This is a genomic window from Nonomuraea sp. ZG12 (genome assembly GCF_052068115.1).
GTDB lineage: Bacteria > Actinomycetota > Actinomycetes > Streptosporangiales > Streptosporangiaceae > Nonomuraea.
Genome location: NZ_JBQHCW010000038.1, coordinates 1 through 54,109 on the forward strand (window position 1 = coordinate 1; position 54,109 = coordinate 54,109).

The window sequence follows — 54,109 nt, forward strand, 5'->3', positions numbered from 1 at the left end:
GGGAGGGTAGGGGGACGGACGTGCCATGACTCGATCCTCTCAAGGAATCAAGTCTCCATCAGACCCGGCGCGGTTCAGACTCCAGAGTCGTCCAGGATCGTTCAAGGGTGTTGTTAGCGTCTGCGTTAGCAAGATCGTGACAGTCCAGAGTGGTTGTCGGACCCGGCGGCTACTCTCCAGCGCATGGCAGCGGCTATTCAGCGAGCACAGCGTGCGGGGAGGCCCCGACAATCTTGCGCGGCCGAGGGATCCACCGGAGATGGGCGCGGCAGGTACGTCTTACGGATCCGAGGTAGCACCTCGGTTCTGCCGCATAATCTCGTCCTCCAGCGCCTCGATGGACTCGATCAAAAGTGCATGTATCCTCCGCTGAATCACGGCCTCGTCGAGAGACGCAAAGGAGGTGAAGGGCAGGAGTCTCCGCAGCCGTTTGGTCACGTCTCGCACCACAGCACGCCGTGGCACCGATGTCTGCTCGATGCTTGGTCCGGAAAGTTCGCGTGCTAAGGCTTGGGCCAAGGGCGGTGTCCCGCCGATGGACCGTCGTTCGAAGATCTGGTTGAGATCAGATTCAGAGAGGCGATCGAGCAGGGAGTAGTCGGTACTACTCCCATCCGCAACCTGGAGAACGTGCGCCTGCCACCACAAGCGGGCGAAGGCATGGCGTACTAGGCCCGTGCCGATCCAGCGTTCGAGGGTACGAGTGCCACCAAATCGCCAGGTCACGATATCGGGCAGGAGGCAGGCGGCAAGATGGGTCCACACATCCGGTTGGCCCGCCTCGGCTGGCACGATGTCCATCGTCGTGTGCAAGACCTTGGCAGACTCGCGGTCAAACGCGATCTTGTTGTGGTGGGTGGGCGGCCGGGGGTGACCCGCGCGGTGCGCGCAATCGCGTAGGGCCTCAGTGAGACGCTGGAGGCGGGCGGGGCTCACCGGGGCGCCGCCGGTTGTTCCATAAAAGGCCACTGCGGACGGGCCCGCCTGACGCTTGATGTCCTCCAATGGCAGGTTCTCGTATCGAGCCAGGAGCCTCTTCGCCTCGGCGGTGGTAATCCGCGGATACAGGAGTGTCACATGCTTCCCTGACGAGCGCGGCGCAGGGCCCCCTGCAAGGCCGCTGCGAACACGGATGGTTCGGCATCGCGGCGGGTCGCAACGGCTGTCAAGGACTCTCCTCGGAACAGATTCGACACCAAGACCACCAGGCTCTCGGCAAGGCTTCCGGGCTCGCCAGCGGCTTCTATTACTCCGTCGCGCCAGCTTGGGCGCAGAGCTGCCTCTACTAGTTGACGGGCGATGTCGTCGTACATCGCCTCAAGCAGCAGACCCTGTGCGAGGGTTGGCGTCGACGCCCTGGTGGCCGCAGTGACGAGTTCGGTGTCTGCCTTGTTCAGATAGAGCCGGACGCCGCCAGCGGCGGGAACAGCCGGGTCTTCGGGCATATCGACGGCCCATCGGGCATCGGCGTCGAAGCCGTACAACGAGAAGTCGATCACTGAGACGGGGAACCTAGACGCATTGCCTTCCAAACGGACTTCAAATATGTCCTCGCATAGGATTTCCCCGGCGTGACAGGGGGTGAAGCACTTTCGCTCGTTCGTGTAGGGCACATCGTCAGTGAGCATGAGACGAGTCTTGAGCACGAGCGTGCCCCCAAGGTCCGTGCCCGACAGCTGAATTTCCACGATCAGTTCGGTGTCCTCAACCACCGGGCATCGAAACGCCGAACCGGCGTACTGCGCAGCGGAGGAGTACCAATCGACGACCAAGGCGAGCGGGATATCAGGGGGTAGTCGACAGTCGGTCAGGGCCTGGCGATAGTCTACGGTCACCTGGCGGTGGAGGGCGAGGTCGGCTTGCGAGTCCCAGTCCGGCAGAAGTAAGGGCAGCGGTCGTGTTCCCTCATCATTGCTTAGCTCCCAGGGGCTCGTCTTGAGAACGTGTGCCGCGGGACGGATGAAAGGCATGACATCACGAGCCATCATTCACCTCGCCCTGTGCATACTCTCCACTGATCCGTATACGAGTGGCGGTGCCAACGACGGGACGGACCACCACTCTCCAGCCGCGACGATCATTGGCTTTTAGGGTGAGCACAGCGCCGCCGTGTGTCTCACTACCGTCCCCAGCCAGGTAGTACAGGACCTCCGGGATACTCGAGCCTGCTGGTGGCTCGGTCTCGCTGCCAGTGTCGAGCGCCACAAAGGCTGTCGCGGTAACCCGAATGGTGGAGGTCGTGGCAGCCACTGCAATGTCTGTGACGACGTAGAAATCGCCATCCATTTCGACAAGTTGGGAGGTGTGTGTACGCACCAGGGCATCTCCGTTCCCGCCACCTCCACCGTTCGACCCACTGGAGGAGGGGTCCGCGCCTTGACCGGAGCCGGTGGGCAGCAGTGAGGAAAAGCGGTTGGACAAGGCACCCAGTGGCGGCTGCCGATCGGCGTCCACGGATCTCTGAGAATCGGCATGGACGTAGTCGCGCATGCGGTTGTCGACCGTGCGCAGAGCCGACTGCACGAGCTTCCTCCCGGCCGGATCCTCCATGTTCTTATGCACCCAGGCATCGTGGGTGGGGGGCTCCGCGGAGGCGAAGACATCGTCGACGCCGACATCGGTCTGGAAGATCGCTCCGTACGATATGTCGTTGTCTAGGATCCGAGGTCCAGGGCGATACTGCACAACTAGGCCGGCCTGCCGCATTAGGGCGCAGTGGTGCATGGACCCGTCGGCGGGTGCAGCGATGTCCGTCCAGTGCGTACGTACCGGGGTCATGAAAGCCTCAAGAGCGAAGCGACCCAACGTGACCGTGGGGTTTCTGCTGCGAAGACTTTCGCCGTCTGTGCGCGCGGTGCGGTAGGCCCGGACGAATGGTTGCAACCGGGGGACGCTCTCAGCACGCGGCAGGTCCAGCTCGTGGCCGTCGACGGCGACTCGGCAGCGCATCCGGCCACCGCTCTCCGAGACGTCGATCATGACGGGCCATAGCTCCCAAAGCATGGCAGAGCCGATGAAGTTTGCGGCGTCCGCCAGCGTGCGGGGGCGCTCGGGCTCTTCGGGTTCCATCGGAGGGTTCGACCCGAGCGTGGCGCCTAGGATCACAATGTCCGTTCCAAGCTCGTTGGGGCCGCGCGTAGGCAAGCCCAAGGTCTCGGCGACTGCGTCTGCCTCATCGTCAATCAACGGGTCCGGGATACCGTCGATCGCGGTCCGCCCCCACCAGTGCCGACCGGTATACAGCCTGCCATCATGGTCAAAACTAGCGCCCAGCGCCGGAACGATCAGCCGCGTTTGCACCCGTCCCTGCCACAGGCATCGGGTGCGTACCAAAATTGTGCCAGCCGCACTGGTCGTGAACAGCACGCCCTTGCCGAAGCCGTACGTCCCTCCGCTGTGCGCCCGGCGGCTGGGCCGGCCGATGTCGCGGACCAAGCCCACAAAGTCCGCGCTGCCCTCATGCACGTAGTCGCCGCGGAGAGGGCCCCCTAACCCGCCTGTACCACGGTCACTGATGGTGAGCACAACGGCGTCCGGATCGTGCAGCACCGCACTGAGTCCTAGTGACTTGTCGTCGCAGAACGCTGGCAGGAGCGCATCTCTCCAGGGCGCCATGCCGGAGATGCCAGGTCGTGTGAGCCCGATATCGAAGCCGACCTCGGCAACCGAGTCGAGGCGGGCATCCCACGTGTTCTGGGCTGCTTCTCGCACCAGAACACGCAGGGGGTCCATGTCGGGGCGACCGAGCTGCTTGCGGATCCCCTCTGCTGCGGATGCGCCTTCCGGTGCAGAGGGCTGGGGCCACCATGCCGGGCCGCTCATTGTGCCGGCCATCCCTTGAGCCGAGTCACGAGCAGAGAGTGAGCGAGGGCGTCGGGCAACTGACCGGACACATCCAGGGTGTAGTTCACCCGCTCGACGCCAGCGGGCAAGCCGCAAGCAAGAGACGCGTGGGTCAGGGCGGGGAAGTCGGCATCGACGGCGAGGCCAAGTAGCTGGGGAGTCGCGTAGCGCGGAGTTGCGTACATCTCCGCGTCCACCGCACTGTATCCGGCCTTGGCCAGTTGCTCGATAACCCCTCGAGCGTCGCTGGCGGCTGCCACTACGCGCTCTGCGAGCTCGGGCAGAGATGTGCCCAAAGCCTCCTCGGCCAGGCGCACCAGAATCAGTGTCAGATGGCCGTCCGACGGCGGCGCCAACTGCTCAAGTCCGTGGATCTCCACTTGGGATCCGCTACGGCCCACCGTCTTGACCTCCAGGTTCCACCCCGGCAGACGAAAATCGTGCGGTTCCCTGTCAGGGCCGGTCCACACCCGAGCGGGACGCAGGAACTCGTCTCCGTTGAGTAAGTACTGCAAAATGGTCAATTCACCAAAAAGGCCGCGTTGTTCGGACGTGCTAAGACGACCGCCCCGGCTCCGGAACATCTCACGCCAGGCCTCAAGAACATGCTGGCATGTCCGTGATGGATGGTTCCCGTCCTCAGCAAGGCGCTCCAAGATCTCGCTCACCACATCGTCAAAGAGATCCCCGAGGTCTTGCCGATGACAGACGAGGTCCGCATATTGGCGCAGACGACCTTCGACCACAAGGCTGTCCCGCTTCAAGCGCACATGGGCCGAGCGCAGATCCTCCTGGATCTCCTCGCCCCTGGCGGCTGGAAGTAAAAGATGTCGATCCCCGCGTGCGTCGAGTCCTATCTGGACCTCGCCCGAGGGCAGCGCAAGGCCAATGGGCGCCATCGTCGTATGCTCGCTGGCTGGCCGTCGCGCAGCCAAAACCGGCCACGTTCGACGCAGTTCGCGCCGCCAATTCCTGTCAGGCGTGCTCATGCGTCCGCCTCGTCGTCGTCCAAGGCGCTCGCAACGTCGGCGTATTCCGCTGGGTCGATCGCTTCGTTGCTAATGTCCACCTGCACGTACTTGTTGATGACCTTGTCCTTCGAATTGCCGGGGAAGACGAACGCAGCGGCGATGACGTGCTCGGCTGCGTCTAGGGGCCGACGCGTGTCCTCGTTGGCCGGGTCCGGCGGGGAGTCCTTGGCGATCGGGTAGACCAACAGTAGACCTCGGTCCTGGAAGTCCGGGTGGTCGTTGCGCAACGCGACCAGGCCCTCTTCGGTCTTGCGTCGTGCCTCAGCCGAAGGGAGGTTCATATCGATAACACGGTGTTCCTTAGACATCAGACTTTTGATGTCAGCCTTGTCGCCGCCACTATCCTTCAGCTTGGAGCGAGAGATCGTGCCGACCACCACTCGCTCGTCGAACTCCACGATTTGCCTCGCCCCTGACGTTTGGCCGCCCATGACGGCGACGGTCCACTCGAGCAGGCTTTGCGGCGATCGACGGTTCTCCTTCTCGATGTAGGCAGAGATCAGGCGCGGATCAAGATCCGGGGATTCCTTGTGCACCTGGTAATTTTGAAGGAACCGCAGGACGTGGCGTACGTCGACGTCACGGAGCAGCACCTCGCCGTTGCCGTGATCATCCAAGGCTGCGCCGTCTCTAAGCGCCTCGCTGATCAGATCTTGAGCTGCTTGCAGATTCTGCCCTAGCCAATCCGGGTCAGTCTCCCGGAAGTAGCGGGTCTGCACACGGCGGCCGCCGTACGAGGCGTAGGCCGTTTTGGCACGGCCCATCTTCGCCGTCACGTTCAGAACGGGGTGCGTACGGATGCGCACGCCTACCTCGCTTGGCGGAATGTCCTGCTCCTCGTAACGCCTGATGTCGAGACGAATCTCGTGCTCGACTGTCGCCAAGTGCCGGAAGTGCTCCTCAAGTTGCTTCGTCATCCAGATGCGCGGCAGGTCTTCGTATCCCTGGCGGAACCCAAACCAGCGGCCCATTTGTAGGAGCGTGTCGTAGGTCCGCGCTGAGCGGACGAAGAAGCTCACCACTAGGCCCTCTAGAGTCAACCCCCGCGACAGAGTGTTACCTCCGACGGCAATGGCGACTACCGGCTCGTCCCTGGAGTATTTCAACCGGTCGCGGCTGCGGTGGTTGTCGAGGACTATCCGGGTCTCCGCCACGACGTTCGGCAGGTGCTTGAGCAGGTCGTCGAAAGGGACGAAGCGGTTGCCGAACTGGGCGGCCGGCACCTTGCGGGTCTCTTTCTCCCACTGCTTGCGCAGCTGGGCGTACACCTCATCTTCCGATGAGTTCAGGGCGGCAACCATGGCGGTGCGCATCCGCTCCAATGGGTCGCGGTATGCCTCGTGCACTGCCGTCTGCATGCTCGGATGGATGAGCATTGTCGAATGGTCGTGGTCGCCGCGGCAGCGTCGGGCCGCTGTAGCGAGCCAGAAGTACCTCACCGCTTCGACCAGTTCGACTGTCATGAATGGGGCAAAGCCGTGGCTAGCGGCACGACCGCTTGGCCGAAGGCGGTTCACCGTGTTGTCGGGGACGCGACGAACCATGTCGTGGCCATCGAGATCGCTGCCTGAAGCCTCGCCCTCCACCGCCTCTCGCCCGAAAATCTTTTCGGCACCGAAGTACCCATCGGGCTGCGGCAGACTCAAGATGAACGTCTCTGGATACAGATCGCCAGCTCTCGGGTCGATGAGTACGTTGGCAAACGGGGTGGCGGTGTACCCGAGGTATGTTCGCTTCTCGAAGAGGTCGATCAGTTGTCGGATTTGTGGGTTGATAGTCGCCGTATCGACGCTAGCCTGGTCAGCCTCATCGTCGATGATCAGTACTGGCAGATCCGCGAAGCTGCCAGCTTGGACCGCTGGTCGCAACCATTCGATGAGCTTGTGGAGCCGCTTGTGGTTCTTCTTCACCACACACAGGGTCACGCCGGTGCCGCTCTGATGAAGATATGCGGCGGCCTTGGAATTTTGGTCCTCAAAGTCCGAGTCTGCGGACGTCAGCGGGAACCACCCATCGTCCTTGCGGGCCAACAACTGCTCGTCTAGACGTTCTTGCGTCTGCCGGCGCAGACCGTTGTGGATGCCGGAAAGTACAATGATCAGCCGGTACCCGACGTCGGCGGCCTTGGCGATCACCGCCGTGTAGTTCGTCGTCTTGCCGGACTGCACATGGCCGACGACCAGGCCCTTCGTCAAAAACGTCGCGTGGGAAGGGTCGTTGGTATACGCAATGATCTTCGACGAGGCCCCGTCCAGTATCTCTAGGCGGTCGGAAGGCCAGCGGTCCTGAAGCAGGAACTCTGCGTACGGTACCCAATACGGATCGTCCGACAGTGGCCCGGGGTACCAGGGCTTCATCCCCGGGGCGGCAAGGATTTTCGGTGGATAGCCTACTTTTACGCTCTCCGCGCGCCGCTGGAACTCGCGGACGTAGCCGTCGATCTCTTCCGCGCCGAACCGCTGCTGGAATTTGAGGACCGCTTGCTCTAGACCATTGCGTTGCGCTTGAGCTGCAAACACCTCGAAGAAGTCATCCACGCTTACGACTGTAGAACAGCCCGCTGAGATGCGGGGCTAATCGGCGCCTCTCCCACTTCGCGGAGCTGTCGCGGTTCGGTAGACGTGTTTGGGCATGCGGCAACGCACCGGCATAGCCCTTATCCGTCGTGCTCTTGAGTGAGGTGCTCTGAAGATTCCGGACAGTCGGCTACATAAGATGACAAAAGTCTGGAAGAGATAGGGACGGGACGAGGCGTCGCAGGCAGTTCTCACCCGAGTTCAATGAAGAGGCCGTCCGCCTGGTGCTAGAGGGCGAGCAGACGGTCGCGTCTATGGCCCGGAAGTTCGGGATCGATGCCAGCACCTTGGGCAGTTTGGGTGAACCGGCATCGGTTCGTGCACGGTCCAGGCGAGCAGCCCGTCTCCGGGCTCGACCGGACGCGGATCCGAGAGCTGGAGCGGGAGCGGGAGAACGCGGAACTGCGCGAGACCTACGGCTACCGGCGGGTGCAAGTGGCGCGGCGAGTATTGCTCGGCTGTACTGGTCCGTGCGCTGATGCACGAGCTGGGTCTGGTCCCGGCGCAGGCCCGCGCTCCACAGCGAAAGTCAAATACGGCGGCTTAATGAGTAGTGACTTGTTAGAGATTAGCGGCATAAAATAATAAAATAGGAAGTGGGTGTAAATTACTCATCCCAGAATAGTATAGCCGCCCTCTAGGGCTTAAAGTTCCCTGCGCAGTACCAGTCGTTGTCTGCTAGAGCTTGATACATTGCGCCCTTCCAACTGTTTAAATTACTTGCTTGAGCGCTCTTGGCGACCTCGACGAGATGTGCGCGAAAACCAACTTTCCCAACGGCGTCCAGCATGTCCATGTGAAGTTTACTAATACTAGATAGTTCCCTAGCCGCATGGAATGAGTATATCTCGCCTAGTCGGAAAGTATCGAAATGATAATGAACTCGTGCTTTGAATGGCTCCGACCAGCTGGCTGGCGTGGTGACTAGAAAGTCTGCGATAGCAGGGACAACCTCGATTATTCGACAATGGAGCCAGCGGGCGTCAGCTGCGTTCTCAAAATAAGGGTTAAGCGTCTGCTCTATTTCGCTTTTGGGACCCTTGTCATGTTTGACACGATTGCATTCGAAGCATGCTGGAATAAGATTTAGAGGGGCCACCGAGAGGGCGGCGAAGCTACTGCGGGGCAGGTGATGATCTAAAGTATTGACGGGGCGAACTCCACAGAGTGGACACGTACCATTAGGTGCAGCGATTTGTAGTTCGTCATATATCTTGCGACCCGGAGATCCAGCCTGTGCCATCCGTTGTTCATACAGGCCTTTAGCTAGATCTCTCGAAGTAACTGCCAAAGAAACCCCTAGTCCTCCTCGCTCCGGCTGAAAGTCGTGAGGATCTAGAAGGTGAAGAACGCCTTGGTGGGCTGACAACTCGAATCTCTGGACCGCATTCTCGACTGGTCCGGCAGCCTGCAAGAGATTCTCTTTCAGGGTGAAATCTTTGATCCTTTCCAGGCAGGCTAAATACGCGGTTCTTGAGAGAATCGCCGGGTGAGGAAGTGGCCACATCAGCGCGTACCTGCCTGCGGCTTTACGGCTAGCAAGATGCGAAGAATGCCCTGGGCTTCGGCGCCTAGCCTGCCGCCGAATTGCGCCATAGCGTCCTCGAAGGCATCAGCCTCCTGTGCGACTCGACGAAGCTCGGCATGATATCCAGACTGTGTCACTTCTAGGCCGAATACTTCATGGGTCAAGACACCTACATTCTCTCCAAAAGTCTCGATCTGAGGGCGATCGGCCGTAGATAGCTGGCCGCTTCTCCGTAGCTTCCAAACGCACTCGCGCGGAACCTCTTGGAGAACCACAGGTGAGTGTGTCGCAATGATCGCCACTCCGTTTCGATCTGTAAGCAGTTCAGAAAGGGCACGCATGAAGGCGGCGAGTAGCGGCGGATGCAGATGAGACTCTGGCTCATCGAATAGTACGAGAGAACGTTCTCGTATCTCCTCGACCAGTCGAGTCATAGTAAGTAGGACGATCTTGTGCCCAGAACTTGCTTGCAGAAAGAGACTAGTGAGCTCAGTGTCGACTGGTACGTCCGGGACCCGTTCGGTCGGCTCGTCTTCGTCGTGGTCTACGAGTGGCAGTATTCCGAGGCCGCGGAAGATCGGATCAGTTTCAAGCGCTTGGATCGCCCTTTTCCACCTTGCTCGTAGCGCAGTACTGCTCATGCAGTTATCTACACTTTCAATAAAGTCGTTGGCGAGTTCTGCTATGCCCTTGGGCCCGCTATTGGCTGGCGTGATTGATCCTAGACCAATGTATGAAGCTGGAACTTTTGCTCTATCGAAAGAGAAGAGCGTTTCCGCGACCTCGTCATCTCTGATAGCCGCTATTGAGAGAAATGGATCGAATGCACTGAAGCTCACGAATACTACATTTGCGAATTGTGAATTCGCATCTTGCCGCCTGGAGTCTAGGTCCATAAAGGCGCCTATACTGTTTTCTGCGCGGTCTTCAATGGTTGTTAGCGTAGTCGCCATGTCCTTGAGAAGCGTTGTCTTCCCAACGCCATTGCTTCCGATTAGAACATGCATGTTGGTCGAAGGTTGACTCTGTGCACGAACTTCGAAAGGCAATTGTAGAGCGCTGCCTGATTCTGCTGTGCGGACTGGGCTGATATATTTAAATCGATAATTGGTTAGCCTTGCTCCGCCGCGTGCAATGCGACGGAATTGAACTTCTGCCGTCGACCGGGGGACCTTACGGAAGAGTGATTTCGTTGTCACTTCATGACTGATTGAAATCGCAAATACCTGATCATCAAGTGCGATATCGCGCAATGATGTGAGCACGTGCTCTCGAATGCCGTAACCTGCCAATTTCTCATAATAGCTGTCATCTTGACCCAATGAGAAATATTCTTCTCGCAATTGACCAAAATTAGTAGGAACCGGCGGTCGTCCACGCGTCAGGCCAGCGTGGCCGATCTTGACCAGTCCTATCTCATGCAGGGTTTGGGATGAGTCGCGGTAGTAGAGCTCGAAGGTCGTCCTGAACCCGTGATCTTCCTGAGGCGTTGGCGCGAGCAAAAGCTGTGGAATGCCGTGAGGAGATAGTTGTTCTCCGTCGGCCAGGACGGTGAAGGGTACTGGATCCGAACCTTGGTCCCTGGCCCACGAAAGAGGGGACTGCGTTCCTGTCGGAGAAAGGGTGTCGACCTCGAAAGGGCCGATCTGCTCGCCTAGGCGGTATGCCAATATCCGTGCGCTGCGATTGCGGGCGGGGATCACGCCATAAGTGGGAATCCACGAGGCACTGTGAGCCGCCCGCTGCAAAAGGATTGTCGGCTTTTGTCGCTGCCCAGTGACTTTGTTCTGTGCCCTGCGTATGGCGTCATCCTGGTCGGTGCGCTCGACAAGGAGAACTATGAGGTCCGCGTTGGTTGCACGCCTGGACTGCTCCGTTCGAACGCTTATATTGGCGGCTTTGCTGATGTAAGTGACGTAAACCTGCTCAGGGCCTAGGCCTGCGAGTTCTGCGAGAAGCCGCTCCGCTTCTTGGTACTTCGTATTGCTGGGAGAAGAATGGTCCACTGACTCAAGGATGTTGCTGAGACGCTGCAAGTGTTCCTCGGCTCCCATAGTTGCCAGCGTAGCGGTATTGATCGGCTCATGGCAGCTCTCATGAGAGGGAGGTGAAGGTTATGGTCGTTGGGCTCTTGAGGGCTCTGCACGTGCCATCTGTTCGATGTGTGCTTTGAGCGCCAGGGCGAAGGACTCCGGATAGCGAAGCCGACTCTTCATGAGACGACTATGGAAGCCCATCGTGGCTTTGAGGCTCAGTGGCGCGGCTGTGTCGGCGTCTACTACATCCAATAGGTGCTGGTAGGCATGACGCTCAGGCCAGAGGCTAATGTTGACTGCCCAACGCTCTCCGCTGTTCCCCCATGCTGCAGTCGGCCAGCGTGCACCCTTGGGCAGCGGGGAGGGGGCTTCAGTCATTGCAGTACCGGGTTGCGACAAGCGCCGTCCTACCCACTCCGAGACCCCGACGGTCACGGCGTTGCCGACAAGCTTCCAGCGGAAGCCTGCCCGCCCTCGTAGCCCCGCTGCTTCGGTCCACCCGCGAGGGAAGCCCTGCAGCGCTTCTGCGTCCTCAATCGTTGGAGTGACGATGGCCCGACCGGGAGGAGCGTCATGGATCCAGATGGCCGGCGACGACTGAATACCCAGGCCGGAGCCTCCCTTCAGCGTTGGGATGGCGTCGTGAGCCCAGCCCAGTCCCGTGTTGCCCTCCGTCCAATAGAAGCCGTTCGCGCCTTCCCTGTAGTGATCCTCAGGCAACTCCCCAGCGTCGTCTGCGAATAGAACACCACGGGGATCATCACTTCGAGAAGCCACCAGGATGACTCGTTGGCGCCGTTGCGGTACACCTGTGAACCTTGAGTCAACCAGGCGATAGGCCCAGGTGTACCCCAGGCGCTCGAACTGCGAGACGAGGTACTCCATGGCTGTGCCGCGGTCGAGAGCCAGCATGTTACGAACGTTCTCCACTACAACCCAGCGGGGTGAAGCATCCTCAAGCAGCTCGAAGAGGTGCTTGACCAGGCCAGATGCTGCGCCATGGATGCCCGCTGTGCGGCCAGCTTGAGAAAGATCCGTGCACGGGAAGCCTGCTGTGACGATGTCTGTGATGGGGAGCGCTTTGAGCGTTTGGATGTCATCGTGCAGCTCAACGTCCGGGAAGCGATTCTCTAGGATGGCCTGTGCCGGGTCCCACCACTCACACAGCAGTGTCGTATGCATGCCTGCTGCTTGAAGCCCCAGTTCAAGTCCGCCAATGCCTGCGAACAGGCCAGCAACGGTCAGGGGATTGGTGGAGACGACGTTCCCGAGCATGGCGAGCATCATTGCACGTCGGTCGGACAATAGCCGAAGAGGCCTCTGTTGCGCGTAGGCGGTGCTGGCCGTGACCGGCCGAAGAGCCGCAGCGCGGCCAGCGACCGCCCGACGCGCGGCAGGCCGCCGCAGGTGGGCTGCCCTTGATGACGTGCAGATAAGTTGCTTTCTGATCTTGATGACGTGCAGATAAGTTGCTTTCTGATCTTGGTCTGTGTCCTGGTCTGATCTTCTGATGCGTCGTCGTAGGCTCGCTGCATGGGTGTTGAGATTGAGGTCATCCGGGAGGCGAGTCAGGAACTCGTGGTGGCCTTCGGCCGACTACTGCCACAACTGTCCTCGTCGGCTAAGCCGCTGGACTTTGAAGCGGTCGAACGCATCGTGAGAGGTCATGGCAACACGATCGTGGTCGCTCGTACGGACGATGAGATCGTCGGGACGTTGACCTTGCTGCTGTTCTCCATCCCCTCCGGGATACGTGCCCGGATCGAGGATGTGGTGGTCGACACCGCGGCGCGTGGCCAGGGAGTCGCTGCGAAGCTCACCCGGCACGCTCTACGGCTGGCTCAGGAAGCGGGAGCACGAACCGTCGATCTCACCTCACGCCCGGATCGCGAAGCGGCGAACCGGCTGTACGAACGTCTTGGCTTCCAGGTCAGGGAATCCACGGTCTACCGGTTCGCCGTAGAGGGGCAATAGCACCCGCCCTCTTACCTAGCGGTAGGCCGGTGATGGGACCTATGTCAGTCAAGCCGATCCCTGATGGATGGGCTGAGTGGTGTCCCACACACGCTCGAAGCTGACGATGTAGGCGTCTGCCGGTCCTCGGTCGCCGGTGTGCGATAGGTGCATGACGGGGGCGCTGGCTGCTGATGTGCCGTAGGCGTGGGTGTTGACCAGCAGTTCCCGATCGGCGCGGTAGATGGAGTTGTAGAGCACGGTCCGGTGTAGGCGGATTTCAACGCCTGGGACGTCACGCAGCGACCGGTACAGCGTGAGGGCGTTTCTGGCTCTCGCAGCCATCACCGCAGCCCCGACCCCCTCATCAACGCCACGCGCTGCCACCTGCTCCCCGTCGGGATCACCCAGGAGGATACGCACCGTGACGCTGGCCTTTGCACGGTCGGCCAGGATGTCGAGGATGCCGCGATCCTCGACGAGGAACAACGCGCTGTAGGCCAGGATGCCGATCTCCTGTCGGGCTCCGGCGAACAGGTTGCGCCAGACCGTCTGTGGGATAGCCCAGCGGTGTGGGTAGATCGCTTGCACTCCGTCGGCGAGTGCCTGGTGTCGTGGCGCGAGTTCGGGCCATAGCTCGGCCTCGTCGATGTGAAGCAGGTCGGCTACGGCCCATCGGTGGCGCGGGTAGGGGACGCGTCCTTGGAGCCATCGGCTGACGGTTTTGGGGTCGACGGCCAGGGCGGCGGCGACATCGGTGGTGTTGAGGCGGGCGGCGGCCAGTGCGTAGCGGAGGTTGTCGTTCATGGGGCGGCCTGTTCCTCTCGCGAGTTGACCCTTGTGCTGCGACGTTAACATCAGACGTCCCTAGACGTCCCCAAGTTGTGGTGTTCCCGCCCCCGGCCGTGGGGCGACGCTCGACGCACACAACGACCGGGCACGAATGTCAGGGAGGAACCAGGATGCAGGCGAGCCAGACCGTCAAGGAGCAGCAACGGGCCTACACCGAGCGGCTGCTGACCGCGCTGGGTGACGAGCTGAACGCGCGCGATGTCTCGGCGGTGCTGGTCGGCACCCCGGACGGCCGTCCGGCGCTGGATGTGATCGACAGCCGGTGTCGGATGCGGCGGGTGTTCGTGCACCTGTCGTTCTGCTGGTTCTACTGGGGCGACCAGGACGACGAGCGGGTGTCGTTCCTGAAGATGGCCGGCGCGGTGGACCGGATCGAGCAGGCCGCTGAGGACGGCTGGCATGACGGCGCGCAGGGTGATCTCAAGGTCGACCTGGACAAGATCCTCGACGGTTACCGCGGCTGACCCTGTGACCGGCGGCCGGTGGCTGACGGGCGGTCGGGTCTACCCGCAGATCGCCGCCCGTATCCGTGAGCAGATCGTCTCGGGCGAGTTCGCGCCGGGCGTGGTCCTGCCGTCTGAGGCGGAGCTGTGCCGCCGGTTCGGGGTGGCGCGCAACACGGTACGGCGCGGCCTGGCGCTCCTGGAGGACGAAGGTCTCCTGGTCACTGTCCCGTCCAAGGGCCGCGTGGTGGCTATCGGCAGCGGCGCGGCCCCGTACCGCTACCAGCAGATCGCCGTGAGCTTGCGTGAGCAGATCGACGGCGGCGCCCTGGCCCCTGGTGCCGCGCTGCCGAGTGAGGCTGAGCTACGCCGCCGGTTCTCGGCCTCGCGTAACACGGTGCGCCAGGCCCTCGCTGTGCTGGAACGCGACGGGTTGATCGTGGCTGAGCACGGGCGGGGGCGTTTCGTCCGGGGTTGAGACGTCCTGGGACGTCTCGTCTGCCCTCTGGATTCGCCCCTGCCTGTGCTGCCTATCGTGAACCTCGTGGGACAAGTTGAATGGGCCTACGGGCTGGCCAAGGATCTGCTGGAGACGACGCTGCCCCGGCGCTGGGCACACACCCAGGGAGTCGCCGACCAGGCCGAGACCCTGGCCCCGATCCTCGGCACGGACACCGACGCCCTGATCGCCGCGTGCCTGCTGCATGACATCGGCTACGCCCCGGATCTCGTCGACACCGGCATGCACCAGCTCGACGGCGCCCGTTACCTGCGCGACGTCGCCAAGGCAGATGAGCGGCTGTGCCGCCTGGTGGCCTACCACTCGTGCGCGGACAACGAAGCCCGGCAACGGAACCTGTTCGACGTCCTGGCCAAGGAGTTCGACCAGGAACGGCCCGACCTCGCGCGAGCGCTGACGTACTGCGACATGACCACCAGCCCGGACGGCCGGCACCTGGACGTCCGCGACCGGCTGGCCGAGATCCACTCCCGCTACGGCCCCGAGCACCTGGTCAGCCGTTCGATCACCGACGCCACCCCGTGCATCCTGTCGTCGGTGCGCACGGTGGAGGCCGCGCTATCCGATGTACGGCGAACCGACGTCGGCTAGGTAGTGCTCGATCCGCATGCGCATCGATGCGGCCATCGGCAGTGACACGACCTCGCCGCGCGGTACCCACCGCACCTCAAGGGACTCCGCGCTGACGGCCGGAGCACCGGACACACGACGAAAGAGCCCGTCGGCCCTGTACCACCGCTCTTATGCGCACTTGCCGGCCGGCCAAATATCCGGAAGCCCGTATTCCCAATACAGCCTCACCTCTTTGAGCCAACGCCTCTGGTCGTACGCCTCGCTCACCCCCGGCATCCGCGCCAGCCGCCGGCAAGGGGAGCCCCAGTCGGCCTCGGGCCGCATCGACAGCCGGTACGACTCCGGCATATCAGACAATTTGACGGCCTCGACAAACGCTTCGTTGTCCGCGTACTTTTCGACGAAGTTCCGGTACGCCGTCGCCTGATCTTCGTACTCGTACGATACGAGCCCGGGGGTCCGCTTGATCGCGGCGACGATCGCCTTCTTCTCCTTGACCGTGACCGGCAGCTTGTTCGCCTTTCCCCGTCCACGCAGACAGGCAGGCGTGGCTGTGTCCTTCGCGCACAGAAATACAGAAATATCCGGGCTTTGGGATTCCCTCACAAGAGTGGCATGGTGCTCTGCCTGGTCGGTGGCGGTCCCTACTCCGGGCCGCCGGTTCGCCAAGCGCGTCATCCGGGCGCGGTCGGCCACTCCAGACACCCGCACGCGGAAGGACTCCGGCATGTCCTTGGCCCGCACAGCCGCCAGGACCTTCTTCTGGCCGGCGAACTCCTTGCGGAAGCTCGCGTACGACGCGGCCCGGCTCACGAAGCGCACCTCGGTCACCTCAGGCATGGTCTTCAGAAACGTCTCGACATCCCGCCGCTGCTTCGCCGTGGCGTACCGCTTGTGGCACCCGAACTCGGATGGCGTACAGAGGAAGACCGCGATCTCCGAATTGTCAGTAACAATGAGGTCCGGGTCGGCCGGGTTCGCGATAGCTGACCCGGACAGCCCGGTCATTCCTGATAGCGCCACCACGGCCGCGGCCGTCACCCGCCATAACCAGCTCTTCACTGAACTCCTCGCTCAATGATCAGGGACTCGGAAACCTGGTGCCGACATCAACGCCTCAACCGCAACTCGAAGCGGGTAGACGTTCACCGCCAGCTGTTCCGGACAGTGCATGATCGCATCAATCCCCCGTGGTGTGAACGCCACGGGTTTCAGCCGATGTACGGGATGCCGGCACCGGACAGGTAGTGCTCGATCCGCATACGCATCGAGCGGTCCATCTGGAGCCCGGACACTTGATCCCGAGGCACCCAGCGGACTTCGCGGGACTCGTCGCTGGGTGTCGGTTCGCCGCTGACGGGTCGGGCGGTCAGGACGATGGAGAACTCCTGCCGGGCCTCGCCATTCGAGGTGTAGAGGATGACGTGGCGGGGGTCGCTGTAGGTGCCGGTCAGGCCGGTGATCTCGCAGGTGATGCCGGTCTCTTCCAGCGTTTCGCGTACAGCGGCCTGCGAGATGGACTCGCCCAGGTCGATGGCTCCCCCGGGCACGGCCCAGTTGTCGTTGTCGGTGCGGCGGATCATCAGCAGGTCGCCGGCCTCGTTGGTGACGATGACGTTGACCGACGGGATCAGGCTATTGGGCTCGGGGGCGTCGGGGTCGTCGTAGAAGTCGATCCGTCGTGCCATCAGGATTCCACCGGGATCGCCTGAGCCCATACCTTCTCGAAGCTCTCGGCGTACGTGGCGACCATGTCGCCGCCGGCCACTCGCCGCAGGTGCAGGACCGGTGCGTTGCCGGCGCGGGTGCCGTACACGTGCATGTTGATCAGGAACTCGTCATCGGCGCGGTAGATCGAGTTGTACAGCACCGTGCGGTGCAACCGGATCTCGACGTTGTCCAGGCCGGTGATCGGCCGGTAGAAGACCAGAGCGCTGCGGATCTGCGCGGCCATGCTCTCGCCCACGCCCTCATCGGCTCCGCGCTGCGCCACCTCGGCCGAGTCCGGGTCACCGAGAAGGATGCGCACCTTCACCCCGGCTCGGGCCTTGTCGGCGAACAGCCGCACCATGCCCCCGTCGTCGGCGAGAAACAATCCGCTGAAGGCCAGGACGCCGATCTCTTCTGACGCCGCGCCGAACAGTCGTCCCCAGATGTCCCGTGGCACCGCCCACCGGTGCGGGTGAATGGCGATGATCTCGCTCTGCGAGGCGGAGGTCACCTGTTCGGGGCTGAGCGCGTCCGGCCACAGGTACGCCTCGTCCACCCCCAGGTACGAAGCGGTGGCGAGGCGGTGTTTTCGGTACGGCTCGCGGCTCTTGGTGACCCACCGTTCGACGGTCTTGGGGTCGACTTCGATGGCCTCGGCCAGATCGGCGATGGACACGCCTTTCTGCAGCAGGGCCGCGCGTAGTCGTTCGTTCGCCATCTCACCCGCTTCAAGGGGACGTCCGGGGACCTGGCCATCGTAGGCCGGACGTCTTGAACATGTCCCGTCGTGTAGTGATCTCGTCCTGACCCTCCGCAGCATTCTCGGTTCGCAAGCAAGAACAACAACCGAGAGGAGAGGTGATCACATGACCGAGGAGATCTACCCGGAGCCCACCTGCCAGTGCACCGCCCGCCTGGAGCAGGGACAGACGCGGTGCCGTAAGTGCCTGGCCCGTGCGCGCTGGATCAAGAAGCAGGCGGCCAAGCGCACCCGTGGCGGTCGGCGCGATGAGACCCGTCGTCCCCCGCGTGCTCCGCGTGGCCTGGCCGTGGCGGGGGTGATCTGGTCATGACCACGATCCCGCTGATCATCGCCGGAGTGCTCGGCGTCGCGCTCCTGGTCGGGTACGTGACGGTCCTGGTCGGCATCCGCCGTGAGGACAAGGCGCTCAGCCTGCGCCGCAGCCCTGACGGTGCGTCGGCGTCGCTGGCGCGGAAGGTTACCGGCTGCTACGTCCGGGACGGGGTGTCGTGGACGTAGCCAACTGCTCTTCGACCTTCGCCAGGCGTACCGACAGGTCGTGGACGGTGGCGCGCAGGTCGGCCAACTCGTCGCCGGCAGCCTGGGGGTTGTCGGCGGCCTGCGGGTCGTCGGCGTCGCGGACGAACACGCCCTTGCCCTGCTGGCCGATCACCAGGCCCTCGGTGCGCAGGACGCCAACGGCCAGCTTCACCACCGACAGCGAGGCGTCGTATTGCTCGGCGAGTTTGGCCGTGGACGGCAGCGGGGTTCCGGGCGCGAGGGAGCCGCCGCGGATCTGCGCGCGGAGATCGTCGGCGATCTGCAGGTAGCCCGGCCGGCCGGTGTTCTTGACCATCGCTCTCAATCTCATCACGAAAGTTCGACCAAGCCAACCGAGAGAACATTGACAACCAAGCCAACTAGGTTAACTATGTTGGTGACGATGAAAGAGGAGGTCACAACCCATGCGTTCCGTCCCCATCCCCGTGGATGTCAGCAAACTCGCCATCACCTGCGTCAAGGCCCCGCGCCCGCGCGTCCTCAACCGCGACACCGGCGAGATCAAGACCGACAAGAACGGCAACACCGTCTACGAGGTCACCGTCTCAGTAGAAGACGAGTTCGGCCGGATCGAACTCGTCAAGATCGGCACCACCGGAGAGCCGCCCATCACCACCGGCGACCAGGTCACCGCCGTCGGCCTGCTCGGCTACGTCTGGGAGATCGCCGGCCGGTGGGGCATCGCCTACCGCGCCACGGCGCTACTCCCCGCCAGGGAGGCCGCCGATGCGTGACGCGCTCCTGCTGCTCACAGCCCTCGCCGCCATCGCGGCGGGGCTGTGGGCCTGGCGCCGCTACCACTACCCCTCCTTCTGGCTCGCGCTCGGCTTCCCGCTCACCGCTGCCTCGGTCCGGGCGTCCTGGCGGCGGGTCGCCCTCGGCTGCGCCCTGACCAAGAAGCGGCAACGCTGGTGGTTCACCCTCACCCCCGGCGCGGTCGCCTCCACCGGGCTGGTGAAGGTACGCCGCCGCTTCCAGCGGGTGGCCGTCGATACCAAGCCGTTCATGTGGTTGCCCAAGCCGACCCGGCACGGCTGGCGCGTCACCCTGTGGACGCTGGAAGGCCAGACCCCCGGCGACTACGCCGACGCCGCCGAACCCCTGGCCCACTCCTGGGGCGTGCACGCGATCCGCGTCTCCTCACCCCGGCCCGGCCGCGTCATCCTGGCGGCGACCATGCGCGACCCGCTGGTCAAGGTCGACCAGCTCCCGCCCTCACCTGAACTGCTCAAGGTGACGGTCGGGCAGTTGGAGACCGGCAAGCCCTGGGTGATCGACTTTCGTACGGTGCCGCACTGGCTCAACGCCGGAGCCACCCAGTCCGGCAAGTCCAACCTGGCCAACGCGCTCATCGTCGGCCTGGCCCCGCAACCGGTGGCGCTGGTGGGCTTCGACCTCAAGGGCGGCGTGGAGTTCACGCCCTACGCGCCCCGGCTGTCGGCGCTGGCCACCTCGCGCGCCGAGTCCGTCGGCCTGCTGGCCGATCTGGTCGGGCTGATGATCGACCGGATGGGGTTGTGCCGCCAGGCGTCTGCCCGCAACATCTGGCAACTCCCGCCCGCCATCCGGCCCGTGCCGGTCGTGGTCCTGGTCGACGAGCTGGCCGAGCTCTACCTGATGGCCGACAAGAGCGAGAAAGACGAGATCGCCAAAACCTCCACCGCACTGCTGCGGGTGGCCCAGCTCGGGCGGGCGTTCGGCATCTACCTGTTCTGCTGCGGCCAACGGATCGGCTCCGACCTCGGCCCCGGCGTCACCGCCCTACGCGCCCAGTGCTCCGGCCGGATCTGCCACCGGGTCAACGACCCAGAAACCGCCACTATGACCCTCGGCGACCTCGACCCCGCCGCCCTCGTCTCCGCCCGCGCCATCGCCGCCGAAACACCCGGCGTCGCCATCGTCGCCTCACAAGACGGCCAGTGGTACCGCGCCCGCTCCTTCTACGTCACCGAGGCCACCGCCGAACACGCCGCCCGGCGCTCACGCGCACCTCGCCCCGGCCTGGGACGAGATCACCGCCCACCTGACCGAACACGCCAACGCCTGAACCCGAGAGGAGGGCACCGATGCGACGCCTGGCCTGCCGACTGCTCGACACCGGCCCTGTCCTCGTCCTGGCCGTCATCGCGGGCGCCGGATCGTTCACCCACATCCGCGACACCGCCACCGAGCACGGCCAAACCGGCTGGATGTCCTGGGCCGTGGCCGTCTGCATCGACCTGACCTGCGTCATGGCCGCCCGCGAACGCCAACGCGACAAGAAGACCGGCAAAGGCCGGCAAGGCCGCATCACCTGGCCCGTCCTCGTCCTGACCGGCGGCATCATCCTGTCCCTGGCCGCCAACCTCGCCCAAGCCAACCCGACCGTCTGGGGCTGGATCACCGCCGCCACCCCGGCCGCCGCCTTCCTCATCGCCGTCTCGATGCTGGAACGCCGCACCACCCACCCCGAACCGCCTCCAGCACCGGCCGCCTCGCCCACGCCCGCGCCCGTCCTGGCCTCGTCCCCGGTCCCCGAACTCCTCCGCCCGGACAACAACGACGCCCACGATGGCGGCCTGGCCCCGGCGCTCGTCGACTACGCCCGCCGCGTCGCCGACGACCACCACACCAAACACGGCAGACCGATCACCCGCGACGCCCTCCGCACACACCTCGGCGTATCCGACCAACTCGCCGCAGACCTGCTGCGCGCCCTGCCTACCACCTGACCAGAAAGGAGGGCAACGACCATGCGCATCCGCATCGACGGCACCCGCGCCGAAATCGTCGACGCCCTGTTCCGCCTGCGCCTGCACTTCACCGTCTACGCCGTCTCCCGCGCCTACCCCGACCGCGCCCGTCCCCACCGCTGGCGCGTCTACCTCACCACCCGCCCACCCGAAAGGAGGAGGTGACGCATGCCCGATGACCTGCCAGTGATCCGCTACCGCTGCTGCACCTGCAACGGCACCGGCCTCACCACCGACAACGCCCGCTGCCCCGACTGCGACGGCACCGGCATCGACAACTACGGCGCATAACGCGCAGCGCCCCCGGCCTGGCCGCACATCCGCCAAGACACACGCCAGGTCGGGGGCCATCCCTTCACCCGAACGAGCGAAAGGAGGACTCCATCTTGCCCACAACTCCTACCAACGCGCACGCCATCACCGGCATGATCAAGCGTCTCAACCGGGCCGACTACGACCGCTGGGCATCCCAGATCCGCGCAACCGGCGGCTGCCGCCAACCCATCCACCTCCGCGGCAAGGTCGAACACTACGACCAGGCCACCGGCCAACTCCTGCACCGCTACACCACCAAGCACGAGCCCGACGGCGTTCTCCGCGTACCGTGCAAGACCCGCCGCGCCTCCCGCTGCCCCGCCTGCGCCGAGACCTACCGCGCCGACACCTACCACCTCATCCGCGCGGGCCTCATCGGCGGCAAGGGCGTGCCCGACACCGTCACCGGACACCCGACGCTGTTCGTCACCCTGACCGCCCCGTCCTTCGGCACCGTCCACACCCGCCGGGAGCACAACGGCAAAGTCCAGCCCTGCCACGCCCGCCGCAACGCCGCCACCTGCCCGCACGGCCACGTGATGTCCTGCACCGAACGGCACAGCAAGGACGACCCGCGCCTCGGCGAACCACTCTGCCCCGACTGCTACGACTACACCGGCTCCGTCCTGTTCAACGCCCTCGCGCCGCTGCTGTGGAAGCGCTTCGCCGACTCCGTCCGCCGCCACCTCGCCAAGCTCGGCGGCCTGGCCCTCAAGGAGCTGCGCCACCACCTGACGCTCTCCTTCGCCAAGGTCGCCGAATACCAGCGGCGCGGCATCGTCCACTTCCATGCCGTCATCCGCCTCGACGGACCCGACGGACCCACCACCACTCCACCGGCCTGGGCCACCGCCGACGCCCTCACCCAAGCCGTCCAGCACGCCGCCCACGCCGTCACCGCCACCGCACCCGCCCACCAAGACCAGCCAGAGCGCCCCCTGCGCTGGGGCAGCCAGCTCGACATCCGCCCCATCACCCTGAACGGCGACCTCACCGAACAAGCCGTCGCCGGCTACATCGCCAAGTACGCCACAAAAGCCGCCGAATGCGTCGGCACCCTCGACCGCCGCATCAACCCCCTCGACAACCTGGAAGCCTTCAACCTCCGCGACCACGCCCGCCGCCTCATCACCACCTGCATGCACCTCGGCGCCCTGCCAGAACTGGCCGAACTCCGCCTCGCGGACTGGGCCCACATGCTCGGATTCCGCGGCCACTTCTCCACCCGATCCCGCCGCTACTCCACCACCCTCGGCCAACTCCGCGCCGCCCGCGAACACCACGCCCGCGACAACGACATCACCACCGGCCGCCTCCCCCTCTTCACCGAAGACACCGTCCTCGTCATCAGCGAATGGGAGTACGCAGGCAAAGGCCACTCAGCCGGAGACCAACTCCTCGCCGCAACCATCACCGGGACTCGCCTCGAACGGAGTTCTCATGAGTTGTGAGCTTCTGACGGTCCCCGAAGCGATGGCCGTTCTCAAGGTCAGCCGCTGGACCCTCTACAACCTCATCCGCTCCGGGGAGGTCACCTCGATCGTCGTCGGAGAGCGCTGCCGCCGCATCCCTGCCTCAGCCCTCGACACCTACGTGGCCCGGCTCTGTGAGGAGGTGGTCTGATGGGCAAGCGCTCGAACGGTGAAGGTTCGATCTTCCCCTACAAGGACGGCTGGGCAGGCTACGTCTGGGTCACCACGCCCGAGGGCAAGAGGACCCGCAAGTGGGCGTACGGCAAGACCCGCGAGGAGACCCACGAGAAATGGCTCAGCCTCCACGAGCAGTCCCGCAAAGGACCGGTGCCCACCAAGAACCCCACGTTGGCCGCCTTCCTGTCCCGCTGGCTGGAAGAAGTGATCAAGCCCAACCGGGAGCCGACCACCTATGTCGCCTACGAGCCGCTCGTCCGGCTCTACATCGTCCCCGGCCTGGGCAAGAAGCGCTTGGACAAGCTGACCGTCCGCGACGTACAGACCTGGCTGAACACCCTGTCCACCCTCTGCACCTGCTGCGACCAGAAGAAGGACCATCGGCGGCCCGCGCACAAACGGCGGTGCTGCTCACTCGGTAAGTGCTGCAAGGGCTACCCGTCCCGAAGCACCATCGCGGGCATCCGTCGTGTCCTGCGGTCCGCCCTCGGTCACGCCCTGCGGGAAGAGATGATCTCGAAGAACGTCGCATCGCTGACCACGCTGCCAAGCCCAAGCACGACCAAGAAGAAACGCCAGCGCTCGGTGTGGACGGTCGACGAGGCTCGCAAGTTCCTTGAACACCTACGGACGGTCGACGACCCGCTCTATGCGGCCTACGTACTCATCCTCGTCCTGGGCCTGCGCCGTGGGGAAGTCCTCGGCCTGGCCTGGGACTGCGTGGACCTCGGCGGCGAACAGCTCTGGATCTCCCGCCAGCTCACCAGGGTCGGCGGCCGGCTTCTCCACCGCGAGACGACCAAGACGGACGACTCGACGGCCTCTCTACCTCTGTTCGGCCTCTGCGTCTCGGCCCTCCGGCACCGCCGACGCGTCCAGGAGGAGGCGCGCAAAGCAGCCGGAGACCAATGGAAACCCTCAGACCTGACGTTCACCACCCGGACCGGCACACCGATCGAACCGCGCAACTTCAACCGCGCCTTCGAAACCCACTGCCGCAACGCGGGCGTCCCGCGAATCCGCGTCCACGACACCCGGCACACCTGCGCCTCGCTCCTGGCCGCCCTCGACGTACACCCGCGCGTCGCGATGCGCATCCTGCGACACTCGCAGATCTCCATGACCATGGACGTCTATACGCAGATCCCAAGCCCTGAGACCCGCAAGGCCCTCGACCGGCTCAACCAGAGTCTCGACGACTCCGAGAGCTGAGGACGTTGCTGTAAACCGCTGCTGTACGAGATCCAAAAAGGCCCTCCGGGATCATCCCGGAGGGCCTTTGAACTGGAGTGCGGCCGACAGGAGTCGAACCCGTAACCTTCTGATCCGTAGTCAGATGCTCTATCCATTGAGCTACGGCCGCTCGTTTCTGGAACAAGCATAGCGGGTCCTCAGCCGTGCCTCGAACCGGTTTCCGCAATCATGACTCCGCCGGCTCTACCTTCTTGGGCCAGAGGGTGTAGCTGACCGGCCAGAGAAGGGCGATCAGCACGATCTTGCTGAGCCCTCCCACCAGGTCCATCAACGGCTCGGTACGTGCCGGATCCCCCACGAGCCAGACCAGAGCGAACCCGATCATCCAGGCCACTCCATACGCGACCACGATCCACAACCAGAGCACCCACTCGTACCGAGCCCTGGCCATGCCGCCGGCCGGAGGCCGCGGTGGCGGGGGGCCGTCGGCGAAGCGGTGGTGGAACTTGGCGTCGGCCCAACGCAGGGTGCGGTGTCCGAAAACAACCGAATAGGCGAGGTACGCCACGGCGAGGGCGTGTCTGAGGTCAGCCGTGGCGCCGCCGCGCATGTCGATCACCGCAGCCGCGAGGAGGATCACGTCCAGGAGCGGGACGCTGATCAGGAGGACGTTGCTGAGCCGGCGGAGACCCCACAGGTAGCGGCTGGCGAGGCCGAGGGCGAGCAGCACCCAGAAGCCGACTTCACAAGCGATGATGATGGCAACAAGCACGTTATCCATGCTCACGGATGCTTTCCGGGTTTTCATCCCCTGAGAAGACGAGCCTGTGGATACATCGAAGTGTGTATCCACAGGCTGACCGACGAAGGAGGGAAACGGTCGCGTTCGGTGGTGGGATAGGGGGCATGAAACGCGTGGCCCTGTGGGCCGGGCTGGCCTTCCTCATGGGCCTGATCCTCATCGCGGCCGGGGCCTCCCTGCGCCGCGACGCGCCCCTGGGGCCGCAGGTGATTCCGCTGGCGATCGTGTGCGCAGCCGTGCTGCTGCGGACGCGCGCGCCGCTCTGGTCGCTCGGGCTGGGCACAGTGGGGGTCGTGCTCGACGCGTTCGTGGGGCCGTCGCTGGGGACGGTCCTCGTTTACACCGACAATCTCTACTCCGCCGCGCTGTACGGCCCGGCGCGGTTCTCCCGGTGGCTGCTGGGGATCACCACCGTGCTCGCCGTGTCGGCGGGGGCCGCCGGCTGGTTCATCGCCGGGGATTGGCGGCTGCTGGCGTTGGTCGGCTTCCAGCTGGCGCTGGTCCTGGTGACGCCGGTGACCACCGCGATGGTCCTGCGGCAGCATCGTGACCAGGTGATCATCGAGCGCGCCAAGGCCGAGCAGGTCGTACGGCTCGCCGAGCTCGACCGCCAAGCGGCGATCACCGCCGAGCGGACGCGGATGGCCCGCGAGCTCCACGACATGATCGCGAACCATTTCAGCGCCATCGCCATCCAGTCCACCGCCGCGCTCTCCCGCAAGGACCTCGATCCGTCGACCGTGCGCAAGGTCATGGAGTCCGTACGCGAGAACAGCGTGAAGGGGATGGCCGAGATGCGGTCCATGATCGGGCTGCTGCGGCAGGAAGGCGACGAGGGCGAGGCCATGCGACCGCGGCTGCTCGACGTGGAAACGCTGGTCGACAGGTCCCGGCAGTCGGGGATGGCCGTCGATTTCCAGGTCGAGGGCGAGCCGCGCGAGCTGTCTCCCTCGGTCGATCTGGCCGGTTACCGCATCATTCAGGAGGCGCTGACGAATGCCCTCAAACACGGCGAGCAACCGGCCACCGTCAGCATTCGCTACCAGCCTCACCAGGTGTCGCTGATCGTCGACAACCCGGTCAACGGCAGGAAGGCGAGCCTGCCGGGCGCTGGGGTGGGGCTGATCGGCATGCGGGAGCGGACCAAACTGGTGGGCGGCGAGTTCGAGGCCGGCCCACGGGCCGGTGAGTTCGAGGCCGGCCCACGGGACAGCAGCTGGCGTGTCGCCGCGACCCTTCCCACGTCGGACAAGCCCGTGTCGGACAGGGATCCCCCATGATCGTCCGACGCACGGGGCGACGCCTGTGCGGATCCGTATGGCGAGGCGATATGACCCAGCTGGAGGAAAGATGACCATCAGAGTGCTGGTGGCTGACGATCATGCGGCAGTCAGGGCTGGGATCGTGATGATCCTCGATGGGGTGGACGACATCGAGGTGGTGGGCGAGGCGGCCGATGGTGTGGAGGCCGTGGCGCTGGCTGGTGAGACGCGGCCTGACGTGGTGTTGATGGATGTGCGCATGCCCCGGATGGATGGGATCTCCGCCACCAAGGAGTTGGCCGGGGTGACCGATGTGCTGATTCTTACGACGTTCGACATTGACGAGTACGTGTTCGGGGCGTTGCGGGCCGGGGCTGCCGGGTTCCTGCTGAAGAACACTGATGCCGATTCGCTGGTCGATGCGGTGCGGTTGGTGGCCAGGGGGGACGGGTTGATCTCGCCGGGGGTGACACGGCGGCTGATCTCGGCCTTCGCCGAGCAGGCTCCGCGCCGGGAGCAGGGTGACACGGCCACTCTGACGCCGCGCGAGCGGGAGGTGCTGGCCTGCATCGGGCAGGGGATGTCCAACGCGGAGATCGCCAGAGCGCTCGACATGGCGGAGGCCACCACGAAGACCCACGTCAGCCGAGTGCTGAACAAGCTCAACCTGCGGAGCCGAGTCCAAGCCGCCATCTACTACTCAGAGGGGGATATAGGGCCGTAGTCTGAACGCCGTGAGCACGCCACCGCCTCAGCCACCGCAGCAACCTCGTCAGACGGGGCTGATCGTCGGGCTGGCGTTCGTGGGGGTCTTCGGGTACATCGTCGTCAACGTGGTGGTGGGGTTCGCGGCCCTGGCCACGGAGTCCAGCGTGGGCGTCGGCGTCGGGGCGGCGTTCCTGGCCGTCTTCGCCCTCGGGCTTGGGCTGGTGCTGGTGTTCATGCGTAAGCCCTGGTCGCAGGGGTTGGGGATGGGGCTGATGATCGGGTGGGCGCTGGTGTCCATCGCGTCGGCCGGCTTCTGCACGGGGCTCAATCCCGGACTGTACGCCTAGATGGTGGCGTTGATCGGGCGGCGATCGACACCATCTAGCCTGTTCGGGATCGGAGGGGAGATCACGTGAGCACACCGCCACCAGAGGAGCCGGACGACAACGGCCAGAGCTGGACCCCGCCTCACCAGGCACCGCCAGGACCGCCGCCTCCCCAAGGACCGCCCGTACAAGGACCGCCACCGCCGCATGGAGCGAACCCACAGGACCCGCAGGACCCGCAGGGTCAGCAGGGGCCGCAGGGGTGGTCAGGGCAGCAGGGGTGGTCAGGGCAGCAGGGCCCACCGCAAGGACCGTTCGCGCAAGGTCCTGCCTGGCATGGGGCGCCCGGTCAAGGGCCGCCGCCCTACGGGCCTCCCCCGTACGGGCCGGGGCCACAAGGGGGGCCGCAGTGGATGCCGCCACCTCCGCCCCCACCCGCCGACAACTCCATCGGCGTCACCGTCGCGATGGTCTTCGCCGGTGTCGGCGTCTACAGCGCCGTGAACACCGTGCTCGGGTTCTTCATCTTCTTCGCCGCCCTGAGCCAGTCCAACACGAGCGGCACCGGTGGCACCACCGCCTTTCTCGTCGTCGGAGCCGTGGTCCTGGTGCTCGTCGGCCTGGTCGCCGGTGTCGGGCTGCTGTTCGTCCGTAAACCGTGGGCCACCGGAATGGGGCTCGGGCTCATGATCGGCTGGGCGCTGTGGTCGATCACCACGGCCGGCTTCTGTACGGGCATCAATCCGGGCCTGTACGGCTGACCATGCTGCCTCTTCACGAGATCTTCGTCGGCCTGGGAGTGCTGGTGGCCTCCGTGGTCTTCGTCCGCGAGGCCCGCCGCCGGGGTGCGCTGAACGAGCAGTCGCTGGTCGCCGTCACGGGAGCGCTGGTCGGCGGTGCGATCGGCATGCGACTGGCGGGCTGGCTGGAGACGCTGAACCTCGCGGACCTGTGGATGTACGGCTCACGCAGCATCCTCGGCGGCCTGACCGGCGCGTACGTCGGAGTCCTGATCGCCAAGCGGATCATCGGCTACCGGGAGCGCACCGGCGACCTGTTCGCTCCGGCGGTGGCGCTCGGCATGGCGGTGGGCCGGATCGGCTGCCATCTGACCGAAGCGCCTGGACGGCCCACGGACCTGCCATGGGGCGTGCACGCGCCCGCGTCGACGCCGGAGTGTCCCGGCTGTCTGGCCGGGCAGGCGATGCACCCGTCGTTCATCTACGAGATCGTCTTCCATCTCGCGGCGTTCGCCGCCCTGATCTGGGCGCGTAAGCGGCTTACCGAGCCGGGTGAGTTGTTCACGCTCTATCTGGCGGGATATGCCACCTTCCGGTTCCTCGTGGAGTTCACCCGGGCGAACGAGATTCTGTGGCTGGAGCTCACCGGACCGCAGTGCTTCCTCGTTCCGGGCCTGCTGCTGCTCGGGCTGCGGGTGGCGTACGGCTGGCGGCGCGGCCACTACGATCCACTTTTCCGGCGAAAGGTCATGACATGAGCTCAGGGATGGGACTGCGGGGTGACCGCATTCTCAGATACGTCAACGCGTTCTGCCCCCACTGCCATGGCCAGGACCTGGACCAGGTGGAGCGGCTGAGCGGCTATCTGGCGGCCAGGGACGGCAAGGTGTGGCTGGAGCGCGGGTGCAGGAAGCACGGGCTGGTGCGCACGCTCTACGACGAGGATTCGGAGATCCTCGCGTACCTCGAAGAATGGACCGCTCCCACCAAGGAGCACCTGCCGGATATTTCGGGGAATTTCGCGCCGGTTCCGGCCGCCTATCTGGACGGGCTGCCCGAGATGCAGACCCAGCACACCTGCATTCTCCTGGAGGACATCGCCGAGGCGTGCAACCTGCGCTGCCCCACCTGCTTCGCCGGCAGCTCGCCCGACCTGAGCGGAGTCGTCCCGGTCCGCGAGGTGCTCGCCAACATCGACCAGCGGCTCGTCAGGGAGAACGGCCGGCTCGACGTGCTGATGCTGAGCGGCGGCGAGCCGACCCTGCATCCCGAGCTGAAGACGCTCCTCGCCGAGCTGCACGAGCGTCCCGTCACCCGCATCCTGATCAATACCAACGGGGTCCTGATCGCCAGGGACGACTCCCTGCTCGACCTGCTTACCGAGCACCGCGAGCGGGTCGAGGTCTATCTGCAGTACGACGGCTCCTCGGCCGAGTCCTCCCGGCACCACCGGGGCGGTGACCTGCGCAAACTCAAGGCGCAGGCCGTACAACGGCTGTCGGAGCGGGAGATCTTCACCACGCTGGTGATGACCGCCGCGCTGGGTGTGAACGACGACGAGATCGGTGACGTCGTACGGCTCGCGCTCGACACACCGTTCGTCGGCGGGGTGTCGTTGCAGCCGCAGTTCGGCTCGGGCAGGTCCGGCGCGATCGACCCGATGGACCGGCTCACGCACACCGGCGTGCTCAAGCGGCTCGGCCCGCAGACCGGCGGCCTGGTGACCTGGCGCGACCTGACGGCGTTGCCGTGCTCGCACCCCCACTGCTGCTCGGTCGGCTACCTCATCCGCGACGACTCCCGGCAGTGGCGCTCGCTGGTCGCGCTGATCGGCCACGACCGGCTCAAGGAGAACCTGGGCCTGGTCTCCAACCGGATCGCCGACACCGAGATCCCCCGCGAGCTGCGGCTGGCCGTACAGGAGTCGCTGCTCGGACTGCTGTCGGAGCAGTCGTCGCTGTCGCACCCGCAGATGGGCGACCTGTGGCGAAACATCTGCGAGAACTGCGACCTCGGCGTGTCCACGCTGCTCACGCTGGCCTCGTCGGCGCTGCCCGGCAGGCGCAAGAAGTTGCGCAGGATGCTGGGCGAGCGGGTGGTGCGGATCACGGTCAAGCCGTTCATGGACATCTCGACGATGATCGAGGAGCGGCTCACGCAGTGCTGCGTGCACGTCGGCACGCGGGCCGCCCAGGATCAGTGCGCGCCGTTCTGCGCGGTGCAGGCGTGGCCGCAACTGTCGGCCCAGCGGCTGTCCGCGGTGGCGTCCGAGCCGAGGGTACGGCTTCCGCTGGAGGTGATCACGTGACCACCGAGCAGAAGGCGGAGCCGTACGATCCGCTCCGGTTGTGCGTGTACGCGACGATCGCGCTGCTGGCTTGGCTGCTGGGGCCGTGGGCGTTGCTGGGGTTCGCGGGACTGGGGTTCGCCGGTTACTGGAAGGCGCGGCGAGCCGGGTTGACCCGGAGCAAGTGCGTGCTGCGGGACACCCGGCTCGTGCTGGGCTATCTGGGGCTGCTCGCGCTGGTGGCGGCGGCCGCGATCGTCAGCTCCCTGATCTGATGGCCAGCGTGTTCAGCACCGTGAACTCCTTACCGCCACCGCTCTCCTTGGTCTCGCAGGACGTAGCCCCCGAGGGGGAGGTTGTCCGGCATACCCGACGCTGCTTCTTGTCCTCGTCCCAGTACATGATCGTGGTGGGCGAGGAGGAGGTGCCGAAGCCGTAGCTGCCGCCCTCCGGCGAACGCCTGTGGGCACCGCCGAACAGGCCGGTCGTGGGGTCGTACACCGTCTTGACCGGGATGTACTGCTTGGCCGGGTCACCGCCGGGGGGCGAGAGGAGCGGGAACCGACCGCCGAGGACTTCGCGGTAGGGACCAAGGCCGTCGGGGAGCGGTTCGCGGCCGGACCCGTCGATCCGCTGCCTGACGGTGCGGTCGCGTTGCACGCCGAAGCACCATTCGATGGCGCAGGTCAGGTTCGTGGCGCCGGGCGGTGCCTCGATGGCCGTCGACTGGCCGGTCTCCAGGTTGACGACGCGGTTCTGGTTCTTCTTCCCCCGCTCGCCGGGCGCGTAGCCAGCTGCCAGGGGCCAGGAAGTCAGGTGGAGGTCGTCGGCGATCTTCTCGGGAGCGCCGCCGGTCAGCGGGATGCGGTAGACGCCGCCCTGGTGCACGGACCAGACGAGGTGATCGTCGGTGACGCCGATCCGCTCCACTCGGGACAGGTCGCCGGTGACCTCGCCTACCTGCCGTGCCTTACCGCCCTCTCTTGGCATGATCCAGAAATCTGCCCATTTATCACTGTTGTTCGGTGTTTCGCCATACCAGGCGTAGTACTTCTCCCCCACTTCGACAGCCTGGGAGAAGTAGCCCTTCACCCCTTCGGGCGCGGGCATCTCACCCACCACCCGCGCGGTCCCGGCCGAGGTGTCGTACACCTCCAGGCGTCCCGCCTTCTCGAAGGACGACTCGGCGGTCACCAGCACCTCGGTCGGGCTGATGCCGGTCACCGGGCGATATTTCCAACCATCAGCGGCCTTGGCAGGCATCTTGACGACGGCCCCGGGCCACACCTCACCCGCAGGCTTCACCTGCGGAAACACCTTCTTCACCGTTGGCTCGTCCACTGTGACGGCCGGCTGCACCTGCCCGCCCCCGCCGGACAGGACGGTCGCCGTGCCTCCCGCCACGATCACCACCGCGGCGGCGGCCAGCGCCACCTGCGCCCGCTGCCGGAACCGCCGGGCGCGGCGGCGCGCGGCGACCGCGTGCGCCAGCGAGCCGGGCGCCGCCGGCGGCCGCGCCGCCTGGTCGGCGGCGGCGCGCAGGGTCCTGACCAGGTCTTCTTCGCTTCTCATCGCGCCTCCTGCAGCACTCGCTTGATCCGGAGCTTGTCCAGGGCACGGGCCGCCTGACTGCGTACGGTTCCGCGCGAGACGCCGAGAATCCGGGCGATCTCCGCATCGGGAAGGTCCTCGTAGTAGCGCAGCACGAGCACGGCCCGCATCCTGCGCGGCAGTTCCTGGAGCTCGGCCCAGAGGTCGGCGTCGCCGTAGTCGTCGAACCGGCCGCTCTCGGGCACGGCGGCCACCAGGTCCTCCCGGTGCCGCCGTCGCCACGCGTTGATGTGCAGCCTGACCATGATGGTGCGCACGTAGCCCTCGGGGCTGTCCTTCTTGCGTACGCGGGGCCAGGCGTCTCCGAGGCGGGCCAGCGCCTCCTGGACGAGATCGGCCGCATCCTCGGAGTTACCCGCCAGCACGTAGCCGTACCGGAGAAGCGCGTCACCCCGGGTCCGGATGAACTCGTCGAACTCAGTTGGGTCCACGAACCCAGGGACCGTCGAGGACGCGCCTGTGTTGCACGAGAAGCGAAAAAGGAGTTACTGGGCGGGAACGTACAGGCTGAGCGTCTCGGCGACGCAGGCGGGACGCCGCTCGCCCTCGATCTCGATCGTCATCTTCAGGTTGGACAGGTAGCCGGCGGGGGTGCCCTTGACGTCGGACAGCTCCGCGATGGCCCTGACGCGCGCGCCGACCGGCACCGGCCGGGGGAAGCGGACCTTGTTCAGGCCGAAGTTGACGCCCATCGCGATGCCCTCGACCGTGATGAGCTCGAACATGAACGCCGGAAGCAGCGACAGGCTCAGATAACCGTGCGCGATCGTGCCACCGAACGGCCCCTCCTTCGCGCGCTCCACGTCGACGTGGATCCACTGGTGGTCGTCGGTGGCGTCGGCGAAGAGGTTGACCTGCTCCTGGGTGATCGTGCGCCACTCGGTCGGGCCGAACTTCTCGCCGACGCTCGCCTTGAGTTCTTGTACGTTCGCGAAGGTCCGCATGAGGTCGAACGTTATTGCGCGGGCGGCACGGCTGCCAAGTTCAGCACCCGGAATTTGTCCGGCTTGTCCCCCTTGCTGGCCCCCCAGTAGAGGATCGTGCTGGGTTCGGAGGACGTCCCGGCGCCGTACCAGTTGCCGGGGTTGTCGATGGTCGCCAGTCGGCCGGCCTGCATGTCGTACACGCTGCTGCCCATCCACAGGAAGCGGTCGAGGATGGGATACGGCCGCAGGGCTCCTCCATGGGAGATCTTTCGTGATTCCAGGGGGTCCGTCCCGTCGATGCGCTGCACGAACCCGCCGTTCGTGCTGCGGCCGAAACACCAGAACGGAGCGCACCGCAGATCCGTCACCCCTTCCTGGGCGACCACTTCGGAGACGTAGCCGTTCGTCAGGTCCACGACCTTGGTCTGGACGCGTTTCTGGGCACCCGGGCCGGTCCCCGCGTCGCCCGCCCACGGCCATCTGATCAGGTGCAGTCCGTCGCCGCCCGGCAACCGGCTCGGGGTTCCTCCCGCCAGGGGCACCTCCCAGACCCCACCCTGCACCAGTGACCAGACGACCCTGTCGCCGTTGACCGCGATCGCGTCGATGGACGCGTCGGGGCCGGTGCGGGTGGTGACGAGTCTGGCCTGCCCGCCTGCCAGCGGCGCCGTCCAGATGTCGCGCACCGGCGTCCCGTCCGCCTGTCGGCCGAAGGAGAACCAGACCATGTTCCGTCCGTCGACGGTCGCCGTCTGCGTGATGTACCCCCTCAGGTCCGGATTTTTCGGCACTTCCGTTACTACTCTGGCTTTGCCGGAACTACTGTCGTAAATCTCGAATCGCCCTGCTCGTTCGAACGACGACTCCGCGCTGAGCAGCACCTCGGTGGCGCTGAGCGCGGTGATCGGCCGGTAGCGCCAGCCATCGGCGTTCTTCGCCGGCATCGTGAACAGCGCGTCGGGCCAGATGTCGGCGGCGCGGACCGTCGGCACCTCCACCTGTGGCGGGGCCGACGTGGCGGCGGCGGACGGCGACACGACGCTCGCGGACGTGGTCACGGCGGGCTGCACGGGAGCGACCTGTCCACCCCTGAGGGCGACCGCCATGCTCGTGCTCGCCACCGTGATCACCGCCGCCGCGGCGAGAAGTTGGGTACGTCTCCTGCCGCGCCGCCGCTTGAGCCGTTCCACACCCGCGATCAGATCGGGCATCGGCGCATCGTCCGCCCCTTCACGCAGCGCGGCGACCAGGTCGTCCTCGGTCCTCATGCCCGTCCCCTTTCGAGCATCTCAGGCCTGACCCGCAACGTTTGGAGCGCGCGGAAGGCCTGGCTTCGCACTGTTCCGCAAGAGATGCCGAGGATGTCGGCGATCTCCTGGTCCGGCAGGTCTTCGAAGTAGCGCAGCACCAGCACGGTGCGCTGTTTCCTCGGCAGCGTGGCCAGCTCTTTCCAGAGCTCGCCGGTCGCGTGGCGGTCGGTGTAGGAGCCCTCGGGCACGTCGTCCGTGAGGTGCTCCCGGCGCCTCCTGCGCCACCAGCTGATGTGCTGGCGAGCCATGATCGTGCGTACGTACGCCTCGGGATTGTCCTTGTTCCGCACCCGCCTCCAGGTGTCGCTCAGCTTGAGCAACGCCTCCTGCACCAGGTCGGCGGCGTCATCGGGGTTGCCGGAGAGCACGTAGCCGTACCTGAGCAGGGCAGGCCCCCTGGCGCGGACGAAATCCTCGAACTCCACACCACCCAGACGCTTGAACGAGGCTCCGCGTTGCAAACTTCTTTACTCGAAAACATCGCGCAGGTGTTCGAGTGGGCGCTACAGTCTTAGGTACTCGAATCGAACAAGGGTTCGGCCAGGTGAGAGGGGGTGTGTCCGATGACGGTGCTCGCGCTCGCCCCTGCCCGGACACGCCGTAGCACTTTCTTCCCAAATCTAAGACGGCCGCTATATCCGGCAATAGAGTCCGAGAGCGTGGACCCTGTGCGCAACCCCTATGCCCCCGGAGCCGGTCAGCGTCCGCCGGAGCTCGCCGGGCGCGACCGCGAGCTGCAGCAGTTCGAGGTCGTGCTGGAGCGGGTGGCCCGCGGCCGTCCCGAGCGGAGCATGGTCGTCACCGGCCTGCGCGGCGTCGGCAAGACCGTCCTGCTCAACACCTTCAAGTCCATGGCGATCCAGCGGCTGTGGGGCACGGGCAAGATCGAGGCCCGGCCCGACCAGTCGATCCGCCGTCCCGTCGCCGCCGCCCTGCACATGGCGATCCGCGAGCTGGCCCCCCGGCATCGCGCGCCGGAGCGCATCGAGGAGTTCCTCGGCGTGCTCAAGGCGTTCGCCATGCGCGATCCGGCCGCGGCCAAGGGCACCTCACACTGGTCCCCCGGGATCGAGGTGCCCGCCAGCCGGGGCCGGGCCGACTCCGGCGACCTGGAGATCGACCTCACCGAGCTGTTCGTCGACGCCTCGGGCGTGGCGACCGATCTCGGCGTCGGCATCGCCCTGTTCATCGACGAGATGCAGGACGTGCAGGCCGCCGACATCTCCGCGCTCTGCGCCGCCTGCCACGAGCTGTCACAGTCGGGCGGCCCGCTGATCGTGGTCGGGGCCGGGCTGCCGCACCTGCCGAGCGTGCTGTCGGCCAGCAAGAGCTATTCCGAGCGGCTCTTCCGCTACGCGCGCATCGACAAGCTCGACCGCGAGGCGGCCGATCTGGCGCTGATCCTGCCGGCGCGCGAGGAGGAGGTCGAGTTCACCCAGGAGGCGCTCGACGCCCTTTACGACGCCGCCGACGGCTATCCCTACTTCGTCCAGGCCTATGGCAAGGTCGCCTGGGATCTGGCGCCGCGCACCCCGATCACCCTCGACGACGTCAAGGTGTCGGCCCCTGAGGCCGAGGAGGAGCTCGCCGTGGGCTTCTTCGGCAGCCGCTACGAGCGCGCCACCCCCGCCGAGCGCGACTACATGCACGCCATGGCGGAGATCGGCGACGAGCCGGTCCCCACCGCCGAGGTGGCCGAGGCCCTGGGGCGCAAGCCGTCCAGCCTGTCCCCCGCCCGCGACAGCCTCATCAAGAAGGGGCTGATCTACAGTGCCGAGCGCGGCCTGATCGCGTTCACCGTGCCGCACTTCGGGAGGTTCCTGCGTGCCCAGCCCGTCTGAGCGGCACCCCTAGACCTCTATTGGGCTGTCTAGTGGGGAAGCTAGATAGCCCAATAGAGCTATATCGTCATGCCCGTCGAGGGAAATCTAGCCCTGTCTAGCGTCACACCGATACGGGCTTATACACCGGCAGAGGCTTGCTGTCCTCCGAGCCGACCACCGCGACCCGCACCGTCGGCCGACGCCCGGCCAGCGAGACGGCGAAGACCACATCGTGCTCGTCGTGGTTGCGGAAGGCGAAGAAGCGCCAGCACAGCTCGCGCCAGCTGTCGTACGGCTCGGCCGTGGTCAGGTGCGACTCGTGAGCCTGCCAGGCTTCGCTCGACCTGAGCCGCGTCAGCGTGACGTTCTCGGCGGGGCCGCGGCTCCGCTCGCAGGGGGCTCGATAGCGGGCGCGTTCGGCCAGTGTCTCGATCTCCGGCGACAGCAGCGCGAGCACGGCCACCCCGACGAGCACGTACTCCCAGGACGGGTGCGCGAAGGCCAGCCAGCCCGGCCCCTCGGCCCACACCGACATCCCCGCCATACCGGTCAGCGCGACGGTCCGGCCTATCGACCGGCGCCCGACCGGCGCCGAGCTGACCTCGCCGAAGCACCCACAGCCGGCATCGGGCCGCCGCCTGCGCAGTTCGAGGAGTACGTACGTGGACATGGCGAAGAATCCGACCGTGGCCCACCTGAAGATCGGGTAGGCGGTTATCAACAGTCCGGCTGCGAGCACCACCTCGACCACCGCGCAGCACAGCAGTGCCGCCGACCGGAAGCGATCGGGCACCAGGATCGCCGGGCCCAACTGGGCCAGCGCCCCGGCCTCCGCGCCTGACCGTACGACACTGATCTTGGCCACCGTCCCCAGGCACAGCAGGACGATCAGGACCGGCAGTTGCGATGCCAGCATGTGCGTCACCCCCATCCGATCTGCGCGTTGAAACATCCGTCGATCAGCTCGCCGCCCAGCTCCACGAAGGAGGCGGGGGCGAGCTCCGCGATCCGGCCGCGCGGCGAGGTGCCGCACTCCACGCACCGGTCGCAGAAGCGGCCCGCCACACAGCCGCACGCCACGATCGACATGCTCGCCGACCGGCTCGCGCACACATTTCGTACGTGAATCAGCGACCCGATGGCAAGATACGGCAGGCCCGCGCACGACATGCCGGCATCGGGGCAGGCGGCGTCGGAGGGCTCCACCATCGGGTAGGCGGCGCCCCGCTCCTCGGCGTCGAAGATGTCGGACCAGGTGACGGTGCCGGAGATGTGTGATTGTGCCCCGGTGTAGGGGGGCGGGGGCGCGGGATGGGCCGGCTGTGAGGTGGCGGGAAGCAGCGCCAGGGACGCGCCGTCCTTCCGGATGCCGATCGCGTCGAAGAGGTAGCCCGGCTCGAACTGCGGATGGCGCACCCGCAGGCGACCGCTGGCGCGGTAGGGGATGACGGCCGTCCGCCGGCCGCGATGCGGGCCGCAGTCGAGCTGGACCGTGATGTCCTTGCGGCCCTCGATCGACTCGATGGTCCCGGTCAACCGGATGGTGTCGGCCCAGATCCGCTCCACCACCCGGCCGTCGCGCAGGGCGCGCATCGTCACCCGGGCCCCCACGGGGAGGTCGCCCGGCGGGGTGTCGCCGCCGTGCCAGGCGGTCGCCCACGGCGCGATGATCAACCGCTCCTCGCCGCCCTCGGCGGTCTCGACAACGATCAAATGGGGGCTGATGTCACGGATCTCGCCCGTGACCGCGTGCAGCGGCTCGCCGTCCTCGGGCCCCGAATCCGGGGCGCCCGTCTCCCGGCCCAGCACCGCCGCCGCGAGCACCCGGCGGCGCTCAATGCTCGGATGAATCATCGGCCCCTCCCTCGTCCCGGGTACTAGGGTCACACGACTCCGCGAGGGCTCGCGCCGTACGGCGCAGAAGAGAGCAAAATACGCATCCCCAGGGAAGGAGATGACATCCGGCGTCGTACAAACCGCCACCAACCTTGACCTACCTTTATCGTCGGCGGGCCGAATCCTGAATTGCGGTTCAGTCAGAACAGGGCATCAGGCTGCGATTCTGGCCACGATGCAGACCACCGGCTTCGACGAGGAGTTCCGCGCGTACGTCCAGGCGCGCGGGCCCGCACTGCTGCGTGCCGCCCACCAGCTCACCGGCCATCCGCTGGATGCGGAGGATCTGCTGCAGAACGCGCTCACCCGTACATATCTGGCGTGGGACCGCATTCAGGACCGGGGCGCGCTCGACGGCTATGTGCGGCGGGCGATGGTCAACATCAACATCTCCCAGTGGCGCCGGCGCAAGCTGGAGGAGTATCCCTCCGACGAGCTGCCCGAGGTCGTCGGAGTGGTGGAAACCCCCTTCGACACGCGCTGCGACATGCAGGAACGGCTCGAACTGGCGCTGCAGCGGCTGCCCGAGCGGATGCGGGCCGCGATCGTGCTGCGGTACTACGAGGACATGACCGAGCCGGAGATCGCGCACACCCTGGGGATCAGCGTCGGCACGGTGAAGAGCACGGTGTCGCGGGCGATGGCCAAGCTCAGGTCCGAACTGGGGATTCCTCGTCGGCCGCCCCCGCCGTAGCGCAGGGCCGTACGACATCCCTGATCTTGCGCAGGGTGGTGAGGAACGACTCCAGCTCTGCCGAGTCGAGCATCCCGGTCAGAATCTCGTCTATGTCCGCGAGGTGTCGTGGCAGCACCTCCTGGAGCTTGTCACGCCCGGCGTCGGTGAGGGTGGCGTAGGAGGCCCGCCGGTCGGTGGCACAGGCCTGCCTGCGGACCAGACCGTCACGTTCCAAGCGGTCGACGACGCGCGTCACGCCACTGGTGGACAGGCCGGTCTGGGCCGCGAGATCGGTCATCCGGAGCCGCTGCTGTGGCGAGCGCCCGAGCCTGATCAACGTCTCGAAATCGATCTCTGACAGTCCGGCCGCGCCGAAAACGGGCTGCATCCGGGCCGTCATGCCTGCATGCACCTCCGCCAGCAAGCCCATGGCCGTCAGCCGGGGGTCGTCAATTTGCGTCACGTTCATACTGTAGCCGACGTTAGTTGACGCGCGGAATATTCCTCGTGTAGACATTCGTTGTAGCAATCGTCCGCACAGCAAGCTTCATCCTCGGAGGACCCCACTATGAGCACCACCACCTGGAACGGTCTGACCATCCCCGCTGCGGGCACGTACACGATCGACGTCGCCCACACCCGGGTCGGTTTCACGGTCAAGCACATGATGGTCAGCAAGGTGCGCGGCGACTTCACGGACTTCTCCGGCTCCGTCACGGTCGCCGAGAACCCGCTGGAGTCGACGGCCGAGCTCACCATCAAGACTGAGAGCATCAACACGCAGGCCCCCGACCGTGACGGCCACCTGCGCAGCGACGACTTCCTGTCCGCGGAGAAGTTCCCGGAGATCACCTTCAGGAACGGCCGCGTCACCGGCCAGTCGGGCGACGAGTTCACCGTCGTCGGCGACCTGACGATCCGCGAGACCACCAAGGAAGTCGAGCTCAAGGTCGAGCACGGCGGCGTCGGCACCAACCCGTGGGGCGGCGTCGTCTGGGGCTTCTCGATCACCACCGAGATCGACCGCGAGGACTTCGGCCTCACCTGGAACCAGGCCCTGGAGACCGGCGGCGTCCTGGTGGGCAAGAAGATCAAGATTGAGATCGAGGGCGAGGCGAACCCTGCCTAAGGTGGTTATCCACAGGCTCAAGCCCGCTCCCAGCAGGAGCGGGCTTTGTCCACAGCCGGTTATGCACAGGCTGTGGACAGATGTTGGCGCAGACGCGTCGGCGAACCGCTTTGCTGCCTCGCCAGAAGGCCGGTACGCTGTCCTGAGCCGCGTGGCTACCAGGAGGATTCGCCTAGTCAGGTCTATGGCGCCGCACTGCTAATGCGGTTTGGGTTCACGCCCATCCGGGGTTCAAATCCCCGATCCTCCGCAGGTTGAAGGCCCTCGCCCCGGATTCGGGGAGAGGGCCTTTCGATCTTTGAGGCAGTCATAGTTGCAGCGCTAGTTGCAACGGCTCGCGCTCGGAGCTGTCGGTGAACCTGTCCGCCGACGAGTTCATTGCCGCCGCCGCAGCTCATTGGCTCAGTTCGTCCAGCCAGCGTTGCGCGGTGGCGCGTACGTTGGGATCTGAATCGTGGAGCGCCTGGCGGCCTGTCTCGGCGCAGTGCCGGGCATCGTGTTTCCACCACTGCAGGGACAAGATTGCAAGACGGCGAGTAGCAGAGTCGGGATCGTTGACGACGACCGCGGTGAGACAAGGGATGACCTGCCGACCTACAACGGCGCCGAGAGCGCGTTCACCGAGGACACAGACGGAATGGCGACGGACCACAGGGTGTGGCGAGCGCAGAGCGTCGATCGCGGTCCCGACTTCCTCGGCCCGGATCGTGCAATAGCTCGATCCCGGGCTCAGCCGCTCGGAAACGGCTTCACTCAGCTCTGCGTGGTCCGTCAGGAACCTCTCCAGCGGGCTGTAGTCGAGGAGAGGTGGCGATGTCGCATGATCGCGAAATGACGAATACGGCGCTGACACTGCGGTGACCACTACCTCGCTGGGAAGGTCGGGGGCGACCAGTACGATGTCCAGCCGGTCTAGGCACGACAGGGCAGCCGCGACCCAGTTCTGGTCTGCGCCAGTGGTGCGCCTCAGAGCGTGGGTAAGCGCCTCGATCACCTCGTCGGAGGCGTAGCCGATGTCAGCGAGCAGCTTCGCTGCCTTCCACCGGTCCGGGCCTTGGATCAACAGGTCGGTCAGAACCGGGAGCGCGACAGGGCCGAGGTCGCGCAGCCTCCTCTCTGCATTCTCCGGACCAATTAGCCCGCCCCCAACGCTGAGCGCTCGGGCGTAGTGGACGGCACGGTCCGCTGGTTCCTTAGCCTCCAGTTCGGCGGTCACGGCTGCCGCCTGGTCGTAGCCGGGAAATAGACGCTGCAGCTCGCGCTCGCCCAGGATGCGGCGCAGGAGCTGTTCCTCCTCATCGTCGTCGGTCAGTAGCACCACCACGAACTGCCGCTCGGTCGCACCAGCTGCGAGCAACTGTTTGCGGGCGCGTTTGCACACCCGAGTGAGGACCGTCAGGTACCTGGCGAAGGTCCGTTCCCAATGCCGTGTCGAGCTTCGACCGGCCTCGTCGGTCAGCGTCTGCTCCCACTGCCTCCAGCGGCCTTCCGGCAACCATTCAAACCACTGGGTGTCCCAATCAGGCACGCTCCAGAGCAGATCTTCATCCCCGGCCACCTCCTCCTCAGAGACGGCGCCCAGCATCGGCAGCCGGATCACACCATCGGTTTCGGCATAGATCTCGGCCAGCCCAGCCGCATACAGCCGGTCACCCGCAGAGGCGCGCTCAGCCACCTTCACGACGACGCCTGCCACCAGTTCGTCCTCGAACGCCGCCCAATCCAAGCCCGCCACCCTCCTCATGCTCTCGCCGCAGCCTGCAGATCAGGCATCCACAAACCGTAGACTGCTCGGTCGTGGATGCAAGGCCCGCGCGATCACGGCATGCTCATCCTCACTGTCATTCCCGGCGTCCTCGCCCAAGCCGGGCTATCTCGACCCGCAACCGCTCTGCACGTTCCCGCGCGGCGGCCTCGCGGCCCTCCCAGCGACCCAGCAGCGACCCCATCGCGACCTCCTGCCTCGACGGTAGGAACCCCGCACTCCAGTCGCAGGATCAGCGAACTCCCAGGTCAAAGCCAAAGATCGCAGTACCTAGAGCAGAGCCACGCCCTTCGACCATTACGGGCTTGAAGTCTTCCCTGAGCCGCTGACCGCTCGCCTGCGGATGATCGGGGAGCCAGGCGGGTCGGCGGCGGTGGACGTGACCGATCACCCACGCTGGTCGAGCCTGGTCGACAGGAAGCTCACCTACGTCGATATCGTCTGGTCCCAAGCCCCTGAAGGTTGCCTCCGGACGCGATCAGGTTGTGCTCGCGGGAGAAGGCTGTGTGGATAGCCGCTGGGAGCCCGGCGGAATGGCCGCCGACCGAGGTCTACCACCTGGGTACCGACGATGTCATGGTCGTCTTCACCGCCGAGTTCGCGGCCAAGGTAGGCATTCCCTCCGTCGGCTAACCAGCGGGGCTGGCTGATCGCTGGCCCCGGGAACACCATCCCAGGTGATCTTTTCCAGTCACATTACTGGGGATTGCCCCAGAGAGCGGAGGCAAGCCGCTTAAGAGGTCCTAACGCAATGAGCTGAGTCGTCGCCAGCAGATGAGTGCGCAGGCCAGGCTGAGGAAGGCTTGGTGAATGTCGGCGCGGATCTCCCAGCGGATGCGCAGGCGACGGAAGGCGTGCAGCAGGGCGAAGGTCTGCTCGACGACGTAGCGTTGTTTGCCCAGGCCGGAGCCATGTTCGGTGCCGCGGCGGGCGATCAGTGGACGGATCTGCAGCTCACGGACCTGGCGGCGGTACTTGTCGTGGTCGTAGCCTCGATCGGCCAGGACGGCATCGGGACGTTGGCGGGGTCGGCCGCGCTTGCCGCGGATCTTGGGGATGGCGTGCAGCAGCGGCAGGAGCTGGGTGACATCGTTGCGGTTGCCGCCGGTGAGGATCACGGCGAGCGGGATGCCGGTGGCGTCGGTGATCAGGTGGTGCTTGCTGCCGGCCCGTCCTCGATCGACGGGGGACGGCCCGGTCTGTGCCCCCCTTTTAGCGCTCTGATGTGGGAGGAGTCCACCGCGGCGCGGGAGAGGTCGAGGGCGTCCGCAGCGCGTAAGCGGTCCAGCAGCACCTCGTGCAGGCGCTGCCAGACACCGGCCTTGTTCCACTCGGCCAGCCGTCGCCAGCAGGTCATACCCGAGCCGTAGCCCAGCTCCTGCGGGAGGTGCTCCCAGGCGATCCCGGTGTGCAGGACGAACAAGATGCCCTGCAACGCCAGCCGATCGTCGAGTCGTTTGCGTCCCGGATGCCGGAATCGACGCTCATGCTTGGGCACCAATGGCTCGATCACCGCCCAAAGCTCATCACTGACCTCCCACGGCTTCAGCCGCGCCATACCCGCTCCTCTCGCCATCGCTACAGCGAGAGATCAAAGCACAACAGAGATCATTCTGTTAGGGCCTCTAAGCCGGGACCCTCTCTTCGGTGGTGGCTTCGGCTGTTTGGGCCACGCCGACTCCAACGCGGCAGCGACGGTGCGGTACCCGACACCGTGCTTGCGCTGCAGAGCGCGCTTGGACAACCCCGCCTTGGCGTCGCGTCGGATCGCGGCGTACAGGTCGACGCGTGAGGTGGGTGCGCGAGCCATGATGCTCAGACCCAACTCAGTGGCAGATCAGTTCGTCCCTTGGCGGACGTCCGTCCCGTGCTCGGCGAACGCCTTGAAGTCCTCCATGTGCTGCTGCGACTGCTTGCGGAAAGAGCCAGGCATGACAAGCCCCACCAGCCGCACCAGCAATCCGTCGAACCGGAATTCGCTCTCGCTCTCCCACAGCGTGGTGTCCGGACCGGCTGCGATCAGCCGGTCGCGCTGGGCCTGCCACATGCCCTCGCCGGCGATCTCGCGGTCGTAGTGCACGACGACAGAACTGGGGATGGCGTGCAGGTCTTCAGGTTCCAGGCGCGTGATGGTCTCGGTGGCCTCCATCCTCTGCTTCCCCATTTGAAACACGACTCGCGAGGTGGTGCCGAGCCGGCCGTGCGCTCCGTCCACCGGCTCGTGCAGTACCAGGCCCCGCAGCCACTTCGGCATGTGCGCCGGGTCCGCGAGCATCTGGAGCACCTTCTCCCGCGGCAGGGCGATCTCGATCGAGGTGGTGTACTTCATCAAGCGTTCCCTCCGGGGGCGTAGAACGCGGTGGTGGCCTTGACGGCGGCCGCCACGTGATCCGGATCGCCACCGGCGGCCAGGTGAGCTTCGCCCCATGCCGCAGCGCTGCGCCGCACGAACTCGCGCCCCGTGGGCGAGGTCTGGAACTCCTCGTGATCGAGGGTCTCGCCGTCTGCCAGGAACCGGGCCAGGGTGAGGAGATGCAGGTCCCAGCCCACACCGCGGGGCCGTAGGTCGGGGAACATGGGCTCCCCGACGGCCGCTGCATGGACCAGTTCAAGCTCGGTGTCCCCGGCAGGGCCCGGGGACAGGCGCACCTCGACCTCGCTCGTGCCCGGCCACTCGTCGGCGTCCGGCCCGAAGAGCCAGGACACCCGCAGCAGACGCGGCGGCTCGCACCGGAGGATCTCCCCGTGCTCACCGCCGTCCAACTCGAACGACCCGCCGAGCCGCAGGTCTCCGGTGACCGACTTCAGCCAACGGCCCAGCCGCTCAGGGTCGGTGATGGCGTTCCACACGTCGTCAACCGGCGCGTCGTAGCGACGCCGCAACTCCATCGTGTACGCGTCGCCGGCGGGCAGGGTCGCTGTTCCCATCGTCCGGCGCGCAGCGGCCAGTTCGTCCAGCACGTCCTTCATGTCATGTTCCTTTCACTGGCGGATCGGCCTTGCCAACGTCGGTGCCGTGTCGGGCTGCTGGCCAGCCCGGGACCGGGATGCACGCCTGCCTCGGGCCAACTCAGTGCCCAGGGCATCGAGCCGTTGATCCCAGAACCCGCGAAACCGGTCCAACCACACGTCAACCTCGCTTAGCGACGTCGGGTCGACGGCATAGAACCGGCGAGCCCCCTCGGCCCGGACCGACGCGAACCCGTTCTCACGCAGAACGCGAAGATGCTGGGAAACAGCCGGCTGGGACAGTGCGAACTCAGCCCGGATCACGTCCGTGATCGCCCCAGAGGTCTGCTCACCCTCGGCGAGCAGCTCCAGAATGCGCCGGCGCACCGGGTCGCCGAGAATGTCGAACGCGTGCACGAACCAGAAGCATACCAGGTCGGACTTATATAAGCCAGGACTGGTATTTCCGCGTTACCCCCGGTGTCGACGCACATCGACACCCGGCACGCCCCCATCGATGCTGGTGTCGAACGAGACCGACATCCGGTGTCAGGTGAGACCGACGTAGCCAGCCGGGCGAGAAACGGTTTCAGCTCACCGTCTGCACCCCATCGGCCCTCGCCGATCAGCTGCAACAGCATCCCTTTCTCATCGGCCGCCATTGGCTCTTCGTGCCCGAGCTGTATCCCGCCGAGGTGGCCAGGTGGCTGAGCAACCGGATAGCAGTGCTGGAGGCTCCGACATGGGCGAACGTGTTGGTCCAGGTGGAACCGACCGGGACGGTCGAGATCCGAGCTGCTAATGCGGTTTGGTGGCAACACCCTCCGGGGTTCAAATCCCCGATCCTCCGCAGGTGAAAGGCCCTCGCCCGTTCGTCGGGTCGAGGGCCTTTGTCGTTCCTGAGACGTCAGGGTTGCAGTTGCCCCTCAGGCAGAGCCCCACAGGGCCGCGTCCATGCGGTCGCTGGCGTCCCTCATCTGGAGAGTCGCCACGTGGGTGTAGCACTCCGGTGTCGTCAGTCCCCCACACTCTCAGCTCGATCATCGACAAATACGGTGACCGCACACCGTAGGACAGAGATCCGGGCACCTCAGGTGGCTGACCCGCGACCATCGCAATTCCCAAGCTGACAGCGTGGGTTCGGCTGCTGCCGGCTGAAAGGCGACAGGGAGCGGTAAAGCCGCCAACAGCTCGTCGCCGCGCCCGTGGCGTGCCCGATGGCAGGAAACCTGCGTGGCTGGGAGCCTCCGATGCCGTCATCCTCGCCAGGGGCAAGAGGCGGATCCGTAGTTGGATCTCCTGCCTTGACCGGTGTGACGAGCGTCGTGGACCCTGGCGTCCCGTACGCACCTGGGCCATCGCCTCGTGCGGCCGCGGAAGGCGATGGACAGCGGAAGAAACCGAGCTACCCATGACCAGATACGCTTTCAGCAGCGTCAGAGTGCACTGCGGGCCTCTGGCCGGAGGAGGAGCGGTGGTTCAGCCGTTGGGAGCCTCGTTAAGCGCCTACTGTAAAGCGGCGCAGCTGGCGATCAGGGAGTTGTCTCACGCGTCCGGGCTTCAGCGTTCGCGGTATCGGCACCGGCCCGGCAGCCACGCCGACGGGCGCCGGAGGGTGTGATGTCACATCCTTGGCGCGGCTGGTGTGTCCTTCGACCCGGTCTCATGCTGTACGGCGGGACGGTCGGTAGGAATAACCTGCACGCCCACCATGCGGTTCAGCTGATTGTCTCCGCCGAGCCCTTCACCATGGCCGACGCCCACGGCGAGCGGCTGACCACGAAGATCGCCGTCATTCCGCCCGACACCCGCCACGCGATACTTACCGGAGCTCGTGAGGCCCTGCTCGCTCACCTGGATCCTCGCAGTTCGCCGGGCCGGTCCCTGCTCGCGCGCTTCGGTACGGGGTTCGAGGCTTCGACTTGGTCGCCATCCGTCACGGAGAACAGAGATCCACCCGTCGACGGCTCCTCAGCTCATGCGGTCACCGACCCTGCTCACACGAGCCCGAGACCGAGGCGCAACAAGGGATTACGGCCGCTCATGTTCATCGAGCCGCCGATCGGTCATGCGCGCTCGGCCGAAGCGACGACCGCGCTGCGAGTTGTCGAGGCGTGGGCCGGCCACAGCGCCGCCGACAGCGTTCCGATCCACCCGGCGGTGGAGGCGGCGATCACCGTGATCCCCTCACTCCTGGGACGAGGACCGGTACGACTGCGTACGGTGGCGGACGCGGTCCACCTGTCGCCAAGTCGGCTGGCGCACCTGTTCAGCGCGCACGTAGGGATCCCTCTGCGGCCGTACGTACGGTGGCTACGCCTGCAGCGTGCCATTGGCCTCGTAGCCGCAGGGGAGATGTTGACGGTGGCCGCTCACAGCGCCGGGTTCACCGACAGCCCACACTTCACCCGGGTCTTCCGGGACACCTTCGGGAATGCGCCCTCCGAGCTCGCCGCCGCGATCGACTGGTTGCCGTGAACCGCGTAAGGCGCCCAAGCCTGATGGGTGAGTACGGCTACCGCAGCTCGCGCTTGAGGATCTTGCCGGTCGCCGTCATCGGCAGCGAGTCGCGGAACTCGATGATCCGCGGGTACTTGTACGCAGCCATGTTCTCCTTGCACCAGGCGATGAGCTCGTCCTCGCTCGCCGTCGCGCCGGGCGACGGGATGACGTAGGCCTTGACCTCCTCGCCGTGCGTGTCGTGGGGCACGCCGACCACCGCCACCAGCGAGGCCGCCGGATGCATCATCAGCACCTCCTCCACCTCGCGCGGGTAGACGTTGAAGCCGCCCCGTATGATCATGTCCTTCGTGCGGTCGATGATGGCGTAGTAGCCGTCGTCGTCGCGGGTGGCGATGTCGCCAGTACGGAACCAGCCGTCCCGCAGGACCTCCTCGGTGGCCTCGGGCCGCCCGTAATAGCCCTTCATGACGTTGTGCCCGCGGATGGCGATCTCGCCGGGGCCCTCGCCCTCGATGGTGCTCCAGTCGTCGTCCACCAGCCGCATCTCCACGCCCCAGATCGGGAACCCGATGGTCCCGGGCTTGGTGGGCCGCCCGAGCTGGTTGAAGCTGGCCGCCGGAGAGGTCTCCGACAGCCCGTAACCCTCCAGGATCGGGATGCCGAAGGTGGCCTCGAAGTCCTTGAGCACCTCGACCGGGCAGGAGGCCCCGCCCGCCACCGCCACCCGCAGCGTCGAGGGCGCCTCGGCACCGTCGGTGTGGATCTTCGACAGCAGCGCCCAGAACATCGTCGGCACCCCGGCGAACATGGTGACCTTCTCCCTGCGCATGAGCTCCAGTGCTTCGTCGGGCTCGAAGCGCGGCTGGAGCACGAGGGTGGCGCGGCGCCGCACGCTCACGTTCATGACCGAGGTCTGGCCGAAGGAGTGAAAGAGCGGCAGCACGGCGAATGAGACGTCGCCGTCGGGGTCGGTGGGGAACATCTGGTCGCTGACGATGGCGTTGGTCAGCATGTTCATGTGGGTGAGCACGGCGCCCTTGGGCTGACCGGTGGTGCCGGAGGTGTAGAGGATGGCCGCTGTGTCGCCCGGCTCGGTCTGCACCGTCTCGAACTCCCCGGACATACCCTCCAGTGCCGCCCAGAACGACTCACCGTGCTCCGACTCGGTGGCCAGCGGCGTGGCAGGCAGGACGACGAAGTGCTCACAACCCTCGACGGCGTCGAACGCCTCCCGCCCGCGCGCGCCCATCGGCAGCTCGGCGGAACCCTCGAAGCAGAACAGCGCCTTGGCGTCACTGTCGTCGAGGTGGTAGACGATCTCCCGCGACTGCAGCAGCACGTTGAGCGGAACCACGGTTGCGCCGGCCTTCAGGATGCCGAAGTAGACGAACGGGAAGTAGGGGAGGTTGGGGCAGGCGAGCGCGACCTTGTCCCCCTTGCCGATCCCGCGCGACACCAGCAGGTTGGCCACCTGGTTGGCCACGGTGTCGACCATCGAGTACGGCAGGCGCAGGTCACCTAAGACCAGTGCGGTGCGGTCTGGAGCATTGCGGGCGCTGTCTTCCAGAATGATCGACAGATTGAGCATCGCGACCCTCTCCTCGGAACCTCGTTTCCCCAAGGATGCCGATCGGATCCAGGCAGGACTTGTACGAATGTGCCGACTCCATCGGGTCTGACCGACCGTGAACGCGCCGGGGCGGCCCGCGCCTGCACATCGCCGGCTGAACACCTGTATCGCTCGTGCTGTGGCCGGAATACTCGCCGGGTCACGCTGGATCTTGGGGACGAAGAAAAGCGATGGCCAGTCGGAATCGCGGTGAGGGGTCTCCGGCCCGTGGCCTGCTCGGCTTGTCCTGGGCGACGGTGACGGGAAGAGCCGGCCCACCTCAGCCACCGTCAGCGCGTACGAGGAGAAGGCAGATGTTCTCCTGGACACCGGTGTGCAAGATCAGATAGGGAGGAACAGCCTTCCTTCTCCCCGATCGGAATCACGCGTGCCCACATCACCTCGATCATCGCTGCCACGCCCGGAAGCCGCTCCCGCCGCGACCCGGGCGTACCGCGCCGTCCGTGCGGTGGCAGCGGTCGTGGTCACGGTGCTCCTCCTCGCCACGACCGCCAAGGACGAGGGGCCGGAGAAGGTCACCTCGGCCGCGTCGAAGGAGTGCGCGCCGTGGAGGATGTCGGTGTACCTGAACAAGCAGCCCACCCCCGGGGAGCGGGAGACCGCGTTCGTCTGCGCGAACAGGCAGCACCTGACCTTCAACGGCCGCTACGCCCACATACCTGACGTGCATCTGGTCAAGCTCGGCCGGGGCCTGTGCGAGGTGTCGTTGCGTAACGACTCGCGGGAGATACAGACCGTCATGGAGACCCGCGGTTTCGTGGTCAACACGGAGGAGAACACCACGGCGCTCGGATACCTGTGTCCAGCACTCAACCGGCGCCGGTTCGCCGAGGAGGAGGCGCAGCGGAAGCGGGAACTCAACGTCATCGCGACCGCCGAGCGGCGGTGCGCCTCTCTCCTCGACCGCCGGCCGCCGACGCGCCCCTCGCTGCGGGGCGGAGCCACAGTATGGGTGGGGGCGTCGGGCATGTTCGATGTCCTGGAGGAAGGATCGGACACCGACGATCTGTCCTCTTTGGACCGGGCGTTGGCCAACAAGGTGGTCGGCGCCGCACCCGGTGATCTCACCATTCTCACCGCCGACACCGACACGCACGTCTGCGTCGCCGTCGAGGCGTACGAGAAACGCCCTCCGGTGGAGGTCGAAGGCTGGGAGAAGGTCGTCGAGGTCGGATACAAGAGCACCGATGGAGAAATGGTGTTCCTCGACGAAGAGGGTGAGGTGGAGGAGGGACTACCCGATCTCGCGATCCACGACGCCGGCCGCTACCGGGTGCGGGTGCATATGCGGGGGGCGAAAGCGGCCCTGGCCGACGACGGAGACGCCAGGCAGGCGTTCCTCGTCATCGTCTATCCCGGGGCGTCCAAACGCACCGTGGTGCTCAGGTAGCGACTGCGGGCTCAGTGGCCCATGCCGTGTGTGCGCCTCGGGGCCTTGCCGTAGCCGAGGACGCCCATCATGCCCTGCTCCTGGTGGTAGAGGTTGTGGCAGTGGAACATCCACTCGCCGGGGTTGTCCGCGTGCACGTCGATGTTCACGCGCTTGCGCGGCATGACGTTCACGGTGTCCTTCCTCGGCCCGCCCCGGTCACTCGCCCGGACCTGAAAGGTGTGGCCGTGCAGATGCATGGGATGCCACATGTGCGTGTCGTTGTGCAGGATGATCCTGATCGTCTCTCCCCTGTCGACCCGCAGGCGCATCGGATCATTGGCGAGGCGACCGTTCATCATCCACTCGTTGCCGCCGCGGCGCATGCGCAGGCCGAGTGTGACGGTGACGGTCCGGGACGGAGGGCCGAGTTGGTCGGCGCGTTGCGCCTGCAGGTCCTGATATTTCAGCATCCGCCGCTGCAGCTCCGGCACCTTGCCTTTCGGTGACGGCCTGCGGGCGCCAGGCGTGGTCCGCACCACCGCGAACGCCCTCCCGCCCTTGCCCTCCGCCATCGCCATCAGCGGGAACGCGCCCGCGTCCAGTGTGGCGACGAAGTCGTAGCGCTCGCCCATGCCGATCACGAACGTGTCCACGGTGACGGGATCGCAGGGGAACCCGTCGGTGTGAGTGACGGTCATCCGGTGCCCGCCGAGCGCGACCCGGAAGGCGGTGTCGGCGCTCGCGTTGATCACCCGGAACCTGGCCCGTGTGCCGGGACGGCTGACGAACGTCGTGGGCTCGTCCGCGGTGTGGCCGTTGACCAGGTAGTACGGGTAGCGCACGTGGCCTGAGGTGCCGCCGAGGGCCGGGCTGGTGAGGCTCTCATCGTGCGGGGTGGTGTTCATCCGCCGCCGTGCGTCGTCGGGGGTGCCCTTGACGCCGTCCAGCCAGTCGTCGAGCACGACCGTGAACTCCTGGTCGTACCCGAGCGGCTCGTGCGGGTCCGTCACGATGAGCGCGCCGTACAGGCCGCGGTCGCTCTGCATGCCCACATGCGAGTGATAGAAGTACGTGCCGGCGTCGGGGACGGTGAACACGTAGTCGAACGACTCGCCGGGCCGGGTCGCCCGCTGTGAGAAGCCGGGGGCGCCGTCCATGTCCGCGGCGATCCGGATGCCGTGCCAGTGCACGGTGGTCGGCGCGGGCAGGTCGTTGACGAGCCTGGCCCGTACGGTGCCGCCGGCTGTGACTCGGATGGTGGGGCCGGGCACCACTCCGTCGTAGGCCCAGGTGGACCTGGCGCGCCCGCCGAGGAACACGGTGGCGGGCCGGGCCCGCAGCAACCCGCCGCCGGACGCCACGGCGGCGACCCCGCTCGCGGACGCTCCGGCGGCGGCCACAGGAGCAGCGCCCAGAGCGGCGAACATGCCGCTGACGAACAACCTGCGGGACACGATCCCACGCGCATGATTCATTGCGGATCCCCCTCATCCATTCCGCAAGGTAACGGAGAGTCATCGCGAAAGCTCTGCGCCACGCTAGGTGAGCGCTCGATGGTCGGTGGTCGGCACTATGTTCTGGTCTATGACGATCAGCCAACCCCCCTGCCGCCTTGTGCTCAGCAAGGCTGACGCGCCCATCCTGGAGCCAGTGACCAAGTTGGGTGGCCAGCCGGCCTGGGTCGACAAGCCGCAGTGGCCGCTGTCCGCCGCGTTGCGAACACCGATGACGTTCCTCGGCCAGTTTCGGCTTCCCGGAGAGGAGGTCCGGATGGCCTACCTGTTCATGACCGGTGGTGAGGACTACGTCGAGGGCACCTGGGAGGCCGAGGGGGGCGAGAACGCGCTGATCGTGCAGCCTGGACGGGTGCCGTCCTTCATCACGGTGACAGACGACGCCGAGGGCCCCACGATGAGCGGCGATCTCGCCGTTGACCTCGTGCCGACCAGTCCTGCCGAGCTCGAGAAGGGCTGGGACAACCGGCTCGGCGGTCCGCCCACCTGGCTCCAGGACGAGGAGTTTCCGCCCGGGGATTGGAGCTTCCTGTTCCAGCTTGAGGACAGCGACGCACTCTACGACGTCAACTTCGGTGACGCCGGTGTCGGTTACGGATTTCTCGACGCTGACGGCAGCGAAGGCCGCTTTCTGTGGCAGTGCTCATAGATAGACGAACGCCTTGGTCAATCCTTGACGATTCCCGGCCAGCGGAGCTCCTCCATGGTGATCGGGTGACCTGGTAGCTCGCCGTTCGAGCGCGCCCGCAGGCCGTCCAGCATGATGGCGACGGTGCGCTCGGCCGCGAATGTCCCCAGAGCGTCCATGGCCGGCGACTGGCGCAGAATGAGCACGAACAGGACCGCCATGTCCCCGACGCCGATGTCCGGACGCATGGTGCCTTCCGTCTGCGCGTTCTTGACCATCTGGGCGATCTCGGCCATCAACGTGTTCCGGATCTCGCCGATCTCCGGATCGACCTGAAGGATCTCCCGTACCCGCGAGGAACTCCAGGCGAGTTGGAAGCTCACCTGGAGCTGGTGCGACTTGGCGATCAGACGTTTCAGCGCGTCCCATCCCGTCGGCTCTTCGGCGGACGCCGCACGCGCGTCCTGCAGCACCTGGGCGAGGCTCTCCTTCGCGACCGCGCGGATGAGCGATTCCCGGTCCGGAAAACGCCGGTAGAGCGTGCCCACGCCGACGCCGGCGGTGCGCGCGATCTCCTCCATCGGGACGTCGGAGCCTTGGGCGGCGAACATCGCGCGAGCGGCGGCGAGGATCTGGTCGCGATTGCGCCGCGCGTCGGCCCGCATCCGGATCTCCGGGCTAGCCGCCATCCTGCTCCTCTTCCACCTTCAGAAAATATCCCCCGGCCTAGGTGGACGACAAATCTCCGCTTATGTACTGTGAAGCTAAGCGGAGGAAATTCTTCCAGATACGCTGCCGTCAAGATCGGATGAAGCCATGACCACAGCTCAACCCTCCACGCTGCCCATCACGCGCGGCTGCCCCCATGCGCCGCCGGACGAGCACCGGCGACTGCGGGAGGAGGCTCCGATCTCGCGTGTGACCCTGCCCAGCGGCATGACCGCGTGGGCGATGACGCGGCTCGCGGACATCCGCGCGATGCTGACCGACCCGAGGTTCAGCTCCGACCGGCGGAATCCGAACTTCCCGCTGCTCCTCAAGGGGCAGCGCGTGCTTCCCCCGGATTTCAAGCCGGCCATGATCATCATGGACCCGCCCGAGCACGGCCCGGCACGTCGTGCGGCCGTCGGCGAGTTCACCGTCAAGCGGCTGGCCGCGCTGCGTCCACGGGTCCAGGAGATCGTCGATGAGCACATCGACGCGATGCTCGCCGGGCCGCGTCCCACGGACCTGGTGAATGCACTGTCTCTGCCGGTGCCCTCACTGGTCATCTGTGAGCTGCTCGGCGTCCCCTATGCCGACCACGACTTCTTCCAGGCCCGCTCGTCGCGGCTGCTGAGCCGTACGATCACGCAGGAAGATCGCATGCTGGCCGTCTCCGAGCTGCTCGAATACCTTGACGGCCTGATCGCGGCCAAGGAGAAGGAGCCGGCCGACGACCTGCTCAGCCGCCAGCTCGCCAAGTCGGACGACCGCGAGGCGGTGCGGAGCCTGGCGTTCCTGCTGCTCGTCGCCGGTCACGAGACCACGGCGAACATGATCTCCCTGGGCACGATGGCCCTGCTCGAACGTCCGGAGGACATCCGTACCATCCGTGACGACCCGTCGAAGACACCGGCGGCCGTCGATGAGCTGTTGCGCTACTTCACGATCGCCGAATTCGTGACCTCCCGCGTCGCGGTCGCCGATGTCGAGATCGGCGGCGTGACGATCCGCGCCGGCGACGCCGTGGTGACACTGGGCAACATCGCCAACCGGGATCCCGACGTGTTCGACCAGCCGGACGAGCTGGACATCGAACGCGGCGCGCGCAACCACATCACGTTCGGATTCGGGGCACACCAATGCCTGGGCCAGAATCTCGCGCGGATGGAGCTGGAGATCGTGTTCGACACACTGTTCCGCAGGATCCCGGATCTCCGCCCGGCCGTGCCCCTCGACACGTTGCCGTACAAGAACGACGCGAACATCTACGGCATCCACGAGTTCCCGGTCACCTGGTAGGAGGCGCTGCCATGCACATCGTCGCCAACA

59 protein-coding genes, 2 tRNA genes and 2 pseudogenes (1 of these 63 cut by a window edge) are annotated in these 54,109 nt (G+C 65.9%); 32 read left to right on the forward strand and 31 right to left on the reverse strand.

All coding sequences use genetic code 11. From position 1 onward, the window contains the following. Window positions 1-279: 279 nt before the first annotated feature. From ACTMTF_RS45965 to ACTMTF_RS45985, 5 genes are read right to left on the reverse strand one after another with little or no spacing between them, the layout of a single operon-like run. Complete coding sequence (locus tag ACTMTF_RS45965; RefSeq protein WP_441116403.1) at window positions 280-1,077, reverse strand: DUF6339 family protein; 798 nt, start codon at window positions 1,075-1,077, stop codon at window positions 280-282. Then, window positions 1,074-1,988, reverse strand: a complete 915-nt coding sequence (locus tag ACTMTF_RS45970; protein WP_441116404.1) for a hypothetical protein — start codon at window positions 1,986-1,988, stop codon at window positions 1,074-1,076. Before ACTMTF_RS45970 ends, ACTMTF_RS45965 begins: the two co-directional genes overlap by 4 nt. After that, window positions 1,975-3,834, reverse strand: a complete 1,860-nt coding sequence (locus ACTMTF_RS45975; protein WP_441116405.1) for a hypothetical protein — start codon at window positions 3,832-3,834, stop codon at window positions 1,975-1,977. Before ACTMTF_RS45975 ends, ACTMTF_RS45970 begins: the two co-directional genes overlap by 14 nt. Continuing rightward, window positions 3,819-4,832, reverse strand: coding sequence for a PD-(D/E)XK motif protein (locus ACTMTF_RS45980; RefSeq protein WP_441116406.1), 1,014 nt, complete (start codon window positions 4,830-4,832; stop codon window positions 3,819-3,821). Before ACTMTF_RS45980 ends, ACTMTF_RS45975 begins: the two co-directional genes overlap by 16 nt. Continuing rightward, window positions 4,829-7,411: a Z1 domain-containing protein gene (locus tag ACTMTF_RS45985; protein ID WP_441116407.1), complete on the reverse strand. Its 2,583-nt coding sequence runs from the start codon at window positions 7,409-7,411 to the stop codon at window positions 4,829-4,831. Before ACTMTF_RS45985 ends, ACTMTF_RS45980 begins: the two co-directional genes overlap by 4 nt. Window positions 7,412-7,635: 224 nt before the next feature. Here ACTMTF_RS45985 and ACTMTF_RS45990 point away from each other — a divergent pair. Continuing rightward, a pseudogene (locus ACTMTF_RS45990) lies at window positions 7,636-7,929 on the forward strand (transposase); the annotation flags it as partial. 1,027 nt (window positions 7,930-8,956) lie between these two features. On the opposite strand, the gene ACTMTF_RS45995 reads toward ACTMTF_RS45990, so the two are convergent. Together ACTMTF_RS45995 and ACTMTF_RS46000 are read right to left on the reverse strand one after the other, a co-directional pair. Then, on the reverse strand, window positions 8,957-11,032 hold the full coding sequence (locus ACTMTF_RS45995) for an AAA family ATPase (RefSeq protein WP_441116408.1): 2,076 nt from the start codon (window positions 11,030-11,032) through the stop codon (window positions 8,957-8,959). 60 nt (window positions 11,033-11,092) lie between these two features. Next, window positions 11,093-12,289: a DNA cytosine methyltransferase gene (locus ACTMTF_RS46000; protein WP_441116409.1), complete on the reverse strand. Its 1,197-nt coding sequence runs from the start codon at window positions 12,287-12,289 to the stop codon at window positions 11,093-11,095. A gap of 258 nt (window positions 12,290-12,547) precedes the next feature. On the opposite strand from ACTMTF_RS46000, the gene ACTMTF_RS46005 reads away from it, so the two are divergent. Further along, on the forward strand, window positions 12,548-12,988 hold the full coding sequence (locus ACTMTF_RS46005; protein WP_441116410.1) for a GNAT family N-acetyltransferase: 441 nt from the start codon (window positions 12,548-12,550) through the stop codon (window positions 12,986-12,988). 48 nt (window positions 12,989-13,036) lie between these two features. Here ACTMTF_RS46005 and ACTMTF_RS46010 read toward each other — a convergent pair whose 3' ends face one another. Then, window positions 13,037-13,774, reverse strand: coding sequence for an XRE family transcriptional regulator (locus ACTMTF_RS46010; protein WP_441116411.1), 738 nt, complete (start codon window positions 13,772-13,774; stop codon window positions 13,037-13,039). Between the two features lie 155 nt (window positions 13,775-13,929). Between ACTMTF_RS46010 and ACTMTF_RS46015 the strand changes: the two genes are divergently transcribed. The 3 genes from ACTMTF_RS46015 to ACTMTF_RS46025 all read left to right on the forward strand — a co-directional run bounded on the left by ACTMTF_RS46015 (window position 13,930) and on the right by ACTMTF_RS46025 (window position 15,373). Next, window positions 13,930-14,283, forward strand: coding sequence for a hypothetical protein (locus ACTMTF_RS46015; RefSeq protein WP_441116412.1), 354 nt, complete (start codon window positions 13,930-13,932; stop codon window positions 14,281-14,283). A gap of 4 nt (window positions 14,284-14,287) precedes the next feature. Continuing rightward, complete coding sequence (locus ACTMTF_RS46020) at window positions 14,288-14,740, forward strand: GntR family transcriptional regulator (RefSeq protein ID WP_441116413.1); 453 nt, start codon at window positions 14,288-14,290, stop codon at window positions 14,738-14,740. A 66-nt stretch (window positions 14,741-14,806) separates the two neighbouring features. Next, window positions 14,807-15,373, forward strand: coding sequence for an HD domain-containing protein (locus ACTMTF_RS46025; protein ID WP_441116414.1), 567 nt, complete (start codon window positions 14,807-14,809; stop codon window positions 15,371-15,373). A 150-nt stretch (window positions 15,374-15,523) separates the two neighbouring features. Here ACTMTF_RS46025 and ACTMTF_RS46030 read toward each other — a convergent pair whose 3' ends face one another. From ACTMTF_RS46030 to ACTMTF_RS46040, 3 genes are all read right to left on the reverse strand, one after another. After that, a complete protein-coding gene (locus ACTMTF_RS46030; RefSeq protein WP_441116415.1) occupies window positions 15,524-16,417 on the reverse strand; it encodes a permease-like cell division protein FtsX in 894 nt (297 codons plus the stop codon). A gap of 149 nt (window positions 16,418-16,566) precedes the next feature. Further along, window positions 16,567-17,043 carry an NUDIX hydrolase gene (locus ACTMTF_RS46035; RefSeq protein ID WP_441116416.1) on the reverse strand — a complete coding sequence of 159 codons (477 nt, stop codon included), beginning with the start codon at window positions 17,041-17,043 and terminating at the stop codon, window positions 16,567-16,569. Beyond that, the gene (locus tag ACTMTF_RS46040) at window positions 17,043-17,783 is read right to left on the reverse strand and encodes a helix-turn-helix domain-containing protein (RefSeq protein WP_441116417.1); all 741 of its coding nucleotides are present in this window, start codon (window positions 17,781-17,783) and stop codon (window positions 17,043-17,045) included. Before ACTMTF_RS46040 ends, ACTMTF_RS46035 begins: the two co-directional genes overlap by 1 nt. Before the next feature lie 148 nt (window positions 17,784-17,931). Between ACTMTF_RS46040 and ACTMTF_RS46045 the strand changes: the two genes are divergently transcribed. Next, window positions 17,932-18,138 carry a hypothetical protein gene (locus tag ACTMTF_RS46045; protein ID WP_441116418.1) on the forward strand — a complete coding sequence of 69 codons (207 nt, stop codon included), beginning with the start codon at window positions 17,932-17,934 and terminating at the stop codon, window positions 18,136-18,138. Beyond that, window positions 18,135-18,326, forward strand: a complete 192-nt coding sequence (locus ACTMTF_RS46050; protein ID WP_441116419.1) for a hypothetical protein — start codon at window positions 18,135-18,137, stop codon at window positions 18,324-18,326. Before ACTMTF_RS46045 ends, ACTMTF_RS46050 begins: the two co-directional genes overlap by 4 nt. Here the strand turns inward: ACTMTF_RS46050 and ACTMTF_RS46055 are convergent. Next, complete coding sequence (locus tag ACTMTF_RS46055; protein ID WP_441116420.1) at window positions 18,286-18,663, reverse strand: winged helix-turn-helix domain-containing protein; 378 nt, start codon at window positions 18,661-18,663, stop codon at window positions 18,286-18,288. The genes ACTMTF_RS46050 and ACTMTF_RS46055 overlap by 41 nt on opposite strands. Before the next feature lie 109 nt (window positions 18,664-18,772). Here ACTMTF_RS46055 and ACTMTF_RS46060 point away from each other — a divergent pair, with 109 nt between their 5' ends. The 8 genes from ACTMTF_RS46060 (at window position 18,773) to ACTMTF_RS46095 (ending at window position 24,276) form a co-directional block, all read left to right on the forward strand. Continuing rightward, window positions 18,773-19,102 carry an SCO3933 family regulatory protein gene (locus ACTMTF_RS46060; RefSeq protein WP_441116421.1) on the forward strand — a complete coding sequence of 110 codons (330 nt, stop codon included), beginning with the start codon at window positions 18,773-18,775 and terminating at the stop codon, window positions 19,100-19,102. Continuing rightward, the gene (locus ACTMTF_RS46065; protein WP_441116422.1) at window positions 19,095-20,591 is read left to right on the forward strand and encodes an FtsK/SpoIIIE domain-containing protein; all 1,497 of its coding nucleotides are present in this window, start codon (window positions 19,095-19,097) and stop codon (window positions 20,589-20,591) included. The genes ACTMTF_RS46060 and ACTMTF_RS46065 overlap by 8 nt, the downstream gene beginning before the upstream one ends. Then, window positions 20,492-21,079, forward strand: coding sequence for a DUF2637 domain-containing protein (locus ACTMTF_RS46070; protein ID WP_441116462.1), 588 nt, complete (start codon window positions 20,492-20,494; stop codon window positions 21,077-21,079). Before ACTMTF_RS46065 ends, ACTMTF_RS46070 begins: the two co-directional genes overlap by 100 nt. A gap of 21 nt (window positions 21,080-21,100) precedes the next feature. Continuing rightward, window positions 21,101-21,265, forward strand: coding sequence for a hypothetical protein (locus tag ACTMTF_RS46075; protein ID WP_441116423.1), 165 nt, complete (start codon window positions 21,101-21,103; stop codon window positions 21,263-21,265). Window positions 21,266-21,268: 3 nt separating this feature from the next. Continuing rightward, window positions 21,269-21,391 (forward strand): hypothetical protein, encoded by a 123-nt coding sequence (locus ACTMTF_RS46080; protein ID WP_441116424.1) that lies wholly within the window; start codon window positions 21,269-21,271, stop codon window positions 21,389-21,391. Window positions 21,392-21,525: 134 nt separating this feature from the next. Then, entirely contained in the window at window positions 21,526-22,866 is a 1,341-nt protein-coding gene (locus ACTMTF_RS46085) for a replication initiator (protein ID WP_441116463.1), read from the forward strand. Continuing rightward, a complete protein-coding gene (locus ACTMTF_RS46090) occupies window positions 22,856-23,038 on the forward strand; it encodes a helix-turn-helix transcriptional regulator (protein ID WP_441116425.1) in 183 nt (60 codons plus the stop codon). The genes ACTMTF_RS46085 and ACTMTF_RS46090 overlap by 11 nt, the downstream gene beginning before the upstream one ends. After that, a complete protein-coding gene (locus tag ACTMTF_RS46095; RefSeq protein ID WP_441116426.1) occupies window positions 23,038-24,276 on the forward strand; it encodes a site-specific integrase in 1,239 nt (412 codons plus the stop codon). Before ACTMTF_RS46090 ends, ACTMTF_RS46095 begins: the two co-directional genes overlap by 1 nt. 78 nt (window positions 24,277-24,354) lie before the next feature. Here the strand turns inward: ACTMTF_RS46095 and ACTMTF_RS46100 are convergent. Further along, a tRNA-Arg gene (locus ACTMTF_RS46100) sits at window positions 24,355-24,427 on the reverse strand. Window positions 24,428-24,484: 57 nt separating this feature from the next. Beyond that, window positions 24,485-25,030, reverse strand: a complete 546-nt coding sequence (locus tag ACTMTF_RS46105; protein WP_441116427.1) for a hypothetical protein — start codon at window positions 25,028-25,030, stop codon at window positions 24,485-24,487. A gap of 134 nt (window positions 25,031-25,164) precedes the next feature. On the opposite strand from ACTMTF_RS46105, the gene ACTMTF_RS46110 reads away from it, so the two are divergent. The 7 genes from ACTMTF_RS46110 (at window position 25,165) to ACTMTF_RS46140 (ending at window position 30,658) form a co-directional block, all read left to right on the forward strand. Continuing rightward, on the forward strand, window positions 25,165-26,340 hold the full coding sequence (locus ACTMTF_RS46110) for a histidine kinase (RefSeq protein ID WP_441116428.1): 1,176 nt from the start codon (window positions 25,165-25,167) through the stop codon (window positions 26,338-26,340). 70 nt (window positions 26,341-26,410) lie between these two features. Beyond that, window positions 26,411-27,046: a response regulator gene (locus ACTMTF_RS46115; RefSeq protein ID WP_397006738.1), complete on the forward strand. Its 636-nt coding sequence runs from the start codon at window positions 26,411-26,413 to the stop codon at window positions 27,044-27,046. 10 nt (window positions 27,047-27,056) lie between these two features. Further along, window positions 27,057-27,377 (forward strand): hypothetical protein, encoded by a 321-nt coding sequence (locus ACTMTF_RS46120; protein WP_441116429.1) that lies wholly within the window; start codon window positions 27,057-27,059, stop codon window positions 27,375-27,377. Between the two features lie 392 nt (window positions 27,378-27,769). Further along, window positions 27,770-28,117 carry a hypothetical protein gene (locus ACTMTF_RS46125; RefSeq protein WP_441116430.1) on the forward strand — a complete coding sequence of 116 codons (348 nt, stop codon included), beginning with the start codon at window positions 27,770-27,772 and terminating at the stop codon, window positions 28,115-28,117. Window positions 28,118-28,119: 2 nt separating this feature from the next. Then, on the forward strand, window positions 28,120-28,854 hold the full coding sequence (locus tag ACTMTF_RS46130) for a prolipoprotein diacylglyceryl transferase (protein WP_441116431.1): 735 nt from the start codon (window positions 28,120-28,122) through the stop codon (window positions 28,852-28,854). Next, window positions 28,851-30,404, forward strand: a complete 1,554-nt coding sequence (locus ACTMTF_RS46135) for a radical SAM protein (RefSeq protein ID WP_441116432.1) — start codon at window positions 28,851-28,853, stop codon at window positions 30,402-30,404. The genes ACTMTF_RS46130 and ACTMTF_RS46135 overlap by 4 nt, the downstream gene beginning before the upstream one ends. Further along, complete coding sequence (locus ACTMTF_RS46140) at window positions 30,401-30,658, forward strand: hypothetical protein (protein ID WP_441116433.1); 258 nt, start codon at window positions 30,401-30,403, stop codon at window positions 30,656-30,658. The genes ACTMTF_RS46135 and ACTMTF_RS46140 overlap by 4 nt, the downstream gene beginning before the upstream one ends. On the opposite strand, the gene ACTMTF_RS46145 is transcribed toward ACTMTF_RS46140, so the two are convergent. The 5 genes from ACTMTF_RS46145 to ACTMTF_RS46165 are packed head-to-tail and all read right to left on the reverse strand — an operon-like array spanning window position 30,642 to window position 34,655. After that, on the reverse strand, window positions 30,642-31,955 hold the full coding sequence (locus tag ACTMTF_RS46145; RefSeq protein ID WP_441116434.1) for a hypothetical protein: 1,314 nt from the start codon (window positions 31,953-31,955) through the stop codon (window positions 30,642-30,644). The genes ACTMTF_RS46140 and ACTMTF_RS46145 overlap by 17 nt on opposite strands. Beyond that, complete coding sequence (locus ACTMTF_RS46150) at window positions 31,952-32,425, reverse strand: SigE family RNA polymerase sigma factor (RefSeq protein WP_441116435.1); 474 nt, start codon at window positions 32,423-32,425, stop codon at window positions 31,952-31,954. The genes ACTMTF_RS46145 and ACTMTF_RS46150 overlap by 4 nt, the downstream gene beginning before the upstream one ends. 54 nt (window positions 32,426-32,479) lie before the next feature. Further along, window positions 32,480-32,938, reverse strand: coding sequence for a MaoC family dehydratase (locus ACTMTF_RS46155; protein WP_441116436.1), 459 nt, complete (start codon window positions 32,936-32,938; stop codon window positions 32,480-32,482). Window positions 32,939-32,949: 11 nt separating this feature from the next. Beyond that, window positions 32,950-34,188 carry a TolB family protein gene (locus tag ACTMTF_RS46160; RefSeq protein WP_441116437.1) on the reverse strand — a complete coding sequence of 413 codons (1,239 nt, stop codon included), beginning with the start codon at window positions 34,186-34,188 and terminating at the stop codon, window positions 32,950-32,952. Next, window positions 34,185-34,655, reverse strand: coding sequence for a SigE family RNA polymerase sigma factor (locus ACTMTF_RS46165; protein ID WP_441116438.1), 471 nt, complete (start codon window positions 34,653-34,655; stop codon window positions 34,185-34,187). Before ACTMTF_RS46165 ends, ACTMTF_RS46160 begins: the two co-directional genes overlap by 4 nt. 234 nt (window positions 34,656-34,889) lie before the next feature. Here ACTMTF_RS46165 and ACTMTF_RS46170 point away from each other — a divergent pair, with 234 nt between their 5' ends. Continuing rightward, the gene (locus ACTMTF_RS46170; protein ID WP_441116439.1) at window positions 34,890-36,071 is read left to right on the forward strand and encodes an AAA family ATPase; all 1,182 of its coding nucleotides are present in this window, start codon (window positions 34,890-34,892) and stop codon (window positions 36,069-36,071) included. A gap of 103 nt (window positions 36,072-36,174) precedes the next feature. Here ACTMTF_RS46170 and ACTMTF_RS46175 read toward each other — a convergent pair whose 3' ends face one another. After that, window positions 36,175-36,969 carry a MauE/DoxX family redox-associated membrane protein gene (locus ACTMTF_RS46175; RefSeq protein ID WP_441116440.1) on the reverse strand — a complete coding sequence of 265 codons (795 nt, stop codon included), beginning with the start codon at window positions 36,967-36,969 and terminating at the stop codon, window positions 36,175-36,177. Between the two features lie 5 nt (window positions 36,970-36,974). Then, window positions 36,975-37,907 (reverse strand): hypothetical protein, encoded by a 933-nt coding sequence (locus tag ACTMTF_RS46180; RefSeq protein ID WP_441116441.1) that lies wholly within the window; start codon window positions 37,905-37,907, stop codon window positions 36,975-36,977. Window positions 37,908-38,124: 217 nt separating this feature from the next. Here ACTMTF_RS46180 and ACTMTF_RS46185 point away from each other — a divergent pair, with 217 nt between their 5' ends. Further along, complete coding sequence (locus ACTMTF_RS46185; protein WP_397006766.1) at window positions 38,125-38,643, forward strand: SigE family RNA polymerase sigma factor; 519 nt, start codon at window positions 38,125-38,127, stop codon at window positions 38,641-38,643. On the opposite strand, the gene ACTMTF_RS46190 is transcribed toward ACTMTF_RS46185, so the two are convergent. After that, window positions 38,600-39,094 carry a MarR family winged helix-turn-helix transcriptional regulator gene (locus tag ACTMTF_RS46190; RefSeq protein WP_441116442.1) on the reverse strand — a complete coding sequence of 165 codons (495 nt, stop codon included), beginning with the start codon at window positions 39,092-39,094 and terminating at the stop codon, window positions 38,600-38,602. The two genes, ACTMTF_RS46185 and ACTMTF_RS46190, sit on opposite strands and share 44 nt — an antisense overlap. A 99-nt stretch (window positions 39,095-39,193) precedes the next feature. Here ACTMTF_RS46190 and ACTMTF_RS46195 point away from each other — a divergent pair, with 99 nt between their 5' ends. Continuing rightward, window positions 39,194-39,754, forward strand: coding sequence for a YceI family protein (locus ACTMTF_RS46195; RefSeq protein ID WP_397006770.1), 561 nt, complete (start codon window positions 39,194-39,196; stop codon window positions 39,752-39,754). Between the two features lie 161 nt (window positions 39,755-39,915). Further along, window positions 39,916-40,004, forward strand: a tRNA-Ser gene (locus ACTMTF_RS46200). 144 nt (window positions 40,005-40,148) lie between these two features. Here the strand turns inward: ACTMTF_RS46200 and ACTMTF_RS46205 are convergent. The 5 genes from ACTMTF_RS46205 to ACTMTF_RS46225 all read right to left on the reverse strand — a co-directional run bounded on the left by ACTMTF_RS46205 (window position 40,149) and on the right by ACTMTF_RS46225 (window position 44,885). After that, a complete protein-coding gene (locus tag ACTMTF_RS46205; RefSeq protein ID WP_441116443.1) occupies window positions 40,149-41,489 on the reverse strand; it encodes a DUF4303 domain-containing protein in 1,341 nt (446 codons plus the stop codon). A 773-nt stretch (window positions 41,490-42,262) separates the two neighbouring features. Continuing rightward, a protein-coding gene (locus ACTMTF_RS46210) for an IS5 family transposase (RefSeq protein ID WP_441116444.1) occupies window positions 42,263-43,077 on the reverse strand; the annotation gives its coding sequence in 2 pieces (ribosomal slippage) (window positions 42,263-42,723 and window positions 42,723-43,077; 816 coding nt in all). A gap of 279 nt (window positions 43,078-43,356) precedes the next feature. Continuing rightward, on the reverse strand, window positions 43,357-43,848 hold the full coding sequence (locus tag ACTMTF_RS46215) for an SRPBCC family protein (RefSeq protein ID WP_441116445.1): 492 nt from the start codon (window positions 43,846-43,848) through the stop codon (window positions 43,357-43,359). Beyond that, window positions 43,848-44,489 (reverse strand): SRPBCC family protein, encoded by a 642-nt coding sequence (locus tag ACTMTF_RS46220; RefSeq protein ID WP_441116446.1) that lies wholly within the window; start codon window positions 44,487-44,489, stop codon window positions 43,848-43,850. Before ACTMTF_RS46220 ends, ACTMTF_RS46215 begins: the two co-directional genes overlap by 1 nt. A 12-nt stretch (window positions 44,490-44,501) precedes the next feature. Further along, on the reverse strand, window positions 44,502-44,885 hold the full coding sequence (locus tag ACTMTF_RS46225) for an ArsR/SmtB family transcription factor (RefSeq protein ID WP_441116447.1): 384 nt from the start codon (window positions 44,883-44,885) through the stop codon (window positions 44,502-44,504). Between the two features lie 161 nt (window positions 44,886-45,046). Between ACTMTF_RS46225 and ACTMTF_RS46230 the strand changes: the two are divergent. After that, a pseudogene (locus ACTMTF_RS46230) lies at window positions 45,047-45,325 on the forward strand (Imm8 family immunity protein); the annotation flags it as partial. Window positions 45,326-46,091: 766 nt separating this feature from the next. On the opposite strand, the gene ACTMTF_RS46235 reads toward ACTMTF_RS46230, so the two are convergent. Next, window positions 46,092-46,322, reverse strand: coding sequence for a hypothetical protein (locus ACTMTF_RS46235; RefSeq protein ID WP_397017840.1), 231 nt, complete (start codon window positions 46,320-46,322; stop codon window positions 46,092-46,094). Window positions 46,323-46,511: 189 nt separating this feature from the next. Here ACTMTF_RS46235 and ACTMTF_RS46240 point away from each other — a divergent pair, with 189 nt between their 5' ends. After that, the gene (locus ACTMTF_RS46240; RefSeq protein ID WP_441116448.1) at window positions 46,512-46,946 is read left to right on the forward strand and encodes a helix-turn-helix transcriptional regulator; all 435 of its coding nucleotides are present in this window, start codon (window positions 46,512-46,514) and stop codon (window positions 46,944-46,946) included. A gap of 37 nt (window positions 46,947-46,983) precedes the next feature. On the opposite strand, the gene ACTMTF_RS46245 is transcribed toward ACTMTF_RS46240, so the two are convergent. Beyond that, window positions 46,984-48,519, reverse strand: coding sequence for a long-chain-fatty-acid--CoA ligase (locus ACTMTF_RS46245; protein WP_441116449.1), 1,536 nt, complete (start codon window positions 48,517-48,519; stop codon window positions 46,984-46,986). A gap of 490 nt (window positions 48,520-49,009) precedes the next feature. Between ACTMTF_RS46245 and ACTMTF_RS46250 the strand changes: the two genes are divergently transcribed. Beyond that, entirely contained in the window at window positions 49,010-49,951 is a 942-nt protein-coding gene (locus tag ACTMTF_RS46250; protein WP_441116450.1) for a hypothetical protein, read from the forward strand. Window positions 49,952-49,962: 11 nt separating this feature from the next. Here ACTMTF_RS46250 and ACTMTF_RS46255 read toward each other — a convergent pair whose 3' ends face one another. After that, window positions 49,963-51,408 (reverse strand): multicopper oxidase family protein, encoded by a 1,446-nt coding sequence (locus ACTMTF_RS46255; RefSeq protein WP_441116451.1) that lies wholly within the window; start codon window positions 51,406-51,408, stop codon window positions 49,963-49,965. A gap of 109 nt (window positions 51,409-51,517) precedes the next feature. Between ACTMTF_RS46255 and ACTMTF_RS46260 the strand changes: the two genes are divergently transcribed. Beyond that, complete coding sequence (locus ACTMTF_RS46260) at window positions 51,518-52,096, forward strand: hypothetical protein (protein ID WP_441116452.1); 579 nt, start codon at window positions 51,518-51,520, stop codon at window positions 52,094-52,096. A 17-nt stretch (window positions 52,097-52,113) separates the two neighbouring features. On the opposite strand, the gene ACTMTF_RS46265 is transcribed toward ACTMTF_RS46260, so the two are convergent. Beyond that, a complete protein-coding gene (locus ACTMTF_RS46265) occupies window positions 52,114-52,764 on the reverse strand; it encodes a TetR/AcrR family transcriptional regulator (protein ID WP_441116453.1) in 651 nt (216 codons plus the stop codon). A gap of 127 nt (window positions 52,765-52,891) precedes the next feature. Between ACTMTF_RS46265 and ACTMTF_RS46270 the strand changes: the two genes are divergently transcribed. Both ACTMTF_RS46270 and ACTMTF_RS46275 read left to right on the forward strand, forming a co-directional pair. Further along, window positions 52,892-54,079, forward strand: a complete 1,188-nt coding sequence (locus ACTMTF_RS46270; protein ID WP_441116454.1) for a cytochrome P450 — start codon at window positions 52,892-52,894, stop codon at window positions 54,077-54,079. 11 nt (window positions 54,080-54,090) lie between these two features. Continuing rightward, on the forward strand, window positions 54,091-54,109 hold the start of the coding sequence (locus tag ACTMTF_RS46275) for a ferredoxin (protein WP_441116455.1). 173 nt of this gene lie beyond the right edge of the window; only the first 19 of its 192 coding nucleotides appear in the window; it begins with the start codon at window positions 54,091-54,093; the stop codon falls past the right edge of the window.

Excerpts from the sequence above, each read along its gene's own strand:
- ACTMTF_RS46015 (WP_441116412.1), top strand. The coding sequence starts at position 13,930 with ATGCAGGCGAGCCAGACCGTCAAGGAGCAGCAACGGGCCTACACCGAG.
- ACTMTF_RS46240 (WP_441116448.1), top strand. The coding sequence starts at position 46,512 with ATGTTCATCGAGCCGCCGATCGGTCATGCGCGCTCGGCCGAAGCGACG.
- ACTMTF_RS45995 (WP_441116408.1), bottom strand. The coding sequence starts at position 11,032 with ATGGGAGCCGAGGAACACTTGCAGCGTCTCAGCAACATCCTTGAGTCA.
- ACTMTF_RS46055 (WP_441116420.1), bottom strand. The coding sequence starts at position 18,663 with ATGGTCAAGAACACCGGCCGGCCGGGCTACCTGCAGATCGCCGACGAT.
- ACTMTF_RS46260 (WP_441116452.1), top strand. The coding sequence starts at position 51,518 with ATGACGATCAGCCAACCCCCCTGCCGCCTTGTGCTCAGCAAGGCTGAC.
- ACTMTF_RS46050 (WP_441116419.1), top strand. The coding sequence starts at position 18,135 with ATGACCACGATCCCGCTGATCATCGCCGGAGTGCTCGGCGTCGCGCTC.
- ACTMTF_RS46095 (WP_441116426.1), top strand. The coding sequence starts at position 23,038 with ATGGGCAAGCGCTCGAACGGTGAAGGTTCGATCTTCCCCTACAAGGAC.
- ACTMTF_RS46245 (WP_441116449.1), bottom strand. The coding sequence starts at position 48,519 with ATGCTCAATCTGTCGATCATTCTGGAAGACAGCGCCCGCAATGCTCCA.
- ACTMTF_RS46045 (WP_441116418.1), top strand. The coding sequence starts at position 17,932 with ATGACCGAGGAGATCTACCCGGAGCCCACCTGCCAGTGCACCGCCCGC.
- ACTMTF_RS46135 (WP_441116432.1), top strand. The coding sequence starts at position 28,851 with ATGAGCTCAGGGATGGGACTGCGGGGTGACCGCATTCTCAGATACGTC.
- ACTMTF_RS46110 (WP_441116428.1), top strand. The coding sequence starts at position 25,165 with ATGAAACGCGTGGCCCTGTGGGCCGGGCTGGCCTTCCTCATGGGCCTG.
- ACTMTF_RS46080 (WP_441116424.1), top strand. The coding sequence starts at position 21,269 with ATGCCCGATGACCTGCCAGTGATCCGCTACCGCTGCTGCACCTGCAAC.
- ACTMTF_RS46265 (WP_441116453.1), bottom strand. The coding sequence starts at position 52,764 with ATGGCGGCTAGCCCGGAGATCCGGATGCGGGCCGACGCGCGGCGCAAT.
- ACTMTF_RS46000 (WP_441116409.1), bottom strand. The coding sequence starts at position 12,289 with ATGCTCGGGAACGTCGTCTCCACCAATCCCCTGACCGTTGCTGGCCTG.
- ACTMTF_RS45970 (WP_441116404.1), bottom strand. The coding sequence starts at position 1,988 with ATGATGGCTCGTGATGTCATGCCTTTCATCCGTCCCGCGGCACACGTT.
- ACTMTF_RS46130 (WP_441116431.1), top strand. The coding sequence starts at position 28,120 with ATGCTGCCTCTTCACGAGATCTTCGTCGGCCTGGGAGTGCTGGTGGCC.
- ACTMTF_RS46185 (WP_397006766.1), top strand. The coding sequence starts at position 38,125 with ATGCAGACCACCGGCTTCGACGAGGAGTTCCGCGCGTACGTCCAGGCG.
- ACTMTF_RS46255 (WP_441116451.1), bottom strand. The coding sequence starts at position 51,408 with ATGAATCATGCGCGTGGGATCGTGTCCCGCAGGTTGTTCGTCAGCGGC.
- ACTMTF_RS46075 (WP_441116423.1), top strand. The coding sequence starts at position 21,101 with ATGCGCATCCGCATCGACGGCACCCGCGCCGAAATCGTCGACGCCCTG.
- ACTMTF_RS46090 (WP_441116425.1), top strand. The coding sequence starts at position 22,856 with ATGAGTTGTGAGCTTCTGACGGTCCCCGAAGCGATGGCCGTTCTCAAG.
- ACTMTF_RS46270 (WP_441116454.1), top strand. The coding sequence starts at position 52,892 with ATGACCACAGCTCAACCCTCCACGCTGCCCATCACGCGCGGCTGCCCC.
- ACTMTF_RS46060 (WP_441116421.1), top strand. The coding sequence starts at position 18,773 with ATGCGTTCCGTCCCCATCCCCGTGGATGTCAGCAAACTCGCCATCACC.
- ACTMTF_RS46005 (WP_441116410.1), top strand. The coding sequence starts at position 12,548 with ATGGGTGTTGAGATTGAGGTCATCCGGGAGGCGAGTCAGGAACTCGTG.
- ACTMTF_RS46065 (WP_441116422.1), top strand. The coding sequence starts at position 19,095 with ATGCGTGACGCGCTCCTGCTGCTCACAGCCCTCGCCGCCATCGCGGCG.
- ACTMTF_RS46035 (WP_441116416.1), bottom strand. The coding sequence starts at position 17,043 with ATGGCACGACGGATCGACTTCTACGACGACCCCGACGCCCCCGAGCCC.
- ACTMTF_RS46190 (WP_441116442.1), bottom strand. The coding sequence starts at position 39,094 with ATGAACGTGACGCAAATTGACGACCCCCGGCTGACGGCCATGGGCTTG.
- ACTMTF_RS46085 (WP_441116463.1), top strand. The coding sequence starts at position 21,526 with ATGATCAAGCGTCTCAACCGGGCCGACTACGACCGCTGGGCATCCCAG.
- ACTMTF_RS46145 (WP_441116434.1), bottom strand. The coding sequence starts at position 31,955 with ATGAGAAGCGAAGAAGACCTGGTCAGGACCCTGCGCGCCGCCGCCGAC.
- ACTMTF_RS46155 (WP_441116436.1), bottom strand. The coding sequence starts at position 32,938 with ATGCGGACCTTCGCGAACGTACAAGAACTCAAGGCGAGCGTCGGCGAG.
- ACTMTF_RS46195 (WP_397006770.1), top strand. The coding sequence starts at position 39,194 with ATGAGCACCACCACCTGGAACGGTCTGACCATCCCCGCTGCGGGCACG.
- ACTMTF_RS46040 (WP_441116417.1), bottom strand. The coding sequence starts at position 17,783 with ATGGCGAACGAACGACTACGCGCGGCCCTGCTGCAGAAAGGCGTGTCC.
- ACTMTF_RS45980 (WP_441116406.1), bottom strand. The coding sequence starts at position 4,832 with ATGAGCACGCCTGACAGGAATTGGCGGCGCGAACTGCGTCGAACGTGG.
- ACTMTF_RS46160 (WP_441116437.1), bottom strand. The coding sequence starts at position 34,188 with ATGAGGACCGAGGACGACCTGGTCGCCGCGCTGCGTGAAGGGGCGGAC.
- ACTMTF_RS46010 (WP_441116411.1), bottom strand. The coding sequence starts at position 13,774 with ATGAACGACAACCTCCGCTACGCACTGGCCGCCGCCCGCCTCAACACC.
- ACTMTF_RS46125 (WP_441116430.1), top strand. The coding sequence starts at position 27,770 with ATGCCGCCACCTCCGCCCCCACCCGCCGACAACTCCATCGGCGTCACC.
- ACTMTF_RS46215 (WP_441116445.1), bottom strand. The coding sequence starts at position 43,848 with ATGAAGTACACCACCTCGATCGAGATCGCCCTGCCGCGGGAGAAGGTG.
- ACTMTF_RS46180 (WP_441116441.1), bottom strand. The coding sequence starts at position 37,907 with ATGATTCATCCGAGCATTGAGCGCCGCCGGGTGCTCGCGGCGGCGGTG.
- ACTMTF_RS46115 (WP_397006738.1), top strand. The coding sequence starts at position 26,411 with ATGACCATCAGAGTGCTGGTGGCTGACGATCATGCGGCAGTCAGGGCT.
- ACTMTF_RS46175 (WP_441116440.1), bottom strand. The coding sequence starts at position 36,969 with ATGCTGGCATCGCAACTGCCGGTCCTGATCGTCCTGCTGTGCCTGGGG.
- ACTMTF_RS46220 (WP_441116446.1), bottom strand. The coding sequence starts at position 44,489 with ATGAAGGACGTGCTGGACGAACTGGCCGCTGCGCGCCGGACGATGGGA.
- ACTMTF_RS45975 (WP_441116405.1), bottom strand. The coding sequence starts at position 3,834 with ATGGCCGGCACAATGAGCGGCCCGGCATGGTGGCCCCAGCCCTCTGCA.